The sequence below is a fragment of the Butyrivibrio sp. MC2021 genome, from assembly GCF_000621605.1.
GTDB lineage: Bacteria > Bacillota > Clostridia > Lachnospirales > Lachnospiraceae > Butyrivibrio.
The window spans coordinates 1-57,671 of sequence record NZ_JHXX01000004.1; the positions used below are offsets into that span (position 1 = coordinate 1).

The following is a 57,671-nucleotide window of genomic DNA, read 5'->3' on the forward strand; positions in this document are numbered from 1 at the left end:
GTTTCTGGTATCGTTACGCTCTCTATGCTCTCTGCTCCAAGAAACAGATTTGCCGGTACTTGCGTGATACCTTCTTCAAACTCTATTGTCTTAAGATTAGCGCAGTCCTTAAAACAATAACCATTATCGGCATCCTTCAGGCCCTTCGGGATGGTTACAGAGTCTATAGCTGTATTCTGAAAAGCATTTCTTCCCAGCTTTTCGAGGCTCTTTGGCAAATTTATAGTCTTAAGATTTGTACATTCACAAAAAGCAAGATCTCCGATGCTCTTTACACTATCAGGAAGTTCCAGTTTTGTAAGACCCGTGCATCCATAAAAAACACACTGTCCAATAGTTTCAAGACCTTCAAAAAGCTTCACGCTTGTAAGGCCAGTACAGCCCCAAAATGCATACTCCTCTATACTTGTTACTGTTGCAGGAATTGTTATGCTCTCAAGGCTCTCCACCTCTTCAAACAGCCTTTGCGGTATTACAGTAAGGCCTTCTTCAAGCTCTATCGTCTTAAGTTCAGTGCAGCCCTTAAAGCAGCATCCATAGGAGTATACCTTGGTCAGGGTTTTAGGGATAAAGACAGATTTTATTGCCGTGTTTCCAAATGCACTTCCGCCAAGTGCTTCAAGATTCTTTGAAAGCTTTACTGTCTCAAGCTTGGTACAGTCGTAAAACGCATTATCACCAATGCTCTTTATACTATCAGGTATCTCAACATCTGTAAGAGCACTACATCCGTTAAACGCAGCCTTTTCTATAGTTTCAAGCCCTTCAGAAAACCTCACGCTCTTAAGGCCTGTACATTCCTGAAATGCGTACTCCTCAATTGTGGTCACCGTTTCTGGTATCGTTACGCTCTCTATGCTCTCTGCTCCAAGAAACAGATTTGCCGGTACTTGCGTGATACCTTCTTCAAACGCTATGGTCTTAAGATTTGCACAGTCCTTAAAGCAATATCCATAATCGACATCTTTCAGGCTCTTCGGAATTGTTATTGATTCTATAGCAGTATTTTCAAATGCATTTCTTCCCAGCTTTTCAAGGTTCTTTGGTAAATTTACAGTCTGAAGCTTTGTGCAGTCAAGGAACGCACAGTCACCAATACTCTTTACACTATCAGGCAGTTCTATATTTGTAAGACCTGTGCATCCATAGAATACGCTCATCCCAATGGTTTCAAGCCCTTCAGAAAGCTTCACGCTCGTAAGGCCAGTGCAGCCCCAAAATGCATACTCCTCTATACTTGTTACTGTTGCAGGGATTGTTATACTCTCAAGGCTCTCCGCCTCTACAAAGAGCCACTGCGGTATTACAGTAAGCCCTTCTTCAAGCTCTATCGTCTTAAGTTCAGTGCAGCCTTTAAAGCAGCCTCCATAGGAGTACACCTTGGTCAGGGTTTTAGGAATAAAGATAGATGTTATTGCAGTATTTTCAAATGCACTTCCACCAAGCGCTTCAATGCCTTCAGGAAGCTTTATTCCTGTAATATCTGTTCTATTTATGAACGCCGAATCTCCAATTGCAGTAACCTGATACCCAGCGATTTTTTGCGGAATTTCAACGTTCCCTCCGGCTCCATGATATCCGGTGATCTCCGCATAGGTTTGCTCAAGTTCGTCGTAGGTAGTGTAATCAAAGTCGCCCTCAGTATAAACAGCCTCAGCTAAAGAGTTTTCCTCTGACTCCTCACTTAATCCTGATTCCTCATCAAATTCCGAATCTTCCTCGTAACCTAAGTCCTCGGAATATCCAGACTTGTCACTATCCTCTGCAGCATATGCAATTGTAGAGAAATCAATTGATGAGAATACAAGAGATAATACCAGTGCAATAGAAAGAAACCGTTTAGACATACACACCCTCCTGAAAGAAAAACATAAAAAACTGTATTTTATATTATTTTAATAATTCCCACGTTGTAACCAATGCTGATTCTCCTCTATATGAATAATTTTATCACGTAATGCCTGGGTTCTGATTGATTATTTCATATAAATATATACTTTTTATAGATTATTATCAGTTTTTTACATATCTGTAAAGGGGCTTATATGTTAGGATTAATGTAGCTTTTTACGAGGTAATTGCCATGGCGAAACACAACTCTCAGACCTGCGCATGCCAGAGATCGAAGGTTTTACCCTGCAGAAGATGCTGCAGGAAAAGTACGGTCAGAACATTCCCTTCATGTTCATGACCGGCCTCCTTAACAAAAGCCAGGCACCCCAGTGCCTGACTTTTCTTTTTGTAACATCTGTGTTTATTTAACAACGAGATTGATGGTAAGCTTCTTTCCGTTCACATTGGTCCTGATAGTTGTCTTACCGGGAGCCCTTGCTATGATAACGCCTGCATCATTTACGAAGGCCACATCGAGCTTGGTACTAGTATAGATAACCGCCTGATATTTAAGGTTATCATCTATTACGTATCTGTCGCCCACTTTGAGCTCGAGCTTTGCTGAATTACCCTTGGCCGAGGTTACGGTCATGAGCTTCTCTTCATCAGCCACAAGTCTCGGGTCTTCTACAATAACAAATGTCTTATATTCTATAGGGGTTCCGGTGCCATAGGGATCATAGCTGCAGGTAACCGTTGCAAAGCCCGGCTTTCCACCCTTGATCTTTCCTGCGCCGGCGTTACCGTCTGTTATTGAAGCATCGGAGCTGGACCAGGTTGCCTTCTTTGCAGTTACCTTGTAGTGCTTCAGGGTCTTGCTGCCTCCCAGATTCAGATATACCGTATTGGTGACAGGCTTCGTAACTGTCACTGTTATATACTGGATGTTATTGTTCTTATCTGCCAGAGCAAGAGCTGTGGTTCCAACACCTACAGCTGTTATCTTTCCTGCCGGGGTGATGCGGACAACACTGTTCTGATAGTAGGATATCTTGTTCTTAACATCAGTACTGTTATTCTTGGAGTCATAGGAAGGCACCGCTTTCATTTCGCCCTCTTCGGTTACTTCAAAGACGCTAAGGCCTGATGCCTTGAAGCCTGGATCACTGAACTTCAGCTTTTCAGCCTGCAGCGGAACCAGGGTGATATGCTGCTTGTTGGCTATCTTTCCGATAGCAGCCTTATCAACCACCTTTACCTGGGCAGTGTATGCACTGCCATTGATATATGCTGTTATTTTCGCTGTACCCTTGGCATAGGTCTTCACTACACCATCAGTAACCTTTGCTATCTCTTCATTGGAAGAATACCAGGAGATCTTGTAAGCCTCAGCATAGGCCTCATTGGCTCCAAGGCCTTCAACTCCCAGGGTTATGGAATCTCCGGCTATAACATCCGTCTTTTTATAATCAGATGCAGTGGTTCCCTCGATCTTCACTATCTTAGGTGTAACTACATATACACTGTATACATAACGGCTGTCTTCAGTACTGCTGCCGTCATAGACATATACCGCATTGGCTGCCAGAGTATTCTTCTTGGCCTTGATCTTGTTCCCTGAAGAAACAGCCACTGTATTCTTATCGGAGGTCTTCCAGGCTATGGTTTCACCTGCATTCTCCGCTTCCCCATCCAAATCTCCGTAGGTTGCAGGGAATGTGCAGGTCTGGCCCTTCACAAGGTATATGTCGAAGCTCTCCGCCTCCGGCTTAAATCCGGGATCTCTTCCGGTCTCCTCATCATCCTCAGGGTCAGGCTCAGGAATTGGCTCCGGTTCAGGGTTAACAGGCTCTGTAACACCAATAATAGCTACTGTTACCTGCATATCTCCCTTGTCAGTTCTCCAGTTATACCTAATAAAAGGCACATCACTGGGTACTGTAAATCCTGTATCCGTTAGAGTGATCTCTTTTGCAGTCGCATTGTCATTGGCGTCAAGAGTCGTATAATCAAAGACCTTTTCCCTGTCAAAAGAAGGATCATAACTCTTGATATCGATGTTGTTCAGCTCTCCTTCAGTCACTGCCTCCAAAACCACACGCTGTTTTCCGGCCCGGAAGTTTTCAAGAGCGGTAAGTCCGGCGATATCGACTGCTGCCAGACCATTTCCACCGATGTACAGATCTGTAATAGCAGTATTCTCCTTAAGGTCCAGTGCTGTAAGGAAGTTGTTGTCGCACTGAAGCTTTGTAAGCTTCTTATTTGCGCTGAGATCAATAGCTGTAAGCTCGTTATTCTTTACATTCAGGTCTTCAAGGCTCCAGAATCTCTCCATACCGGTGACACTGCCTATCTCACGGCCGCTTACATCCAGGGTCTTGGCCATTCTCTCCTCAGTTCTTGAAAGTTTCTCGTTTCCGTTGGCATCAAGAAGGGCAAAAACGGCTGTCCTGAAGTTACCGTCAGGATATGCGGCAGCTATTTCCTCGCTGTCACGGGTCAGGCCTGCATTGGTTATAACGGCCGTAACTTTCATGTTCTTGGTGGCACCCATTCCGTAGCTCACCTTGTAATCATAGGTAAAGAGATCCGGCACGTGGTAAGCCTTACTCCAGACAATGCCCTCATTTTCCGTAGAGGCTTCTTCACCTTCCTTCAGATATTCATCGCTTATATTACTTACAGAGTTCTTGCTAAACTGATCCCCGTAAATTGCCTTGAGATCAAGGATGTTATCAAAATAGTCGCTATCTGACATAGTGCCCACGGGATACTGCTCTCCCACTGTCAGCTCTGACAGCTTTTTATTATTACTAAGGTCCAGAGCAAAGAGCATGTTGTCACCGCAGTTTAAGTCAGTAAGCTCAGCATTGTTCGAAAGATCAATGAGTTGCAGCTTATTTGATGAACAGTCAAGGAGCTTCAGTCCTGTGAGAGATGCCAGAGTATTTTCATCTCCCGCAAAGAAAGTCTCTATCCGGTTCTCTGAAATATCGAGAGCTTCAAGGCTTGTAAGGAGCTGAAGTCCCGTTACATCCTTTATTTCTTTTGCTGAAACTTCCAGATTCTTGCAGGCCTCAACTTCCCTGAGGGTAAGCCTTGTATCGATGTTTATATCAACCTTCTGCTCATGGAGCTGGTTGTTGAAGTTCTTATCCGGGAATTCATTGGATTCGTCCTCGATGTCCACGTTCCAGATTCCCACTTCCACATCCCAGCCAAGTGCCAGGGCATAGTTTCTTGCGTTGCTGCTGCCCTTTTCCACATATACCAGAGGCACATGGTTATAGCTTCGCTCAAATTCATCATCGGTGGTTCCGAAGATCTCCACGGATGAAGGCACAAAGAGGATTTCCAGCTTGTTGCACTTGGAAAAGGCTCCGGTTATCACAGTGGTTACACCGTAGGGTATCTGAATCTCCTTAAGAGAAGTACAGCCGGCAAAAGTGCCCTTCTTTATTTTGGCAATCCTGTTGCCCAGCTGGATATCCGTAAGGGCTGTGCAGCCGTTAAAAACGTCATCTCCCAGCTTCTGCTCTGTGGTGTAGAGGTTATGGACCTCAAATTCTATGGCTTTGAGAGATGTGCAGTCCATGAAGGCCTTATCCTCTATCTCTCCAACGCTTCTGGGGATGTAGATACTTCCAAGGGATGAACAGCCCTGGAATGCACCGTACTCGATGATCTCCACATTCTCAGGAATTACGATCTCACTTAAGGAAGCACAGTTATGGAATACCTGCTTTGCAATAGCGGTTATCCCCTCAGGGAGATATACACCGTCCAGCTGGCCGCAGTCGTAAAAGGCCTTTTCGCCTATACTTGTAATATTGGGTGAAAGACGTATACTCTTAAGGCTTGTACATCCTCCGAAGGCACAGCCTTCAATCGCAGTTACGCTGTCTGGAAGATAAACCTCCTCAACGCCGCAGCCTCCAAATATGCCTTCTTCTTTATATATTGGATTCGCTCCCCAGATGGTGGTGATTCCATCCTCAAAGGTGATCTTTTTAAGGGCTGTGGTTCCGTTAAAGGACTGAAATCCGCAATCCTGAAGGCTCTTTGGTAAGAAAACCTCCGCCAGAGCGGTACAGTTCTTAAAGGCCTCTTCCTCAACAATCTCTGTTCCTTCAGGAATGATAGCCTTTTCCAAAGCTATACAGTTGGCAAAAGCTCCATCCTCTATCTTTTTGAGATTCTTTGGGAAGGTAACTTTTTTAAGCTTCTTGCAATCTCTGAAGGCCTGATCGCCTATGATCTCGATGGTATCGGGAAGAACTATCTCCTCAAGGCCTGAGCCTCCCAAAAAACCTACTTTGTCATAAACAGCTCCGGACTTGGTTCCGGGCAGTTCAGTTATTCCTTCTTCGAAGAGCACGGTCTCCAGGGGGCACTCCCTGAAGGGTGCCAGATCAACATCCTGAATTCCCTTGGGGATGAATACCTTTTTAAGGGAAGTACAACCACCAAAGACCTGATCTCCCAACACCTGTAATGTGGTGGGAAGCTTAACCTCTGTAAGAGATGTACATCTTCCGAAGGAATACTTATTTGTCTTCACAAGACCTTCAGCGAAATTAAGGTTCTCAAGAGCTTCGCACTGATAAAAAGCGTACTCTCCCACTTCTGTCAGAGTCGCGGGAAAGCCCACGGAAATGACATTTGTTCCCTTGAAGGCATTGGCTCCGATGGCGGTGACAGTGGCCTCGCCTATGGTCTCGGGAATAGCCACCACGGTGGATGTTCCTTTATATTTCGTTATAGTAGCCTCTTCACCATCTATTTTGTATTCAAAGAGATCAGAAACAGCGGTCACATTTGTAATCTCTGTTTCAGTAACATGTTCAACCTCAGGTTCTGCCTGCAGCTCCGCCTCTTCCGGTTCCGGAGTTTCCTGCTCCTTTTCAAACAAATACTCTTCCTGTTCGCCAGTTGCCGCAAAAGCAGCAAAAGCATTAACATCAATACATGAAATAACCAGTGCTAAAGAAAGTAATCCTGCTAATACCTTATTCTTCATATGTTCACCCGTTAAAAAGCGACCTTCTGTCAAATACCTTGTTCAGAAAATCGCTTTTTTTCTGTTCCGAATCTAAACTGTTTTTACTGATACTGGCTTACATTTGAAGCATCCACAGCCTCAAAGGGTACATATACATACTTGCAATCTGTGGTGGAGCCCTCAACGCTTGTAAGGGAACCTCCGCCTCCTAAGGTTGCTGCGGCTGTAACTGCAGCTGCTGCCTGACCCTTGGCGTTCTGGAGAACCGTGAACTGCATCTCTCCCGCTGCGATGGAAGCACAGCCGTCTGCTGAGGCATCGACGCCGCATACAGGGATCTTGGTGTAATCAAGGCCAAATTCCTTGAGGCCCTCAACTGCTCCGAGAGCCATAGTGTCGTTGTTGCAGAAGATGGCATCCACGCTCTGGCCTGTTTTCATGAAGATCCTGAACTTCTCCAGGGCGATGGCATCTGACCAGTCTGCATAGTCAACAAATACGTAGTTGACATCTACACCGTTATTTTTAAGAGTTGTCTTAACGGAATCGGTTCTTTTTACTGTAGCTGAATGTCCTCTCTCACCGCCAAATATGATAACATTCAGGGACTTGGGATTACCCAGCTTTTTAAGAACATACTCAGCCTGAAGCTTTCCGGGCTGATTCTCATCAGAGCCAACGTAAATATACTTATCTGCCCTGAGGTGGTCAACGCTGGGCTCGCTATTTACATAAACGATTGGCAGATCATTGGATGCAATGTTCATCTGAACAGCAGTGTTGGCATCTGCAGATCGCAGGATTATAGCGGAATATCCCTTGGATTTTGCCTGGGATATCAGATCCATCTGGGCCTGTACATCATTGCCGGTCTCAACCATATCCAGGGTCACCCCCTGGTTTTTTCCTGCTTCAACCATAGCGTTTGCAAGGGTAGCTAAGTAGGTATCATTGGTATCAGTAATGATAAACAGAAGCTTTCCTCCCTTACCTCCACCACCGGAAGATGATGCCGATGAGGATGCCTGACAGCCTGTAAGTGCAGATACCATCAGCGCTCCGGTTAAAACACATGCAAATACTCTTTTTAAAATTCTGTTTTTAAGCATCTCTTTTAACCTCCTCAAATCTTGAACTTCTGTACATAAGCAGTAAGAGTCTCTGATGTTCCTGCCAGCTCGTGGGAGTTGTCAGCCACATCCTGACTGTTCCTGGTAATATTTTCAGCCATCTCAACCATGTTCTCGGAGGTAGCAAGGATCTCATCCGCACTGGCAGCCTGCTCTTCTGAAATTGCCGCTACGTTGGTGGCAACGTCATCTACCTTCTGAACATCTTCGATCATGGCCTCGATAAGTCTGTTGGATTCCTGAATATTGGTATAGATCTGATCAAAGGTTCCTACAGCCACATTGATAAGTTCGCTGTTTTCCTGAATGCTGGCTGCACTGGCATTGGCCTGTCCCACAGCATCTCCGATAAGTTTATGTACCTCATCGATAAGGCTTGCAATATTCCGGGCACTTTCCGCAGAGGTCTGTGCCAGCTTACCGATCTGGGTAGCAACAACCGCGAAGCCTTTTCCTGCTTCTCCGGCTCTTGCAGCCTCGATGGAAGCGTTAAGTGAAAGAAGATTGGTCTCTTCTGCAATCTCTCCGATCATGCCAACGATATTGGTGATCTCCTCTGAAGCGGCACCAACCTTGTTGATGGAGTTAACCAGCTCGTTGTTGGCAGCTTCGATGCCGGTCATGGCTATGGAGAGCTTCTCCATATCATCACGGCCCTTCTGGGAGATCTCTACAGTCTCCTTCATGCTGTCATTGGCCTTATCGGAATTCTCTCTTGTATCTGCCACTACAGTTGCCAGGGTTGTTGCATTGGAAGCAATATCGTTAACCGCTGTTGCCAGCTGATCAACGGTCTCATTCAGCTGCTTCATGGCCTCAGCCTGGGACTGGGACGCATCGAACATGGACTTGGATACTCTGTCGGAGTTATCGGACTCTTCTTTGAGCTTCTCGGACTCCTCACTGATACTGGAGAGCATCTTTCTCATGGAAGAAACGAAATCTGTAACCTTACTGCCCATAACACCGATCTCATCGTTGCTGGAGGAATCCACTGTAATAGTGAAATCACCATCTGACATGGCGCTGATATTATCCGAAATATGTGCAAGGGGGGCTACAACTCTTCTTACAACATACAAAATGATGATGATTGTAAGAATAACAGAAACAGCTCCGATGATGATAAGAAGATTCTGCATCTGCAATATGGATTTCATTATGACATTTGTAGGAATATAGGAAACAAGAACCCAGTCTGTTCCTGAAACTTCCTTAAAGGTCACCATGTTTCCTGCAATGGTCTGGGTTTCCAGATTATTGGCATTTAAAGCCTTGGCTGCACCTGCAAGAAGCGCATCAGCGCTGCTCTCTGACAGAGTTGTGGACACAACGTTATTATCCCTGTGGGCAAGGATGGTATTATCTGTCTTATCCACAAGGAAAGCGCTGGCATCCTGCATCTTAACGCCGGAGTTAACGATGATACTGATCTTGTTAAGGGTAACGTCCGCACCCATAACCTTCAGCTCTTCCTGGCCGTCGTTGATGATACCGGTGGCACTGATTACAGTCTCACCCTTATTGTTGACATAGGCTGTACCATAGGCCATATCAACTCTGGTGATACCCTGTTTATACCACTTACTACCGGTTACATCAGGCTCATAAAAGCCGGAGGCCTCAGCTGTATACAGCTTGCCGTCACTGGTTCCAATATAGATACCATCCGGAGAATTGGCATTATATCCATAGTAAGTATCAAGTATTATCCTGAGCTTGGAATAGGTAACCTCCTGAGTCTCAATGAAATACTTGACTGTATTAAAGAACTCCAGGTTCTGCTCAAGCCATGCCTCGATGTTATCCGCCTGGTTGGAAATGGAGGATTCAAGGGTCTCCTGAGCCATCTCAGTCATTCGTGATTTGGTCACAGAGGAAGCAACAATCACAAGAATTACAACTGCTGCCGCTACAACCGGTACAATGAAGGTAATAAGTTTGGTACTTATTTTTTTAGTCTTTTTCTTCTTTTCACCCATATTTGTCACCTTTATACATCTTTTTGTTGCATTAATTGAAAAAAGAGTCGTATTCGCAATAATTATAGCAAATACGACTCTTCTATATACTGTTTTACGTTTCTTTTTACATTCTTTTAAGATTGCTTTAATCTTTTTAATTAAGAAGTTCCAAAAGCCCCTTTAAGCCCTCTTTCTCATAGATTTCCTTATAATAAGAGACCTCGTCCTTAATGATGAGATCGATCTGCTTCATGCCAAGAAGCTCCACAGGAGCTTTGTCATCTGTCATTAGATGTCCCCTGGATTCGTAATCCGTGATGGTGTCGCTGACTCTTTGCATCATGGATGAAAGAGTTTCATTCTCCTCAAGGGGGATGTTGTCCCGAAGCTTCGTAAGATAGTCCTCCGAATCTGTTGCAAAAAGTTCCTTGTTGGTAGAGCCTGCAACGTCAACCACCGATACATTTTCAAAAACAGCCGCTATGGTATCAGCCAGATATACGTTAATACTATCATCTGATATCTCATCGCTGTACATGTTCATATTGACTACCATTACGCCACCGGGAGCCAGGTGCTCTTTTACCATGGTAAAAAACTCTTTTGATGACATCTGGAATGGAATTGTGATGTCCTGATAAGCATCCACCATGATCACGTCATAGAGGTTCTTATCCGCTGCGAGATAGGCCCTTCCGTCGTAGGTGGTGACCTCCGCTTCCTCCGGAAGTTCAAAATATCTGTGGGCCAGCTCGGTTATCTTTTCATCGATCTCCACGCCCCTTATATTCACATTGTCGAAGTATCTGGAAAGCTGGGTGGCGTAGGTGCCTGAGCCCATGCCAAGGATAAGGATTTCTGTCTTATCCCCGGTCTTTTCTTTTTCCTTGATGCCGGTCATGTAGGGAGCTGCCATGGCGTAGTCATAGTACATTCCCGTCAGGTCCTTGTCCTTCACAAGGATGGACTGAACGCCGAAGAGGACGTTGGTGGAGAGAATGACCTGATGCTCGTTCTCTTTTACCTGAAGATAATTGTAAACAGACTCACCCTCATAGGTCAGATCATCTTCCCAGAAGGCAAAGCTGGATGAATGGCCGAAGACGCAGCAGAGGATAAAGATCAGGATTCCTGCTGTAAGTCGCCTGGCACCCTCCTTTCGCCCGCTGCCATCATTTTTGGGGCTAAGGAAATATACAAGGACCAGGGCAATGAGAATACCTGCAAAAATCAGAAATGTGATGGCGGTACCTACCGCAGGGATGGATATAAAGGTGGGAACGAAGGTTCCGATGATGCTTCCTATGGTGTTGGAAGCCCCAAGAGTTCCGATGATCTTACCGTTGTCCTCCAGGGAATCCGTGGTGTACTTGGCCAGGGACGGGGTCACGGTACCAAGCAGGAAAAGAGGATAAACGAACACCACCATACAGGCAAGAAATGCCGCAATAACAAGGAAATTGCTGTTGATGGTAAGGATAAGAACCGCGGAAATAGCCATGATGATGTATTTGCCCAAAACAGGGATAAGGGCGATCCACACCGCCGCCAGAAGGATTCTAAGATAGAGCTTGTCCGGGTTGGGATCCTTGTCGGCAGTCCTGCCGCCGTAGATATTGCCAAGGGCCATGGCGATCATGATGGTTCCTATGATAATGGTCCACACAATCTGGGATGAACTGAAATAGGGCGCCAGAAGCCTGCTGGCTCCAAGCTCCACAGCCATGACACTCATTCCGGCAAAAAACTCTGTAAGGTATAAAAATAACTTATTATTAAGTATGGTTCTTGTATTCTTCTCCACTGACAGCACCTCTTATCTCCCGCAAAATGCATTTTCATACATGATAGCATAAAGAAAGTATGCGGTACACTATTTTGTCAGCACATGTACAGGCGCAGAGTGGTATTCCGAGGATAAGGAAAAGGAATCCGCGATGCCCTCTGTAATATAGACCTCCCCATCCTCTGTGATAAAGATGGCTTCGAAGTCGCTGCTGGCCTGCCAGAGCCTTACAGACTCCTCCAGCCCTTTTACAAAGAGAGCTGTGGAAAGGGCGTCGCAGACGATACCGTCACTGCCCACCACCGTCACGGAGGAAAGCCCTGCGTGAGCGGGTCTTCCGGTCACCGGGTCTATTATATGCCAGTAGATCTGGCCATCCTGCTCAAAATATCTCTCATAGCCTCCGGAGGTTATGATGGCTGTATCTGCAGCCTCCAGAACGCCGTAGATTCCTGAGGATGAATCAGGAAATGGGCTCTTGATGGCCACCTTCCAAAGACTTCCGTCGGTCTTTGTTCCGATGCACTGAACATTTCCTCCAAGATTGATAAGGCCGCTCTTTACGCCGTTTTCCCTGAAATAATCCGACAACATGGTGCTGGTATAGCCCTTGGCTACGCTTCCGAGATCCACCTGCATTTCCTCAGGGATAGTTGCTGTGAAGGTGTTATCGCTGCCGTTTTTATTGAGACTAACCTGTCTGTAGTCCACATTTTTAGTAAGAATAGAAAGTTCCTCCTCGGTGGGAACCTGGTACTCTCCCGTGGTAAAGCCCCAGGCCTTTAGCACAGGATAAATGGAGATATCAAGGGCGCCTTCTGTTCTTCCGCACATGGTCAGGGCCTTATCCATGATATCCGCTGTGATTCCGGAGACTTCATAGGTGCTGCTGCGGTTCAGATTGTAAATATCGCTGTCTTCATCTGTGACAGAAATGAGCTTTTCTATATTTCTTATTTTGCCCTCAGCCTCAGTCAGAAGCTTAGGGTCTCCCACTATCTGCAGCTCCATGATGGTATCCATGGCAAAAAGTGTGGTGGTCTCAAGCTTTTTTTCACCGCAGCCACTCAAAAACGCCATGCAAAATAAAAGCACGGCGCAGAATTTGTATATATAGTTTTTCTCAATTTTCTTTCTGTTCATACCTGATAACTCTTTTCCCTCAACTCTTTTTCTATCATTATAAATGATTATTTATCGCCAGGCTTCAGATTTTTTTATTACCCTTTTTCCTATCGGTTTAGTATAATTAGTATCAGTTAGACAAAGAACAGAAAAAGAGGAGGACAGAATATTATGAAAAAGAACGTATTAACAAGCCTTTTACTGGCTGGCACACTGGCTATCGGAGCACTGACAGGATGCGGAAGCGGCGCTCCTGAGACAACAACGGCTCCCGCCACAGAGACACCCGCCACAGAGACACCCGCTACAGAGACACCCGCTACAGAGACACCCGCTGCTGAGGCTCCCGCAGGGGATGCCACAGACAAGAAGATCACCGTAGGTGCCACACCGGTTCCCCACGCTGAGATCCTTGATAACATTGTAAAAGAGGTTCTTGCAGAGGAGGGCTGGGAGCTTGAGGTTGTTGTTTTCCAGGACTACGTACTTCCCAACACATCCCTTGAAGCAGGTGAGCTTGATGCCAACTACTTCCAGACCCTTGGCTATATGAACCAGCAGAACGCTGATGCAGGTCTTCACCTGGCTGCGGTTGCAGGTATCCACATCGAGCCCATGGGCATCTATTCCCAGAAGTACAAATCTTTGAGCGAACTTCCCGACGGCGCAGAGATCGGTATTCCCAATGACCCTGACAACGGAGCAAGAGCCGTAGATCTTCTTGTACAGAAAGGACTTCTTGTTTCCAACGGCGGTTTCGGAACCGATGCAGGCGTTACAGAGGCAGCTCTCACAGCTGATGCTGAGGCCAATCCTCACGGCTATGTGATCACACCTCTTGAGGCAGCCAACCTTCCACTTTCACTTCCTGATCTTGATGCTGCTGCCATCAACGGAAACTACGCACTGGAAGCTGACCTTCCTGCCACCTATCCCGCTCTTGATATCGAGGAATTCGATTCTGAGACCACCGTTAAGAGAACCAACTTCCTTGTAGTTAAGGACGGCTCACAGAATTCCGAGAAGATCCAGGCCCTGGTTAAGGCACTTCAGAGTGACAAGGTTCAGGCCTACATCGACGAGACCTATAAGGGTGCGGTTATCACATCATTTATCGATCCACAGTAAATTCTCTTTAGAAAATCCCGGGCTGTTCACTTGATGGTGTGCAGCCCGTTTTTATGTTATTCTTTAAGAAAACAATTTTTATATATAAGGAAATAACTATGATTGAGTTAAAAGACGTAAGGAAAGCCTTTGGAAACACAGAGGTCCTGAAGGGTATCTCCATGGAAATTCAGGATGGGGAGATATTCGGTATCATCGGCCAGTCGGGAGCAGGCAAATCAACGCTCCTTCGCTGTATCAACGGCCTTGAATCCTATGACGACGGCGCCATTATCGTTGACAGCACCAAAGTCAGCATCAAGGACAAGAAAAACTTAAGACAGCTCCAGAAGCGCATGGGAATGATCTTCCAGAGCTTCAACCTTCTGGAGAGACTTGATGTCTATCACAATGTGGCGCTCCCCATGAAGTTCTGGGGAATTCCCACCAATACACCTGAAGCAAAAGAAAAGATCATGAATCTTCTTAAGCTGGTAGGCCTGGAGGAAAAGGTTCATTCCAAGCCCAGGGAGCTCTCCGGCGGTCAGAAGCAGAGGGTTGCCATTGCAAGGGCCCTGGTTCTTGATCCTTCTTTCCTTCTGTGCGACGAGGCCACCAGTGCCCTGGATCCTGAGATCACCAAGGGGATTCTTGCTCTTTTGCAGAAGATAAATAGGGAAATGGGAATCACCATCATCGTGGTCACACACCAGATGGAGGTTGTTAAGCAGATCTGCCAGAGAGTGGCCTTCCTTAGTAACGGCAAGGTTCTTGCTGTAGGTAAGCCGGAGCAGCTTTTTGTATGGCCCAAGGAGCATGAGATCAGGGATTTCCTCAGGGAAGGTAGCGACAAGCTTCCCACCACCGGGGTTAATCTCAAACTATTTTTCTTCGGAGAGGGCAATCAGAGGCCGGTGGTCACACAGATGGCTCACGAGCTGGGCACCAATTTCAATATCTGCTGGGCCAAGCTGGAGGACTTCAGAGAGGATGTCTACGGAAGTCTCGTGCTTAATATGAAGGAAGAAGACCTGGGTAATGCCTGCAAGTATCTTGATAAGATGGGCGTAACCTGGGAGCTCATAAAGGATTGAAGGAGGTAACGATCATGTCCGGCATTTTATCTACAACAGGCATGTCTGATATTATAATCACAGGCTTTAAACAGACCTTATATATGGTGTTCTGGTCAACACTTTTTTCTGTATTACTTGGGTTTATACCCGCCATTATACTTACGCTTACAGCCCCCGACGGACTTAAGCCCAACAAATTTGTTTACGAGATTCTGAGTTTTATTGTTAACGTGTTCAGAAGCTTTCCTTTCATTATTCTTCTGGTAATCCTTATTCCCTTTACCAGAATGATGGTGGGCAAATCCATCGGAACAAAAGCGGCCATCGTGCCCCTTACCATTTCAGCGATTCCTTTTATCGCCAGGGTATTTGAGAGTGCCCTTCGCGAGACCAATCCGGGAGTTATCGAGGCGGCCAGGAGCTTTGGGGCATCCAACCTCCAGATACTGCTTAGGGTTTATGTAAAAGAGTCCATTCCCAGAATGCTCAACGGAATCATACTTCTTATCATCTCCCTTATCGGCTACTCCGCCATGGCAGGAACCGTGGGAGGCGGCGGTGTCGGCGATATCGCCATACGATACGGCTATCAGCAATACAAGACGGAGTATCTGATTGTGTGCTCCATTGTTCTGATCGCATTTGTTCAGGCTATTCAGATGTTAGGTAACTTCATGTATAAAAAAATGAGTTGATTTCCCTTTAGAAAGGAGAAACTCGATATGGCAAATATTCAAGCTACAGAAAAATATAAGGATTTAATAGAGATTCTCAAAGGCTACGGCAGTATTGTCGTGGCCTTTTCCAGTGGTGTGGATTCGACGCTGCTGCTCTATGCGGCAAAAGAGGCTCTTGGAGACAAGGTGATAGCCGCCACCGCCACCTCCTGCACTTTTCCGGAGAGGGAAAGAAATGAAGCTGTGGATTTCTGTAAGAATCTGGGCGTAAGACACGTGGTTATTGAGACCGATGAGCTGGCAACTCCCGGCTTTAAGGAGAATCCCAAGGACAGATGTTATATCTGTAAAAAGTCACTTTTTCAGAATTTCATTGATCTGGCTGAAAAAGAGGGCTTTGCTGCGGTGGTGGAAGGCTCCAATGCGGACGACGAAGGGGACTATCGCCCGGGACTTAAGGCCATTGCTGAGCTTGATATAAAGAGTCCCCTAAGGGCTGCAAAGCTCACCAAAGCTGAGATCAGGGCTTTGTCTGAGGAGTTTGATCTTCCCACCTACAACAAGCCCTCCTACGCCTGCCTTGCCAGCCGCTTCCCCTACGGGGAACTCATCACAAAAGAAAAGCTCGCCCTGGTGGATAAAGGCGAGCAGCTTCTCTATGATCTTGGTTTTAAACAGTTCAGAGTCAGGATCCATGGCAATTCCAATTTCGTGGCCAGGATTGAGCTTTTGCCGGAGGACTTTGGAAAGCTTATGGAACCTGCGCTTCGTGAAAAAATCAGTGCAGAGTTCAAGGCCTTTGGCTTTGCTTACACTTCCCTTGACCTAAAAGGGTATAGAACAGGAAGTATGAACGAGACGCTGTGATTGAGACCTGCGGATGGTTTAGACCCGCGCCTGACACACAGTTCACTAAACCACCGGTTAAGTCAGCTGTAAAACCCGGTTATTGCCCGTAGGTTCGACGGAAGATACAATAATCCTATAAACAAGGACCGGTCACTAAAATACTACGAGGTAAAAACAAATGGAAATCGGAACCAAGATCAAATCCTTAAGAATTGCAGCTTCCATGACTCAGGAAGAGCTTGCAAATAAACTTGAAATAAGCAGTCAGGCAATCTCAAAATGGGAAAACAATGTCACCGCCCCTGATATCTACATGCTGCCTAAATTGTCCATGGTTTTCGGAGTGACAATTGATGAAATCTTTGACCTCACTGTGGATGATAAGCTCCATAGAATAGAGAACATGCTGGATTTCGAATCTGTGCTGTCCGAGGATGTTTTCAATGAGACAAAAGAATTCCTTTTCGAGCAGTTGCCTATTTATCCCAAGCCCGGCAGAATCGAATCATTTATTGCACATCTTTATCACCACAGAATGATGAGCGATGCCAAGGTTGTAAGCCACTACGCCAGGGAACACATGAAAAAGAGGCCTGAAGCCAAGCAGTGCCAGTGGCTCCTTCAGAAAGCCGAGGGCGCCGCTGTATGTGACTGGAATGCAAGACAGCACAGGAAGACCATTGATTTTTACAAGGAGCTGGTAAAAGACCATCCCGACATTGGCAGAAACTATCTTGATCTTATGGACAATCTTCTTTTGGATTGCAGAATTGTTGAAGCAAGAGACGTGCTTGCAAGATACAGGCAGATAGCTGATCATCAGGAGAGACAGATCCCTGTCTACGAGGCCCGCATAGCCCTGAAGGAAGGAAAACTGGAAATCGCTGAACAGTGGATAAAGGATCTTCTGGAAAACTTCAAGGATGATGCCGGTGCTCTTTTTGAAGCAGCAGGCTATTATGCAGACAGATGCCAGTACGACAAGGCACTTGAACTTTTTGAAATGTCCTACGAAATAGATGAAAAGCCAAGATATAGTGATGCGCTTCAGGCAGAAGCAGCAATTTACGAGATAAAAGGTGACTACAACGCCGCCATCAGTACCCTTGAAAGAATAATCAAAAACTACAAAGAAGAATGGGGCTTTCCGGATTGCGCCTTGATCACAGAAACTCAGGATGAAATTAAAAGGATAGAAGCTTTATAACACTAATGAGCAATAAAAAAGGATTAATCCCTTTTTATTGCTCATTAATTAGCATATATACCTCCAATAACCGATACACCAACATTACGGATTGCCATTTAATTATACACTTTAAATGAGTTTTTTGTTAGCGCCCCAATACCAGATATATAGAAGGATTGCTCTGGCGATATTATCTGAGATCATGCAGATCCAGGCGGCCTCTATTCCAAAGCCCAGGGTGTGAACAAGGAGGAACACACCTCCCACGCGAAGCACCCACTGGGTGAAGGCTGAGACGTAAAGGGGCGGCTTGGTCTTACCGATTCCGTTAAATACATACTGCATGACTATGGAGATTCCAAACATGGGCTCGTTGAGCGCAACGATGCGAAGGAGTCTCGGCGCGATCTCCAGAGCCGATGGGTCCTTGGTAAAAACAGAAATAATCCCGTCCGCAAATATCAGCATGATTCCCATGGCCACCAGCATAATGGCAACTATCAGTCCGCAGACCAGGTTGGTCTGACGGTTCAGCTTCTTTAAATCCCCCTCTCCTCTTACATTTCCGGACAGGGATGCCACCGCTCCTGCCATGCCTACGGCGGGGATAAAAAAGGCTGACTCAGCGGTAAAGGCTATGGAATGAGCAGCATATACAACGGTTCCCAGGGGAACGATCATGGCTGTGAATATCACCCTGCCAAAGCTTGTGACCACTGATGTAAGAAACGCCGGTATTCCCACAGAGATGTATTTCCCGATGATGTCAGGATCGATTTTTCCCATAGCTCCATTGGCGGAGGTATCAAGATACTTCTCATTTAGATACACCATCAATATTCCTCCGATAGCCACAGCCAGGGCTGTTCCTGCCGCAGCACCTGTAACTCCCATATCTGCTCTTGGAATGATAATGTCTATTCCTGACAGACTGATGTGCTTACTTGGATAGATCAGAAAATAGTTAAAAATAATATTGAGCACATTCATAAAGCCGTTAACAAAAAGCGGCGTCTTCATATCCTTGGCTGCTTTTCTGATGCTTCCCGCAACCACATTAAAGGAGAAGAACACTCCTGCAGAGGAGGCCACGGCGAAATAAACAGAGGCCGGTCCCTGTATCTCTTTTTCAGCTCCTAAAAGAGCAGGTAAAAAGGGACTTGCAGCCACCGGGATAAGTGTGGTAAAAATTCCAATCACCAATGCCAGAAAATAGGCCTGAGCTGCAGCCTTCTTTAACCCATCTTTCCTTCCTGCACCTATCTCTTTTGCAAAATAAGCGAGAACTCCCACGCCAAGAGCGTTGACGCCGGCCTTTACAAGGAAGGTGACCTCATTGGTTATGCCGATGGTGGCGGAGGCTTCAATTCCAAGCTTTCCAACCATGATAAAATCCGCATAATTCACCAGGGCCTGAAAAGAATATTCAATTATAGCCGGTAATATCAGGGTGATGATCTCCTTCATCAATCCCATATCACCGGCCACTTTGTTAGATAACGTACTGGTCGACAGGAATAATCCTGGACAGGAACTGTCTGGTACGCTCCTCTTTAGGCTTGTAAAATATTTCACTGGGCTTTCCTTCCTCCACCACAACACCGCCGTCCATGAAGATAACTCTGTCGGCAACATCCTCAGCAAAGGACATCTCGTGGGTTACTACCACCATGGTGATTCCCATCTTGGCAACTTTTTTGATTACTTCCAGAGTCTCACCAACAAGCTCCGGATCCAGGGCACTGGTGGGTTCGTCGAATAAGATAACATCCGGTTTTAAAGCCACCGCTCTGGCGATGCCGACTCTCTGCTGCTGACCGCCGGAAAGCTGGGCCGGATAAAAGTCTTTTTTATCCAGAAGTCCCACCCAGCTAAGGGCATCCTCGGCTATCTGCTGGGCCTCTTTTCTTGACTTTTTCTGAACCTGGGTGAGGCCCTCCATCACGTTCTGAAGGGCTGTCTTGTGAGCAAAAAGGCCGTAGTTCTGAAACACAAAGGCTGAATGCCTTCTGATGTAGAGAATATCCTTCTTTTTCACATGCCCAAGGTCCAGTATTTTATCCCCAAATACCATCCTCCCTTTTTCCGCTTTTTCAAGGAAATTGATACATCTTAGAAACGTGGTTTTGCCCGATCCGCTGGGGCCAAGGATTACCACCACTTCACCATCATTCACTTTTATGGAAACGTCCTTTAGAACTTCCTGTTTGCCAAAGGACTTTTTTACTCCCGTAAGTTCGATCAAACTCTTGTCCTCTTTTCTGTATTCTTATGCAATGGCCCGGCTAAGGTATCTGCCGGAATTCTTCTCCGCAAAATGGGCCAGAACCTCGATAAGCGCTCCGATGATCCAGTAAACAAGGGCTGCTGCCAGATAGCTCTCAAGATAGCTGTAATAAAGAAGGCTGGGTAGCAAGGCTCCCGTCATTATCTCGGTGACAGCAATGGCACTTACAAGATTTGATGCCTTTAAAAGACCGATCAGTGAATTCTGAAGGCCGGGAAGCAGTATAGGCACCATCTGTGGGAAGATCACTCTGATGAGAGTCTGAAATCTTGTAAGGCCAATGCTGTAGCCTGCTTCGTACTGGGTTTTATCGATACCCCGAAAGGCCCCTCGCACCGCTTCGCTTAGGGAGCAGCTGGTTCCCAGGATCAGGGCAAAAAAGCCGATGTATATAGGATTCACATCACTGATGGGCACTGAAATATGCAGCGCCCCGGCCACATCATTGTAAAAGGTCATAAACAGAAGGTTGTACAAAAGAAGGGCAACCATCATGGGAAGTCCCATGTAGACTGTCACGAAGACCGCGAGGATCTGTGACAGCACCGGAACCCTGTAGTGCCTGACAGTGGCAATGACGGTTCCCAGGATTATAGCAACCACGAAGGTTATAACCGTTAGCTTTAATGTGACCGGTGCATATAGAAAGGCCGATTTTAATGCATCTGTAAAGCTGTTAATATTAAACGACATACGCTCTCCCGCCGATAAGTCTTTTTTCTACTAAAAGGAAACTGCCCTTCAAAAGAAGGCTGAAGGAAATGTAGATGATCGTGGCTGCAATGTAGCCCTCCAGGGTGTGGCCTGTGGCAGCTCCCAGGGTCTTGGCCTTGCCCAGAACGTCCACAACTCCCAGGGTAAATACCAGAGAGGTGTTCTGGAAAACTCCCACAAAGTCTACGCCGTAGTGGGGAAGTGCCACCTTAAAGGCCTGGAGAAGCACGATCCTGAAAAAGGTCTGTGCCCCCGTCATCCCAATGGAATATCCTGCTTCCGTCTGGATTGCCGGCACTGAAGTGATAGCTCCTCGAAAGATTTCCCCTAAAAAAGCCCCCTCATTCAGGATGATCGCTATCTCTACAAAAACCGCAGGTTCAATCCTATTCAGGTTAATTCCGAATAACCCCATGAACAGTTCTCCCAAAACCAGTGGAATGCCGTAGAAAGCTATCATCATCTGTACCAGCAAGGGTGTGCCTCTCATAAATGATATGTACACACTCAGGATCTGCTTTACAACCGGGATCTCCTTAAGCCTTAGCACCGCTACGAAAATTGCAAGTATGGTTCCCAGAAGCATTGACCAGAACACGATGTGAAAATTAACAGAAAGACAGGCAATGATCTTGGGAAAAACATTTATGAATCTCTCAGCGCTAAAGTAACTACCCATAGGTATTATTCCTCTTCGGTTACGTCATATCCGACCCATTTGATGGCAAGCTCTGAAAGAGTGCCGTTTTCCTTAAGTGTCTTCAGGGCTCCGTCGATGGCATCTCTGAGGGCCTGTTCTTCAGGATCGTTCTTGCGATACAGATAGTAGGTCTTTGAATTGTTGATAGGATCACCTACTGACTTAAGCCAGTCCTTTCCGTCATCGCTGAAGTTCTTGTTCATCTTGGTTACATCGCTCTTTTTAAGTACTGAAGCTGCTGCTGCACCTGACTTAAGAGCTGCTGCGCCTTCTTCGTCAGAGCTGGACTCTGAATTAACAAGGACAACTTCCTGTCCGGGGTGCTCCTCATTCCACTTGGTGAGGATCTGGGTTGTTGCACTGGTTGCTCCGCCGGTTCTGATCTTCTGGCCTGTAAGGTCCTCAAGTGACTGAACATTGCTGTCTATAAGAACTGCAAGATATGTGATATATGATGTGTAAGACTCGGCTGAGAAAAGATATTTCTCCTCACGCTCCGGTGTGTACTCATACTGATGAGCTGCCACATCGATCTTTCCTGATTCCAGTGAAAGCACAAGCTGATCAAAAGCCATAGACTGATATTCAAATTCGTACTGAGGAAGGAGCTCGTCGATGGCTGCAAGAACATCGTACTCATAGCCAACTGCATCTCCGTTTTCATCTATGTAGCAATAAGGGTTGTAATTGATACCTGAACCAATAACTACCTTGGTCACACCCTCGGCGCTTCCTGCTGCCGATGCACTTCCACTGCTGCCACAGCCCACCAGAGACATACCCATTACTGCGCTCATTGCTCCTGCTACAACTACCTTTTTAATGTTCTCTCTTCTCATAATCAAAACTCCTCCTTTGTTTTTCTTTGATCCAGACCGCTGTATATGACAGTGTTTTTATGTAAAAAAATAAACCGGAGCGTTTCAATCTACCCAATGATAGTAAATCAAAACCTCCGGTTGTCCGGTCAGCTGTTATATATTTGTTGTATTTAATATAAAGGAAAGAGCTTTGTTGCACAATTACAGGGGCTTTATCTGTGGCGATAACGAAAGCTTATCGGTGTGGTTGGGTCCACTTTCCACTTCCGCTTCACACTGCAGAATAGGCTTCCAGCTTTTTGATATAGGCCTGGCCCATGTCGCTGAGGACATTGCCTTTGCGGACGATGTAGCCCAGAGTGATGATATCCTCCTCTTTTAACTTGATAACATTGAAATCCGTGGTATTAAGAGAAGCGTCCAGAAGGCCCGAACCAACGGCATATCCGTTAAGTCCGATCATGAGCTCCATGGAGGTTGCTCTCTCGTTGGTGGTCACAACCTTCTGGTAATCGTAGGTAGCAAGGGCCTCTTCCTTATAGTAAAAAGAGTTGTTGTCACCCTGGTCGAATACCATGCAGGGATAGTCCTTCAGGTCCTCCAGGGAAAGCTCCGCCCTGTCCGCAAGAGGATGGTTCTTCCAGAGATATACGTAGGTGTTGCACTGGAAAAGCTCGTGGAATTCAAGGGATGCGTCGGCAAATACCTTTTTGAACATCTTTCTGTTAAAGTCGCTGACAGCAATGACTCCCACTTCGCTTCTAAGGGTCTTAAGGTCCTCAATTACTTCGCTGGTCTGGGTTTCACGGACGCTGTACTGATATGCGTCGCAGTCGAAATCCTTAACCACCTCAATAAAAGCATTAACCGCAAAGGTGTAGTGCTGCATTGATACCGCAAAGGTAGGCTTCTCCACCTTGGCATCAAGATATTTGTGCTCTATCTTCTCATACTGCTCCACAACGCTTCTGGCGTAGGCGATGAACTCACCACCGGCAACTGTTGTCACAACTCCGTTATGAACACGCTGGAAGATCTGTATCCCCAGCTCGCTCTCCAGCTCCCTCACGGCACTGGACAGTCCCGGCTGTGAAACATAGAGCCTGTCTGCGGCTTTTCTCATGGAGCATTCTTCATCGATTGCAATTACATATTTTAACTGTAAAATGGTCATTTTTTATACCTCGTATCCCAGTATTTATCTGCTTTTCACATTATAACACAAGCAAAGCAAAAGGCAGCCCCGAAGAGCTGCCCCAGCAAAAGAAAAAAGAAAAGAATATTATGACCTTCATTAGAAGTCATTGGCGTAATGAAATGTGATTATCTATCTTGGAAAAATAAGTAGATATCTTAGTCAGTGCTTCATCTACGGTGCAGTCAACGTCAAAGGAGGCGATGGCCTTCTTTTCCAGCTGCCTGGTGGCCTGGAAGCCTATCTTTTTGCAGACAAGGCTTCTGCAGTCAGCGATGAGTTCCACCTTGGCAGAGTGACTGTCGGGACCTGTGCAGCCCCCGCCCTGTCTGCCATTGCCGCAGCCGCTGCCGGATCCGTTTCCGCAGCCGTTACCGCTTCCGCCGCAGGCTGAGCCGCCGGCTGCCAAAGAGCCCTCTGCAGCGCCTTCCTCCTGTGGCACCTGTCTTACTTCCTTCTTGTGGTACTCTGTTCCCTCAACCTCATAGATAATGAAGCTGTCAGCAGCACCGAAGGTAAGGTCTATGTTTTTTTCATCCGATGAAGCAATTGCAATTAAATATGACATCTGTATTTCCTGCCTTAGTTAAATCTCTGGGATGCTACGGTGTAAATATCCTCAATAAGTCTGATACCGCCGGTGTAGCCCGCAATGAAATCATCTAATACGATCTTGTCCCTTACAGGCCAGGACACATTAAGGAAGTTACCCTTAAGCTCCTCTGTGAGCTCTCTCTCGTAGTAGCCGCCCAGGATAAGAGGATATCCGTGATAATCATGCTCTTTTATCTGCTGGTGGATCTTGTAGCCGTCTGTCTCAAACTCCACCTCAGCCTGGATGCCATAGTTGAGCTTCTTGAACTCCTCGGCAATGGCCTCTCTGTGCTCCTTTGGAGTGTCATCGGTGATGAACTGCTTCGCGGGCACAAGGCCAAGGTCGTTGGTAAGGAACTTGGTGATACCAAGAACATACTGAGCATCGCCCACAACAGTGAACTGCTTGTTGATTACACGGTTCTCCAGGAAAAGATCTGCAAATCTCTCGATAAGGTAGTAGTAATAATTCTCATGCTCTGTGATGACAGCCTCAACCTTTTGCTTATCAAGTCCCGCAAACTCGCCCACTTCGCGAAGGAACTTGCTGGTCTCGAAAGCGCCCACGGGAAGAGTCTTGTAGTGAAGATAAGGAGTTCCGAACTTCTTCTCCATCTTCTTTACATTCTTAAGGGATACCCAGGGTGAGATCAAAAGATTGAACTGAGCCTTGGGGATCTTGTTGATGTTGTCGATGCCCTTTTTGTAGCCGAAGATAACGTTGGGCTTGAGGCCGATTTCCTTAAGGAGCTTCTCGATCTCGTTGTAGTTGCCGTTCCAGTACAGATCCTGGTAGGGAACGTCCACCCAGACATTTACAAGGCCCTCTTCCTTCTCATCAGTCTTTTTCAGATACTGATCAACGATGGCTTCGATGACTTGCTCATGTCCCTTGTAGTTGTTGCCCTTAAATCCCGCTGTGGGAGCGTAGATTACAGGCTTTTCGGAGTCAGCAAATTCTGAAACCACTTCCCCGGAGTCATCACCTACGATTTCGGGAATGCAGCCTGTAAGCACCACATAGAGATCTGCGTCAATTACCTTCAGGGCATTTTCGATGGTGGAATGGAGCTTTTTTACACCGCCGAATACAACGTCCTTCTCATTTATACTGGTGCAGGGAAAAATGTTTGGTGAAAAATATCCGCTGCTTCCGTTACTGTCGGAAAGCTTCTGAGCGCAGCCGGGGCCTGAGTGAAGCACCGGAATGGCTCTGTCTATAGCCTGCACTGTCTGCATTGCGCCAAGGGCGCATTTATATCTTTGTTTATCTAATAATTTTGCCACTTTTTCATCTCCTCGCTATATGATTTCGATATTACCTTGTTAAGTGCTCTGCTCCTGGGGTTCTCACTAGATTCGCAACTACCTCATCAAGTGTTCACCCAGGGCTCGCACTAAACTCGACAATACCTCGTTAAGTGCTCTGCTCCAGGAACTTATCCACGTTCTGTTTGTACCACCAGTCTGTATATGGAAGCTTAGTCCTCTTAGCAAGATTCTGCTCGAAGCTTCTGTTTCTGATGCTGTCCAGAATTGAATGAGCAAACTCAAGGGTGTGCTTGTAACCGAAGATCATGTACTCATCAGCAACATAAACAGCAGGAGTGCCGTTCTTGATAGCCCATACTGTTGAGCCGGGATGTCTTGAAAGGTACATGTCAGGCTTGTACTTGTTGAGGATGTTCATAACCTCAAAGTTCTGCTGATCCGCTACGGATGCTTCAAAATCAATGTCATTATCAAGGAGATACTTCATTGAAGGAGGAACGTCTCCGTTCTCATACTTCTTGTCGTAGTGCCATGCAAGAGCCCATACAACCTTGATGCCAAGCTCGTCAAGAACACGGGATACCTCGAAAGTGTAGCCGGGACCCATTCCGATAACTGCGGTGAGACCCTTGAGCTCCTTCTTAACTTCCTCGATCTGTGGAATGTAAATAGCTCTCTGCTCTTCTATGTACTTCTCGATCTTGTCGCTTCTTCCTGTGACCTTTCCGATCTCACGAAGCCAGGTCTCAAAGCCCACGATACCGCACTGGTTGATGCTTCTTACATAAGGAACGCCGTACTTTTCCTCAAGAACATTTCCCACGTAGTTGCCCAGAGTTCCGCAGATACAGGTTGTGGCAATAGCCTCTGACATATGTGAGAGCTCTTCTACTGTGGAATTGCAGTAAAGGAATACGGGATCAAGGTCGAAGTTCTTGAACATCTCGATGATCTCAGGTCTTGCACTCTCATAGAAGTTCTTGAAGTTGATCCTGTTGGTCTTAACTCCTTCTCTTGGAGGCTGAACGATTCCGGAAAGAACCGCATGGTCTGCAATATCAAAGCCTGTCGCCCAGATTCTGGACTTGAAGCCTTCGCAGTGAACAGCGATAACGGGAACTTCGATCTGTTCTTTTACCTCGTCAACAACGCTGTCGATATCCTCTCCGATGATACCTGTGGCGCAGGAGCTGGATACAAAAATAGCCTTGGGTGAATATCTTTTGTTAACCTCAAAAATAATGTCCTTAAGTGCCTTTGTGGAACCAAAGATTGTGTCATTCTCATTCATGTCTGTTCCTACATAAATGGTGCTCGTGGTAACACCTCTCTTTTTGGCCATAACCTTATCAAGGTAGTATGTGCCTGCGGCAGCCACAGAGCAGCCTGCAGGGCCGTGGTGAATAAGCGCCACATCTCTTATGGCTGAGAGCTGGCCCAGAGCACAGCTTGAAAGACATGAGCTTGACTGGGAAAAGCATCTTGAACAGCCCTTTAAGGTTCCGCACTCACTCTGGCTTGCCAGATCTTTAAGTGAACCGATGTAGCCTGTGATGGAACCGATACGGTTCTCTCTTGTGGCCACATTGGAATTATTTAAATTTGTTGCCATTTTATTCTCTCCTACAAAACTATTTGAATTATCAGTTTCTTTATTCCTCTGTGGTGAAGAGGTTGGTTGAAAGGTATCTGAGTCCTGTGTCAGGGAAAATAGCTACGATATTCTTGCCCTTGTTCTCAGGTCTCTGAGCCAGAAGCTTAGCCGCATAAAGAGCTGCTCCTGAAGATGCTCCGATGAGAATACCGTCGTTTCTTGCGGCTTCTCTTGCTGCCTCATAGGCATCCAGAGCCTCTACTGCGATCCACTCGTCGTAGATCTTTCTGTCAAAGGTAGCAGGGATCAGGTTCTCAGGCACTCCCTCAAAAGGATGTACTCCTGTGATCTCCTCGTCGGGAACGGGCTTCTCTGCTGATGGCAGGGAATTTGGTCCGGGCTGAACAGCCACAACCTTGATATTGGGATTCTTTTCCTTGAGATATGCTCCTGTTCCGGAGATGGTTCCGCCGGTTCCTACGCAGGCTACAAGGATGTCTACTTTGCCGTCGGTGTCTTCCCAGATCTCAGGTCCTGTGGTTCTCTTATGAACATCAGGGTTAGCAGGATTGGAGCACTGATCCACAAAGGTAACGCCCTCTTCCTTATCAAGAACGTTTTCTTTAAGAGCCTTGATGGCTGCAATAAAGTCGCCCTTGGTCTCCTCAAGGGTCTTTGCAATTGTAGGCTCCTCGGTAAGCTTGATGGTCTTTCCGCCAAAGGCCTGGATAACCTGGAATCTCTCCTTACTTACCTGATCCTGGATATATACTCTGAAAGGGTAGCCCTTGGCAGCTGCGATGGCTGCAAGGCCGATACCTGTATTTCCGCTGGTGGTCTCCACCACTGTATCCCCGGGTTTAAGTTTTCCGCTTTTCTCCGCATCCTCGATCATAGCCAGTGCGATTCTGTCCTTTACGCTCTGATTGGGGTTAAAATATTCAAGCTTTCCGATTATGTTTGCCTCAAGACCGTGATGCTTCTGGAAGCCCCCAAGGTTAAGCAGGGGTGTTCTTCCCACAAGTTCTGTAATAGACTGATGTATATTTCCCATACCTTCTCTCCTTTTTAGATGCGATAGTCATCAGACAGATCCATCATGCCGTACTCCATAAGGATCTCTTCGAGTCTCTCCTGGGTCATGGGGGTAGGGATGACGAAGTCTGTGTTCTCTATTACTGCCTGAGCCAGGTTTCTGTACTCCTGAGCCTGGTTCGAATCAGGCTTGTACTCGATAACTGTCTTTTTGTTGATCTCAGCGTGCTGAACCACGTTGTCACGGGGAACGAAGTAAAGAAGCTTTGTTCCAAGTTCCTTTGAAAATGCTCTAAGAAGATCCAGCTCTCTGTCTACGTTTCTTGAGTTGCAGATGATACCGCCAAGTCTTACTCCGCCTGTTCTTGCGTATCTCTGGATACCCTTTGAGATGTTGTTGGCTGCATAAAGAGCCATCATCTCGCCTGAAGCTACGATATAAATTTCCTTGGCCTTGCCTTCACGGATAGGCATTGCGAAACCACCGCAGACAACGTCGCCAAGAACGTCATAGAATACATAATCAAGATCATCTGTGTATGCGCCAAGGTTCTCCAGCATGTTGATGGAGGTGATGATACCACGACCTGCGCAGCCTACACCGGGCTCGGGACCGCCGGACTCAACGCACTTTGTTCCGCCAAATCCCTCTTTCATGATTCTGTCCAATGAAATGTCCTCACCCTCTTCTCTGATGGTGTCAAGAACGGTCTTCTGTGCAAGGCCACCCAGCAAAAGTCTTGTGGAATCTGCCTTGGGGTCGCATCCTACTACCATTACTTTCTTTCCGTGCTCCACCAGTCCTGCTGTCAGGTTCTGGGTTGTGGTGGACTTTCCGATTCCACCCTTGCCGTAAATAGCGATCTGTCTTAATTCTGCCATTTTTTCATTCTCCTCTTCTTTTCTTTTTCTTGTGGGGTAATTTTTTATTATGTCATAAGGTCTGTCGCCCACTCCCAAGCGAGCTTGTCGTGGGGCCAGACTTTCAACCCTGACATAATTACAGGTTGTCGTATAGATCTTCAGTGAGCGTCAGGCTTCCTCTGTAGCCTGCGATTGCTCTGTTAAAAATAAGTCTGTCCTTCAGCGGGAAGGTGGCTGCTATGCACTGAACCCCCTTAAGGGATGCGGCTTCTCTTTCGTTGCTGCTTCCTACGATCAGTGTGATGTCCTCTTCCTCTGCCAGAGTTCTGTTTATCTCGAACTGGTCTGCGGTGAATACCACCTTGGGCGGAACCGCATATTCAAGGTCGGTGATCTCCTTTTCGATCCTCTCCTTGTTGCTCTGTCCGAAAACAGGCTCTGATATGATCACCAGCTTAGGTGTAAAGCTGTAGTCATTGGCCAGGTATCTGGTGATTCCCACTGCACTGGCGCTGTCCCCAACCACTGCAAATCTCTTCCAGGAAAGAGCTCCGATGGACTGGGCCAGGTAGCTGTATACGTAGTCCTCTTCTTTTTCAAGGAAGTCGTTCACCAGCTTCTCATCAAGCTTCAATGCCTCTGCCACCTGTCTTACAAACCTTCCTGTGTCTGTGGCTCCGATGGGAAGACCGGGATATCTGATGCTGGGAACACCGAATTTTTCCTCGAACTTCTTGGCCGGGCCCCCGAAAAGCCAGGGGTTAACGATGATGTTAAGGGCTGCCCCGGAGCAGTTTTCTATGGTCTCAATTCCCTGATGCTCCGTGAAAAAGGTGTTTACCTTAAGGCCAAGACCTCGAAGGATCCTGGAGATCTCCTCCAGATTGCCGCTCCAGAAGGGATCGTGATAAGGAACGATTCCGAAGATGTTTACAAGCTTTTCATCCCTGGGAACATCCTTTTTTATCACCTGATCTATGAAAGCGTTCCAGATGACCTCGTAGCCCAGATTGGAATCTCCTGCAAATCCGGGAGTCTCTATGGGGTAAACCTTGTAGCCCTTATCCTGATATTCCGACACCGCTGAGACTATGTCGTCACCGATGATTCCTGCGGTACAGCCTGTCAGTACAAAAAAGGCATCGGCGTCCATGATGTCTATGGCGCCCTGAATGGTGGTCTTAAGCTTTTTTATTCCTCCGAAAACAACTTCTCTCTCCAGCATGTTGGTGGAGGGAATGGAAACGCTTGATACAAAGGCAGAGGACTTGTTTCCTGACTGTCCCTGCTCCGCGGCGCAGGTCTGCATGCAGCAGCCCGGGCCTGAATGAAGTATGGGGCACACCCTGTAGATGGCGCCCAGAACTGAATTTATTCCGGCGAGGACGCATCCGCCTCTGGGATTTTCCAGTATCTCAGACATTCTCCTCACCTCCTACGATGTATTTGAAGGCATCCTCGTCATACCAGCTGTCCTTGTAGGGAAGCCTTACATGTTTGGATAACTTCACGTTAAATCCGGGATTACTGAGCTGATCAGCTATTTTGTTTCCAAGGAAGATCAGTCCGTCGTAGCCCATGGTAGGTCTCTTCATATCAAGAACATGGGTTGTTGGGATTCCAAGCTTAGCTGCCCACTCCGGCACTCCGATAAATACATCGGGTTTTAACTTCTTAACAAGATTCACCTGCTCGAAGGGCTGCATGTTGGCTATATCCACCACGTAGTCCCCGTGGATTCCGTTCAGGTACTCGATATCCACCTGAGCGTCGTCGTCATAGGTGGGAGTTTCAAGGCCCACCAGCTTCATGCCGAAATCATCGATAAGAGCTGCTGCCGCGAAGCTTCTTCCTGTTCCTCCGCAGATGAATACTCTTTTTCCCTGAAGCCTTGCCTTGATCTTGTCCACCAGGGGCTGCACTCTTTCGTGCTCCCTTGCGATGATCTCCTCAGCCTCTTTCTCTTTTCCCATGACCTTGGCAATACCCCGGAACCATTTGTCAGTGTTGCGGATTCCTATGGGCATTACTGTGTGGGAATAAGGAATGTCGTATTTCTCTTCCAGAGTCTTCATGAACTCATCTGCAAAGACCTTACAGATAGAGGTTGATGCTGCCGCAGCGGGAATCTGTTTTATCTTCTCAAGGTTGCTGTAAAAAGGAATGTAGTTGGTCTTTATACCAAGAAGTCCCAGCATTCGCTCCATCTCCACCTGATCCGCATAGCTTATGGAAACAGGGGCAAAGAGGTTAACCAGGTTCTCATCCTTTGGAAGCTTTGTATCCTTTAAGATGTATTTCTGAATTGATATAAATGCCGCATCAAAGCCTGAGGCGCAGATCTTTGATTTAAACCCCTCGCAGTGTATTGGGATTATCAGGGCTTCAACCTCCTTCTGAATATCGCTGCAGATAGCATCGATATCATCACCGATAATTCCTGAGGCGCAGGAAGCAAAAACGAATATCAGCTTGGGATTGTATCTTTCAATGGCCAGATTTACCGAATCCCTGAGTTTGTTCTCCCCGCCGAAGATTACACTTTTCTGATCCAGGTTGGTTACTATGATGTGGGGATTTTTGATGTGCTTAACTCCCCTGTGGGCCTGGCCTACGCGGTACATATCCACCGCCAGTGAAGTACATCCCACGCACCCCTGAGGTGAATGGGCTATGAAAACCGCATCCTCTAAGGACATCAGCGCTGACATACTGTTTATCTGCTGGCACTGAAGGCCCTGAGCAAAGCTTCTGTCCGCCCTCTTAAGGCAGCCCTTTTTGAAAGCCTCGGCGGTCTTTATGCTCTCTCCGCCGTAGTCATTTACCCTTCCCGGTTTACTTTCTCTAACTCCCGAATAAGTTTGTGCCATTTAGCTTATCTCCATACCGTTAATCTGTTATCGCTTTAAAGTGTTAAAATGTCTTTTTTCAAAAAAACAGAGGTTTACAGTTAAACCGCAAGTGATCCCTAATGAAAGGATGATGCGATTCATCTGTAAACCTCTGGTGGTCCAGTCAGTCCGTTTTTATGTGTTTAAGTATTTACTTAGGAGGTTTTCGCAGGGATCCGTGGCAAGTCGTATCCCTGCGGGTTACTTTATTTTACATACGTTTAAGTGCCGAGTACTGATTAATTGGCAAAGAGCGGAGTGGAAAGGTATCTATCTCCTGAATCAGGAAGAAGAACAACAATGTTCTTGCCCTTATTCTCAGGTCTCTCTGCAAGGATTGATGCTGCCTTAAGGGCTGCGCCTGAGGAGATACCAACAAGGATTCCCTCTGAAACTGCGAACTTTTTGCCCTCTGCAAAAGCATCTTCATTCTCGATGGCGATTACTTCGTCATAAACCTTGGTGTTAAGAACATCCGGTACGAAGCCTGCGCCGATACCCTGGATCTTGTGAGGTCCTGCCTCGCCCTTGGAAAGAACAGGGCTTGTAGCGGGCTCTACAGCTACAACCTTAACGTCAGGATTCTGCTCCTTGAGGTATTCACCTACACCAGTAACAGTTCCGCCTGTACCAACGCCTGCTACGAAGATGTCTACCTTGCCGCCTGTCTGCTTCCAGATCTCAGGACCTGTGGTTGCTTTATGTACTGCAGGGTTAGCAGGATTGATGAACTGTCCAAGAATAACTGCTCCCTCGATTTCCTTCTCAAGCTCCTCAGCCTTGGCGATGGCACCCTTCATACCCTTGGCACCCTCTGTAAGAACTATCTCTGCGCCGTAAGCCTTAAGGAGATTTCTTCTCTCTACGCTCATGGTATCAGGAAGTGTAAGGATTGCTCTGTATCCCTTGGCTGCTGCAACTGCTGCAAGACCGATTCCTGTGTTACCTGATGTAGGCTCGATGATTGTTGCGCCGGGTTTGATCTTTCCGCTCTTCTCAGCATCCTCGATCATTGCAAGGGCTACTCTGTCCTTTACAGATCCGGCGGGATTAAGATACTCAAGCTTAGCAAGGATTGTGGCTCCTGTTACGCCGGCCTTCTTGCTGTAGCCGTTAAGTTTAAGTAAGGGTGTTCCCCCAATGAGTTCTAATGCGCTTTCCTTGATGTCTGCCATAATTCTTTTCCTCCGTTTTTCTTTTCTTTTTTCTTTTTTATTTTAGTTTTTATTTGTAAGCTGTATGTCATTTCCTAGTAATATGATATGAAAGTTGGGAATACCCGTCAACACACAGCTTTTTATCGCTTCATATAAGATTTCCTTATCAGTTATAACCTTTTACTTATCACTGTCACATTCCTCTGCTGCCAGCTGGAATACTCTGTGGAACTCGCAGAGAAGGTCGTTATAGCCCTCGATTCCTACGGAAAGTCGAAGGGTCCTTTCGTTGATGCCGTTCTTTTCCAGGATCTCCCTGGGAACGTCGGCGTGGGTCTGGGTCACGGGATAGGTTATCAGTGTCTCGGTTCCCCCAAGGCTCTCTGCAAAATAGATGAGCTGCACATTCTTAAGTATTGACCTTGCAAAGGCCTCGCTCTCTACCTCGAAGGTGAGCATTGCTCCAAAGCCTCTTGCCTGCTTCTTCATAATCTCGTAGCCGGGATGGTCCTCAAGGCCGGGATAGATGACCTTGGTAACATGCTTGTTGAACTTAAGGAATCTGGCCAGCTTCAGGGCATTTTCCTGGGCTCTTTCAAGTCTTACCGCCAGTGTCCTGATGCCTCGAAGTATGAGCCAGCTGTCAAAGGGGCTCAGGATGGCGCCGGTGGTCTTATAGATGAACCTTAACTTTTCATCGATCTCCTTATCCTTGACCACGATGAAACCGCCGATGGTGTCGTGATGGCCTCCCAGGAACTTGGTTCCCGAGTGGATTACCACATCCGCTCCGAGATCCAGGGGGTTTTGGAAATAAGGTGATAAAAAGGTGTTGTCCACCACCAGAAGGATTCCTTTTTCCTTAGCTATTTTGGAAAGCTTCTCAATATCCGTGACGTTCATCATGGGATTGGTGGGGGTCTCCAGGTAGATCATTTTGGTATTTTCCCGGATAAGGGGTCTCACATCCTCGCAGCTTAAATTAGCGGTGGTGTATGTAAGGCCGTTCTTTTTGCTTATCTGGTCAAAGAGTCTTACGCTTCCTCCGTAAAGATCGGAGTCCGCGATGAAGTGGTCCCCGGGCTTAAAGAGCTCCATCAAAGTGGCGATGGCTGCCATGCCGCTGGAAAAAGCCAGGGCATCGAGGCCGTTCTCAAGGTAGCCCACGATGGATTCAAGCTGTTTTCTTGTGGGGTTCTGAACCCTGGAATAGTCATAGCCGGTGCTCTCTCCAAGCCCCGGATGGGCAAAGGTAGCGGTCTGATATATGGGAAAGCTGATGGCGCCGTACTGATCCATCAGGCTTCTGTCCAGCTGCTGGCACTTGGTGTCGATGCTGCAATTTATCTCTGTACATCTGTTACAACCACTACAATCCATTTTTCAATCTCCTCGTAACTTTAGTTTTGCTTAACTGCCGCCAGAATGCGGTTCATGGCAAGCTCAAGAATGGCTCTGGGACAGGCTACGTTTATTCTCTCGAAAAGAGCTGTCTCTCTGCCAAAAATGATTCCCGGATCCAGCCACAGCTTGGCATCATCCACGATGACCTTTTTCAGCTGCTTGTAATCCTCTGTGACCGCCGAAAAATCAAGCCATATAAGGTAAGTGCCCTCGGGCTCTATCAGGGTGACTTCAGGAAGGTTCTCCTTTAAGAAGTTTCTGATATAGTCGATGTTGCCTGAAAGGTACTCTTTTAACTCATCAAACCACTGCTCTCCCTTGTTGTAACAGGAAATCAGGGCTGTCATTCCAAGAAGGGATCCCTGGCTGTAGCCTGCGGCGTCGTTCTGAAATCTGAACTTCCTTCGCAGTTCCTCATTTGGAATTATCACGTTGGCCACCTGAAGGCCTGCGATATTGAAGGTCTTACTGGGTGAGACGCCCATAACTGCGCGTTTTACCACTTCTTCTCCCAGGGATAAAAGCGGTGTGTGCTCATAGCCCTCATATATGAAGTCGCTGTGGATCTCATCTGCGAAGATGATCACGTCGTGCTTTATACAAATATCTGTAAGTCTTGTGAGTTCCTCCTTTGTCCAGACCCTGCCCACAGGGTTGTGGGGGCTGCAAAGAAGAAAGAGCTTCACATTGTTGTCGATGATCTTCTTTTCGAAGTCCTGGAAATCTATCTCGTATTTATTTTTATCCTTGTTGTAAACAAGCTGGTTATTAACTGCTTTTCTCTTGTTGAGCTCGATTGTTTCTCTGAAGGGGTAGTAAACCGGCTCCTGGATGATGACGGTGTCACCTTCTTTTGTATAAGCCCTCACCGCCACGGCGATGGCGTAGACGATACCGGGGGTTACTGTCACAGACTCCTTTGCAATATCAAGGTTCTGTCTTCTCTTGTACCACCCTTTAAGGGCATCAAAATAGTCATCCTTGGGATCGGTATATCCGAAGATCCCGTGATCAACTCTCTTATGAATATCCTCAAGAATCTCCTCAGGAAGAGCAAAGTCCATGTCCGCCACCCACAGGGGTAACAGATCCTCCCGTCCACGCCTCTCCTTCTGGAAGTCATATTTAAGACTTGATGTTCCGTGTCTGTCTATAATTTTGTCAAAATTGTATTTTCCCATGTCTCTTGTCCTACTAATTTACAGTGCCATCTCTTCCAGTAGTTTCAGGTAGCTGTCAAGGCGCCTTAAGGCGTCCCTCACTTCTCCGGGCATCTCGAAGGCTGCAATTCCTTTTTCCCGAAGCTCGTAGGCTGCTCCGTCTCCAATCCTGGCTGCCAGAACAAAGTTACAGTCGAGAATTCCGGCGACGCCCCGCTTAAGCTGGGCGCTGTCGTGCCTGCCACCCTGGCAAACAGGTTCCACAAATCTCTGCTCGATCTCTTCATAATTTCCCTCCTTGTCTACATCAACAATAAGGAACGATTCAGCTCTTCCGAAATGCTGGTCCACATGCATATTATCCGTGGAAGCAAGAGCAACTCTGTAGGATGGATTCTCCATGGTTATCCTTTCATTCCCGGCGGCCTTATTGATTCTAAATCAGCCGTGGGAAAAAGTATTTTTTACATTGAGGCGGTTCTGATAAACCAGCTGGCTGTACTCGGAAATTCCGGGAACTCCAACCGCATCGGCTCTGCAGTGTGCGCAGTGTCTGAAGACCTTGATGTGCTTCTCCGCATCCTCTCTTGCCTTCTCCAGCTGCTCGCAGGTAGGTCTCTCAATGTGTGAGAGCTTGTGCTGAGGGATAAGGGGAATGATGTTGTAGATAAGGGCCCCTGCCTCTTTTACAGTCTTGGCAACAGTCTCAATATGATGGTCGTTGATTCCGGGCACAAGAACGGTGTTGATCTTCAGGGTAACGCCTGCATCGGCTACCTTCTTTATACCCTTGAGCTGATTCTCAATGAGGATCTTGGCTCCCTCTACGCCCTCGATCTTCTCACCGTGATAAATGATGTAGTCGTTGAGCTGTGCCTCTATCTCGGGATCCACCGCATTGACGGTTACTGTCAGGGTATCCACGCCAAGCTCTATAAGCTCGTCTGCTCTCTCATAAAGAAGAAGACCGTTGGTGCTCATGCACTTCAAAAGCTCGGGATGGGTCTTGTCAATCTCTCTGAAGGTCTCGAAGGCATTGTCTGTTGCCAGGGTATCTCCGGGGCCTGCGATGCCAGCCACCTTGATGCTGGGAACAAGCTCCACAGCCCTGTCTATAAAGGTGCCGGCCTCCTTGGGTGTTATCACCTTGGAGGTAACACCGGGGCGCTGCTCCACATCATTGACGGATCTGTCGCAGAATTTGCAGGAGATGTTACATCCCGGGCTCACCGGAAGATGGATCCTTCCTGCGTTAAATTTGCACCCGCCAAAGCATGGGTGGTTTCTCTCAAGTTCTTCGATTGATCTAGCCATAATATTCTCTCCTCCAACAGCCTCTGTTTTATCTGTCAAAACGAAGCTTCGTACTTGCCTCTACCTGTGTGATCCTGCCGTCATGAACGGTGATGGTCACTGTTCCGTACTGTATGTTATCTGTCTTCTCTCTGATCTGCTGCCAGATTTTCTCTTCAGAATCAGAGGTGTTTGCTGAATTTGCCTTTGCCATTGCCAAATCTCCTAGCCATTCTTTTCACTGTATTACTTTATCGCTTTAAACCTATTAACTTGATGGGTTTTATAGGTAATAAAGTGATAATACAGTCTCAGAGCCAATCTGTCAACACAAATCTCCTTATCGCAACACATAATTTTTAGTTATAGCCCTGTAAAATAAAATAAGACTGTCCCACCAACTGGCGGAACAGCCCTTTTTTATATCAATTTAAATTATAGTTCAGTCACGCGGTTACGGCCGGATTCCTTGGAAGAATACATGGCGTCGTCCATGCGGTTGAACACTGCCTCGAAGGAGTCATCGGAATTCAGATGGCTGATTCCGATGGAGCATGTGAGATGGCCCGCATCCTCAAAGGTGTAATCTTCAACCTTTTTCCTGAGATTCTCAGAAAAAGCATAAACGTAATCTCTTGATATACCTGTGAGATCAATGACGAATTCCTCACCGCCCCAGCGTCCTACTGTGGCATTCTTGCCCTCAACGCTGTCCTGAAGTATTCCTGCAAAGGCCTTGAGAGTCTTGTCACCCACAACGTGTCCGTAGGTGTCGTTGACTACCTTGAAATGATCCAGATCCAGCATGATCAGTGAAACCTGATTGCCGCCTTTTTTGTAAACATCGATGGAATTGCGGATCTCTGTTTCCATGCTGCGTCTGTTTAAAAGTCCTGTTAGAGAATCCTTCTGGGCCAGCTCCTCGTACTTTTTAAGAGCTGACATAAGATCCTTGTAGCTGTTGTTGATATCCTGAACCATGAAGACGAATCTGAAGTCATCTTCACTTTTGGTCTGTGCTCTGCTGAAAATAAGCTTAACCCAGATATACACGCCCTCAAGATTCTTCATCCTGCAGTCCATGGAAGTGGTCTGCCCACGCTTGAGGTATTGTTTCAAAAACTCCGGGTCCGTGAGGCCAAGGAAATGTGCCTGCTCCTCCTTGCTTATCATATGTACAGTCATGCTTCTCCACTGTGAATATGTGATGTCTGAGTTTACGATCTCATCAGATACCTCAGTAACACAGATGCTACTGGTGGTGTCCTTGATCAGATCCACAAACATGGAGAAAAGGTAAGTGTTCTGCATGGTGTTCAGCTTTCTGTCGGTCATATTCTCCTCCAGATATTCACTGTCACCCAGCTCATCCATGGCGTAAATATATTTATCCGTGTCTTTTATAGGATAAACATTCATCTGGATGTAATGCGGAACATCACTTCCCTTAGAAAAGAGCCTGAGTCTTCGGCTGTACTTCCCCTTGTACTTGCCGTAGTAAGAAACAAATGCCTTGTAATCATCGGTTATCTCTTCATTAGAATCCCCCAGATGGAACCAAAGCTTCTCGATAAGTTCATGATAATTGCCGGTCTCATCGATGAAATCTTCGAAAAAATTCCTGCGAACAACGGCTCTGTACCTGTTGAGCGTAGTATCCACCAAAATAATGGCATCCACGTTAGCATCCAGGATTTCAATCAGATCTTCTCTTGAATAATCCTCCAACGCTTTGTTTGTTATCATACCCTACTCCTTTAAAAATCTCCCCTTTTGATTCCACTATCGGAATCTCAAAACATTATAGCACAAAATATCTGTAAAGTGCGCAAAAATAGGGCCAGGTGGGACAGCAAAAGCCGTCACTGCCTGGCCCTTCAATAAACTTAACCCTTAGTTATATCAGCTCCAAAATATTTAATTGAAATCTCAGAAAGTCTTCCCTCTTCCCTGAGCTCCGCAATAGCCTTGTTAATAGCCGCTCTCAGTGAATCGTTGTCGCTGCCCTTGGCAAGAGGCACCGCATACTGTGTAACCTCAGGATCGATGGCAGCAACCTTTAGATCAGTGGTTCCTGTTGTGTTGAAATAATCCTGTGCGGAAGTATTGGCATTGATAGTTGCATCAACGGTTCCGTTAAGCACAAGAGTCATGGTCTCTCCAAGAGTATCAACATTGGATACTGTGGCGCCATACTCAATTCCCATGGCTTCGTAGGTGGAGCCTGCAGAATTGGCAGTGGTGAGACCCTGAAGGTCTTCAAAGGATGTGATGCTGTTGTTGGATGCAAGGGTTACAACAACCGCATGGTCATAGGCATAAGGATCAGTGAAATCGTAGGTTCCCTTTCTGTCCTCGGTGACATCAACGCCGTTGGCCATCATGTCAAAAGTGCCTGTGGATACGCCGGTGAGACCGCCGTCAAAAGCGACCTCCTTGAAATCAGCCTCAACTCCCAGCTTCTCAGCGATGGCTTCTGCGATCTCAACGTCAAAGCCCACCAGCTTATCACTCTCGGGATCATGATATGTAAAAGGAGCCCAGACTCCCTCTGTTGCAATGGTAATCTTGCCTGCTGCCTTGATTCTTGCCAGGTGGTCCTCACCCTCGGCAACAGCTGTGTCCTCGCCCTCGGTAACTGTTGTATCGGTGGTTTGCTTGGCGCCGCAACCTGCGAGGGCAGCTACTGCCAGCGTTGTAACAAGTAATAAAGTAATTCTGCGTTTCATAATAGTCCTCCTCTTGTTGCAATCAATTTTATACAATGGATTGTAGCTTGATAGTTGTAGGGCTGTCAATTCTCTTTTTTTGTCACAAAGCAAGAAACTCCCGTGTTTTGGGGTCCTGGGGGTTATTGAAGAAGTCGGCGGGGGTAGATTCCTCCACGACGACACCGTCGGCCATGAAGACTACTTTTGTGGAGACTTCTTTGGCGAAGGACATTTCGTGGGTGACCACGATCATGGTCATGCCGTCTTTGGCCAGCTGACGCATTACCTGCAGGACTTCAGCCGTGAGCTGTGGGTCCAGGGCGGAGGTGGGTTCGTCGAAGTAGATAACCTCCGGGTCTGTGGCCAGGGCTCTGGCGATGGCAACTCTCTGCTGCTGTCCCCCGGAGAGCTGGCTGGGGTAATAGTCAAGATAGTCCGCCATACCAACCTTATCAAGGACCTTCACAGCCCTGTCTTTGGCCATGCCGGCAGGGATCTTCCTTCCGGAGGTAAGACCCAGGGTCACATTCTCAAGAACAGTTTTGTTGGCGAACAGATTGTAGTTTTGGAACACAAATCCCGTCTTTTTCCTGATCTCCGTCATCTCTTTTCTGGAGGAGGCCTTCAGGTCGTACTCTTTTCCGTCAAAGACCATCACTCCGCTGTCCGCATTCTCCAGGTAGTTGATGCAGCGAAGAAAGGTGGTCTTGCCGGAGCCGGAAGCCCCGAGAATGGAGACCACATCACCTTTTTCCACCTTAAGGCTCACTCCCTTAAGAACTTCTTTATCATCAAAATATTTAGATACATCCTTTATCTCAAGCAGCGCCATTTTTCACCTCTTACTTCCTTACACCGTAGCTTCCCAGCACCTTCTCACCCTTTTTCTGAATAAAGGTAAGAACCGTGCAGAAGATCAGATAAACAAGAGCAACCTCTATATAAAGAGGAAAATAGTTGTAGGACTGGCCCGCGATCTGCTTGGTCCTGGTGAACATCTCCACCACCGTAATGCTGGAGGCCAGGGAGGTGTCCTTCACCATGCTGATGAGGGCATTGAACAATGAGGGAAAAGCGGTTCTGAAGGCCTGGGGCAGAATGATATGCCACATGATCTGCATGTAGCTAAGACCCACGCAGTAGCCCGCTTCCAGTTGTCCCCTTGGAACTGACTCCATGGCAGCGCGCATGGTCTCTGCGCTGTAGGCACCTTCATTTATGGTAAAAACGATGACCGCCATAAGAAATGGATTGGAATGGATCCCAAGAAGGGGCAGACCGTAAAAGGCCACCATCAGCTGAACAAGAAGGGGCGTTCCTCTGATGATCCAGATGTAGAACCTGCAGATGTCCTTCACCACCGGCACCTTGGCGAACTGGGCCATGGCCACGAACACCGCCAGAATAGTGGAGAGAATAAAGGCAATCACCGCCAGGGGCAGGGATACCTTAAGACCGTATTCCAGGATTTTAGGAAAAGAGCTCACAAGAAGCTCTACTGTTTTTTCGTTAAACATAAGTCTCCTCTGTTATCACATTTTCTTCAGTTCAGAGTATGCCATTGGCACCGCAATGAACAGTGACAAAACATCCGCGCAGGCCTGGGCCATCTCAACACCCAGAATTCCGAGAAACTGCGGCAGAATAAGTATCATGGGAATAAAGCAAAAGCCGTTTCTGGCGGAGGCTGTTATGGAAGCCTTAAACCCTTTTCCCATGGACTGAAGCATCATATTGCTGATGACGATGGCTCCGGACAGAGGCAGTGTTGCCGCCATAAAGCGAAGGGCCACGGTTCCAACCTCAATGGCTGCGGGATCCTTTGGGAAAAGAGAAATGATATCCCTTGCAAAGGCAAAGCAGACAGCCCCGATGGCAATAAGGAAAATGGTTGAATACTTAACGCAGAACACGAAGCCTTCCTTAACTCTTTTTGTAAGGCCTGCCCCGTAGTTAAAGGAGCAAACAGGCTGATAGCCCTGGCCAAATCCGATAAGGGCGGAGGCCATCATCAGCATAATTCTTCCCGCAACGGACATTCCCGCGATGGCTGCGTCGCTTCCGATGGCACCGGCTGTCCTGTTAAGAAGAAGGGTTGAAATAGCTGCCAGTCCCTGACGGAAAAGAGAAGGTGCGCCTCCGTTAATAACTTCAAAAATATAGTGACCGTTGATATGGACGTTGGACAGCTTCATCTTGATGTTCTCGCCCTTTTTGGTTCCGATGAAAAGCACGATAAAGCTGGTGAGCTGGCCCATGACAGTGGCGATGGCTGCGCCCCTTACTTCCATATGGAAGACCAGGATAAGCAGGGGATCCAGCACCATGTTGATGACCGCGCCGCACATAAGGCCTATCATGGCATAGACGGCGCTTCCCTGGAATCTGAGCTGATTGTTTATAACAAACTGGGCCATCATGAAGGGGGCTCCGATAAGGATGATCCTCATGTAGTCCTTGGTAAACTGCAGGGTTGTGGGGGTAGCTCCCAGGAAATCCACTATGGGGTCAATAAAGATATTTCCCATAACAGCAAAAAAGATTCCCACTATGATAGCCATGGCAAAGCCTGTGGAGGCCATTTCATCCGCTTCCTTGTGGTTGCCGGCTCCGAGCATTCTTGATAAGTAGTTCCCTGAGCCGTGGCCGAAGAAAAATCCGAAGGCCTGAATTATGGCCATAACCGTGAACACCAGGCCCACCGCCGCTGTGGCAGCCGTGTTGACCGCATAGTCGTGGGATACCCTGGCTACGAAAAAAGTGTCCGCTGTATTGTAGATGGCTGTTACCATCATGCTTATGATAGTGGGCACCGACAGCGACAGTATCAGCTTCGGCACCGGAGTTGTTGTCAAATATTCTCTTCTATTGGCAGGTTTTACCATTATAAAATTTCCTCTGATCATTTCTTATTTTATTTCATCATACCATTTGTCTATACTATCAGAACAGTCTATAATAGGGAAGATAATATCTAGAGTAAACCTCAAGGAGGCATATTATGGAAAAAGTTGGAATAGTTTTTGGCTGTTTTATTCCCATGCACAAGGGTCACGAATCCCTCATTAAAAGGGCATTGGAAGAAAATGACAAAATGATCATAGGGGTATGCGGCTACAGAGCTGACAGGGGAAGGGATTTCCTTGACTTTGAAGCCCGCTACAAACTGGTTCAGGAGATGTTCGCTGAGAAGGACAATGTTATCGTTGTTCAGATCGATGACAAAAAACTTGGTCTCGACGGAACCTTCACCCATGACAACTGGGTTCTCTGGGGAGACGAGCTCTTTTTCCAGGCAGGAAGAAGACCTGACGACGCAGAGTACAACTGGTACACCGGCGAGCAGTCCTACATCGACAAGCTCAAGGTTATTTACCCTGCTCACAAATTCACCCTCGTGGACCGCGAGATAATCAAGGCCTCCGGCACAGAAATCAGAAAGAGTCCCGCCATCCACTCCGATGACATCAACGACTTTTTCAAGAGCTACCTTCGTAAAAACGGCAAGCTGGACATCCCGGAGTCCGAGTTCAACATGGATCTTATTATCTCCAGCCTTCTGGAGACAGACCTTTATAAATTCTCAATGGGTCAGGCTATCTATCACAATTTCCCTGACTACACCACCACCTGGTCCTTCAAGTGCAGAAACCAGGACGTTCACTTTACCCCCGAAATGGTTGACGAAATCAAGCGTCAGATCTACGCATACTGCGACCTCAGCTTTACCGAGGACGAGCTTGAATATCTCTCCAAGATAAAATGGATGAAGAAATCCTACATTGATTTCCTTCGTCTGTGGCACCCACGCTACGAGGATTTCACCATCACCACAGATGCAGCCTGCGGCCTTGCCATCGAGACCAACGGAACCTGGCTCAACACCTCAATGTATGAGATTCCTACTCTTGCCATCGTCAACGAAGTTTACTTCAGAATGAACTACGACTACAAGGAGCTCTACGCTTCCTTTGAGGAGAAGCTTACAGAGAAGATCAAGCTCCTTACCGAAGGGACCTACAACATCGGAGCCTTCAGTGAGTTCGGCCTCCGCAGAAGACTTTCCGCACAGGCACAGGAGCTGGCTGTTACAAGACTTCGTGACTCAGACCTGGGAGCTTCCAAGTTCGTTGGAACCTCCAATGTTTACCTTGCTAAAAAATGTAATGTAACCCCTGTGGGAACCATGGCCCACGAGTGGATCATGTGCGTAGGTCAGGGTAACCACAAGCACAATCCCGCCTATTCCAACTGGTACGCTCTTGAGTACTGGGTAAAAGAATACGGTATCCTCAACGGAACAGCGCTTACGGACGCCATCACCACAGACTGCTTCCTCAGAGACTTCCAGCTGACCTACTCCACTCTTTTCTCCGGGGTAAGACACGACTCAGGAGATCCCATTGAGTGGGGCGAGAAGATGATAAAGCACTATGAAAGCCTTGGTATCGATCCCAAGACCAAGACCCTGCTCTTTAGCGACAGCCTTGATTTCGAGAGAGCCAGCAACATTTTTGCCCACTTCAACGGCAAGGCAAAGGTTGCCTTCGGTATCGGAACCTACATTGCCAATGATACCAAGGAGCCTGCCCTTAACATCGTAATGAAGACCACAGCCTGCAACGGTCAGGATGTAGCCAAGATCTCTGATGTGGTCGGCAAGGGAATGTGCAAGAATCCTGAATATGTTGAGTATCTCCAGAGATGTATCGACTGGAGAATGGAGCACGAAGCTTAATAATATAGAGGTATCCATATGAGCGAATTTAATGCAGAAAGAGAAATAGAAAATATCATCGCCTGGATCAGGGACTGGTTTGAAAACAACGGTCCCAAGGCCAGCGCCGTTATCGGCCTTTCAGGAGGCAAGGATTCAACCATAGTTGCAGCCCTCCTGGTCAAGGCCCTTGGAAAAGATCGAGTTGTGGGCGTTCTGATGCCCGACGGAGAACAGAAGGATATCGCAGATTCCAGGCAGGTTGCAGAGCTTCTTGGCATCAAGTCCTATGTTGTTAATATCGAAGCGGCTACCACGGGCATGAAAAAGTGCCTGGCTGATGCGGGGGTTGAGCTTGGTAAGGACGCCATCATCAACACTCCTCCCAGGATCAGAATGACAACACTTTATGCCATTGCCCAGTCCCTTCCCATGGGAGGCCGCGTTGCCAATACCTGCAACGCCTCCGAGGACTATGTGGGCTATTCCACCAAATACGGCGATGCTGCGGGAGACTTCAGCCCCTGCGCTGATTTCTGCGTAACAGAGATGAGAGCCATCGGTGATGCCCTGGGACTTCCCTCAGAGCTTATCCACAAGACTCCTTCAGACGGACTTTCCGGAATGTCTGATGAGGACAAGCTCGGATTCACCTATGACACACTTGATAAATATATTAAAACCGGCGTCTGTGAGGATGCGGAACTTAAGAAGAGAATCGACCACCTTCATGACATCAACCTGCACAAGCTTAAGACCATCCCTACGTATCATAGACAGTAAGGAGAGATTTTATGAAAAATTTACAGACCCTGGTGCAGGAAGCTATGGACAAGGCCGTTGCCAACAAAGAGGTTGCCGGCGTTTCAGCTCTTGCCATCAGAGAGGGTAAGGAGATCTGCTTTGCCAAAAGCGGACACAGTGATATCGCTGCGGACAAGGCAATGGAGCGTAATACCATCTGCCACCTGTATTCCCAGAGTAAGCCCATCACCGCCGCAGCTGCCATGCTGCTGGTTCAGGACGGAATCATCGATATGGGTCAGCCTGTGGGGGATTTTATCGACAGCTTCAAGGACCAGACCTATCTTGATAACGGCATCGTTACTCCTGTTCCCGTGGACAAAAGGCTTCGTATCCACGACCTTCTGAACATGACATCGGGACTTACCTATCCCGGAAACACCTCAGAGACAGAGGTTAAGACAGGATATTTATTCTACGACCTTATTAAGAGGCTCAAAAACTGCAACAGCGATGAGGATGCCAATGACTACCTGGATGCGGACAATCTGGGATTTTCCCTGGAAAAGACTCCGGACCCGTCCAAGGGTATGATGAGTACCGCTGAGTTTGCCAAGGAGCTGGGAAAGCTTCCATTGGAGTTCCTTCCCGGAAGCCACTTCAAATACGGAACCTCCGCGGATATCCTGGGCGCTGTAATAGAAAAAGCCAGCGGCATGAAGTTCGGAGACTTCCTTCAGACAAGGCTCTTTAAGCCCCTGGAGATGAAGGATACCACCTTCTTTGTTCCTGAGGAAAAGCTCTCTCGTATGTCCAAGATCTATAAAAATGTCAACGGTGAGCTGAAAGAGTTCCACGGAAACCGTCTGGGTGTAAGAAGCGACGGCAAAGAAAATGCCTTTGAATCCGGCGGCGCAGGCCTCTACTCCACCATTGATGACTATGCCCGCTTTGGTCAGATGCTCTTAAACGGCGGCATCTACAAGGGTCAGGAGATACTGAAGCCCCGGATGATTCAGTATCTCACCAGCGGAAGCCTCACTCCCACCCAGCAGAAGGATCTGGATAACTGGCACGGTCTTGAGGGCTTCACCTATGGTAACCTCATGCGTGTCCTGAAGAATCCGGATGAAGCGGTTCTTGTGGGCAACCAGGGCGAGTACGGCTGGGACGGCTGGCTTGGAGCATATTTCATGAATGATCCAAGCACCAAGACTACATTTATCATGCTGACCCAGATGTTTGATTACGGTACTGGAACACTGACAAGAAAACTTAGAAATATCATAATGAATAATATATGATAACCGGAAGGTTGTGAAGGGCCAGGTAGGTACAGTAGTCAAGCCTGGCCTCTATCATATCAGTAGGATTTAACCTCGCGCCAGAGATCACTCAGATGTCTGTCGGCCTCCTCGCCAAGACTGGTCTGGACTTCCAGAACGTACTGGGATAAATCCGGAAACGCAATGGGCGAAGTTCTGATATCTTCATCCTCAATCAAATCCCTCGCCGGCATATTCGGCGTCGAGTAAGTAATATAATCAAAGTTCAGATACGCAATATCCGGTCTGCAAAGATAATTGATGAACTTCTCTGCATTCTCCTTGTGCTTTGCCCCTTTGGGAATAACCCAGGAATCCATCCACAGGGCAGTTCCCTCTTTAGGAATAGCATATTCAAGATCCGGATTCTCACGCTGGGTAAAAATAGCTTCACCGGAATAGATAACTCCGATGGCAGCTTCATTTCCTATCATCTTGTCACGGACCTGGTCGATGACATAGGCCTGAACCAGAGGCTTTTGCTGCTGAAGAAGCTTTTTGGCCGCCTGGAGCTCATCCTCGTCCGTGGTATTCATGGAATATCCAAGATATCTCTCCGCCACCATGAAGGCGTCCCTTACAGAATCCTGCATCAGGATCTCATCCTTGTACTTGGGGTCCCACAGTATTCCCCAGGAATCAACCTTTTCCGTAACCATGGTCTTGTTGTAGAGGATACCTACCGTTCCCCATACATAGGGCACCGAGTAGCGGTTACCGGGATCGTAGCTTTCTGCCTGGGCCCAGTAATCCTCTCCGATATTCACATAATTCGGAACATTGTCGTAATTGATCTCCTGTAAAAGATCGTTGTCGATCATCTTTTTTATCATGTAGTCCGAAGGACAAACAAGGTCATAATTCACAGCCCCTGCCTTGATCTTCGGATACATTATCTCGTTGGTCTCAAATTCGTCATAGACAACCTCTATGCCTGTCTCCTCAGTGAACATGGTGAGGATCTCGGGATCGATATATTCGCCCCAGTTAAAGACATAGACAACATTGTCACTATTTATTCCCGTCGAGGAATTCCCCCCGCATCCCGAAAGGGACATAGTCAGGAAAAAGATACTCAGCAGCAGTGCACGTTTTCTCATACAGTACCTCTCTTTCCCGAACTTACAACCACTTCTTTCCTGGTCCTTACATGGATCTCACCATCAGGGCGCTTGCTTCCCGGCCTGTAATTAACCAGGAACAAAAGAACCAGAATTGTCAGGAACATGATGGTTGAAAGAGCGTAGATCTCAGGATTAATACCCTTTTTTACCTCGGAATAGATCTTGGTTGAAAGGGTGTCAAAGCCCGGGCCCTGGGTAAAGTGGGTGATGATGAAATCATCCAGGGACATGGTAAAGCTCATGAGAAAGCCTGAAAGAATGGCCCCCATAAGATCCGGGATCACCACCTTGAAAAAAGCATAAACCGGTGTGGCGCCGAGATCCAGAGCTGCCTCGTAGGTGCTCATCTTAAGCTCCCTGTACCTGGGCATAACCGACAGGATAACGTATGGGATATTGAAGGATATATGGGCCAGAAGAACCGTGGTAAAGCCCATGGTTGCTCTGCAGGCGATAAAAAGGAGCATAAGGCTGACGCCGGTAACAATGTCCGCATTCAGCATGGGAATATTGGTGATACCCATTATGATGCTTCTGCTTCTTTTTTTCATAAAGACCATTCCTGTACAGGCGGCGGTTCCAAGGACAGTGGCTATAACCGCTGACAAAAAGGCCAGAACCAGAGTGGTCCGAAAGGCTGCCATAACCTCCTCGTTCTCCAAGAGCCCAATGTACCAGCCAAGGGTAAAGCCCCCGAAATGGGAACGGGATTTGCTGGCGTTAAAGGACAGGATCATAAGGGTGGCTATGGGAGCGTACATGAATATCAGAACCAGTGTCAGATATATATTTCCAAGAGTTTTCTTCATCTGATATCCTCCCTGTCATACTTTGATGTGATCATCATACTGATGAGGATAAATACCATCAGCACCATGGAAAGCCCCGCTCCCGCGTTCCAGTCGGAATCCTGGGTAAAGAGCTGCTCTATGACATTTCCGATAAGAAGGATCTTGCCGCCTCCGAGGATATCCGAGATAACGAAGGTGGTAAGACTGGGTACGAATACCATGGTGATTCCCGATATAACACCGGGAAGGCTAAGGGGCCAGATGACCCTCAAAAAGATCTGTCTGTAGCCTGCGCCAAGGTCACTGGCTGCATTGATAAGATCCTTGTCGATTCTTGAAACGGAGTTGTAGACCGGCAGTATCATAAAGGGCAGGAAGTCATATACCATGCCAAGAAGGATTGCCGGCGGCTTGTTGATTATATAAAGAGGCGGAAGGCTAAGGGCCGTCAAAATGCCGTTGATAACGCCTTTTCTTTCAAGAATGTTCTGCCAGGCATAGGTACGAAGCAGAGAATTCATCCACATGGGAAGGATGAAAAGCAGTGATAAAAGTGAGGAATTTTTAGTTGAAACCGTGGAAAGAATCAGGGCCAGGGGATATGCGATCAAAAGGCATATCAAGGTGGAACCCAGGGAGAAGGCCATGGAAAGGATGAGGGCCTTCATATTGACATAGGAAATAATGCCCGCCACGTTGTCGATGGAAAACGCTCCGGAAGCATCCGTAAAGGCATAATAAAATATCAGACATAAAGGAATAATGATAAAGCCTGCGCTCCACAGAACGTAGGGACCCGCAAGAAATCTAACCTTTTTATTATTCATCTATAGTCACCGCTTTCTCATCATCAGACTCTGCCTTGTGCATTATCTGAATATCAAAAGGATTCACATGGATTCCGACTCTTGAATCCACACTGAAACAGTCTGTGGAATGAACCACGAATTCATGGTCTCTGGCCATTACGCACATCTCGTAGTGAACGCCCTTGAAGATAACATCTGTGACGATGCCCTCAATGGTGCCCTTTTCAGGCTCCACCAGATCGATGTCCTCAGGTCTTATGACCACATCCACAGGGCAGTTTTCCCCAAAGCCCGTATCAACGCAGTCGAATCTGGCTCCAAGGATCTCCACCAGTTTGTCTCTGATCATGATGCCGGAGAGGATGTTGGAATCTCCGATGAAGTCAGCCACAAAGGTGTTTTGGGGCTCGTTATAGATATCTGTGGGGGTGCCTATCTGCTGGATATAACCCTGGTTCATGACAACGATGGTGTCAGACATGGTAAGAGCTTCTTCCTGATCGTGGGTTACATAGATGAAAGTGATTCCCAGCTCATTTTTCAGTCTGATAAGCTCATACTGCATGTCCTGACGAAGCTTCAGATCCAGAGCTCCCAGAGGCTCATCCAGCAGAAGCACCTTGGGCTCATTGACAATGGCCCTTGCGATGGCAATTCTCTGCTGCTGACCTCCTGAGAGTGAATCAGGCATTCTGTCCCCGAAGCCGTCCATATTAACCAGCTTCAGGGCGTATTTGATCTTATCCTGTATATATGCCTGGGATTTTTTCTTAATTTTCAGACCAAATGCAATGTTCTCCGCAATAGTCATGTGAGGGAAAAGCGCATACTTCTGGAATACAGTATTCAGCTCCCTCTTATTGGCAGGGAAAGAGGTTATATCTTTTCCCTGAAACATAACAGAACCGGAATCCGGCGTCTCAAAGCCGCCTATAATACGAAGTGTCGTGGTCTTGCCACAGCCGGAGGGTCCAAGGAGTGTCAAAAACTCATTCTCCCGGATGTAAAGATTCAGATCATCAAGAATGGTGGTACTACCGTAGGATTTGGTGATGTGCTGAAGATCGATGAGTTTATCCTGCATTTGTCTGCTCCTTATTATTTTTTATGAAAGTGCATTCTGAATATCGGCGATAAGGTCTTCCTTGTCCTCGAGTCCACAGGAGATACGGATAAGTCCTGCGGGGATTCCTGCTGCCTCCAGCTGCTCATCGGTGAGCTGTCTGTGGGTTGAGGTTGCAGGGTTCAGGCAACAGCTTCTTGCATCCGCAACGTGGGTCTCGATGGCGCAGAGACGGAGCTTTTTCATGAAACTCTCTGCAGCTGCTCTTCCGCCCTCAAGCTCGAAGGATACAACGCCGCAGCCGCCCTTGGGAAGGTACTTCTTGGCAAGCTCATAATACTTGTCGGACTCAAGGCCGGGATAGCTGACCTTTTTAACCTGAGGCTGCTTCTCAAGGAACTGTGCAACAGCAAGGCCGTTCTCAACGTGCTTTGGCATACGAACGTGAAGGGACTCAAGACCAAGGTTAAGGATAAATGCGTTCTGAGGTGACTGGATGCAGCCGAAGTCTCTCATGAGCTGTGCTGTACACTTGGTGATGAAAGCGCCCTCTTTGCCGAACTTCTCAGCATAAACAATGCCGTGATAGGAATCGTCGGGCTGTGTAAGTCCGGGGAACTTGTCTGCGTGAGCCATCCAGTCAAACTTGCCGGAATCAATGATTGCTCCGCCTACTGCTGCTCCGTGGCCGTCCATGTATTTTGTTGTGGAATGGGTTACGATATCTGCGCCCCACTCGATAGGTCTGCAGTTAACCGGTGTAGGGAAGGTGTTGTCCACAATAAGAGGAACACCGTGAGCGTGAGCAACCTTGGCAAACTTCTCGATATCAAGAACTGTAAGAGCAGGGTTTGCAATTGTCTCACCGAACATAGCTCTTGTGTTGTCCTTGAAGGCTGCGTTAAGCTCTTCCTCTGAGGCATCGGGAGATACGAAGGTTACTTCGATTCCCATCTTTGCCATGGTTACGGCGATGAGGTTGAAGGTTCCGCCGTAGATTGAGGAAGAAGCTACGATATGGCTTCCGCACTCACATACGTTGAACAGGGCAAAAAAGTTGGCTGCCTGTCCTGAGGATGTGAGCATAGCTGCTGTGCCGCCCTCAAGAGCTGCAAGCTTGGCTGCCACGTAGTCGTTGGTGGGGTTCTGAAGTCTTGTGTAGAAATATCCGGAAGCCTCCAGATCAAAGAGTTTGCCCATGTCCTCACTGGTGTCATATTTGAAGGTTGTGGACTGAATGATGGGTACCTGACGAGGCTCGCCGTTTCCTGGGCGATAGCCTGCCTGGACGCATTTTGTGCCGATTTTTTTGTTTTCCATTTTGTTTATGAATCTCCTTTGAAGGTTAGTGTTGGTTTATGAAGGGACAGATCGGTACAGTAGTGACGGTTCTTGCTGTCCCATCTGTCCCAGCTATTTTAGAGCAGGTGAGCTCTGAGCTCTTCGCCTGATTTTTCTGAAAGGTATGCCGGAGGGATGTCGAGGATGGTCTTGCAGCCTGTCATACCCTCTTTTTCCATGCGGAATGCTGCTCTGGCAACAGCTACGAGAACGCTGGTGGTGAACTCAGGGTTGGAATCCAGCTTCAGGCTGTACTCGATGATGTGGTTGTGCTCTTTGTCAGCACCGGTCTTGCCGCTTCTGAATACAAAGCCGCCGTGAGCCATGCCGCTGTGTTTTGTAAGGAGCTCCTCCTCGCTGATGAAATGAACAGTTGTGTCATAGTCAGCAAAATAGTTGGGCATCTCCTTGATCTCTTTTTCTACTGCTGCAGCATCTGCGCCTTCCTCAAGAACTACGAAGCACTCACGGGTGTGCTTATCCCTTGTGGTGAGTTCAGGGTTCTTGCCGGAGCGAACAGCCTCGAGAGCTGACTCCACAGGAACGGTGTACTGCTTGGCATTCTTAACGCCCTTTACTCTTCTGATGGCGTCTGAATGTCCCTGGGATACGCCCTTGCCCCAGAATGTATAATCATTTCCGTCAGGAAGAATAGCATTGGAATAAACTCTTGCAAGAGAGAACATTCCCGGATCCCAACCGCAGGAAATAACTGCGATCTTGCCTGCCTTCCTGGCAGCTGCGTCTACGTTGGCGAAATGCTCAGGGATGCGGGCATGGGTGTCAAAGCTGTCCACAACATTGAACATTGCTGCATACTCGGGAGTCTGAACAGGAAGATCTGTGGCACTTCCGCCGCAGAGGATCATAACATCGATCTTGTCCTTCCAATCAGCAACGTCATTAACTGAAACAACAGGAACTCCTGCTGTCTGGATCTTAAGTGAAGAAGGGTCTCTTCTTGTGAAAACAGCTGCCAGCTCCATATCGGGAGCTTCCTTAACAGCCAGCTCTACGCCCTTACCAAGGTTACCGTAACCTAATATTCCAATTCTGGTACTCATTTATCTTCCTCCTAATTAATGCAATTCACAAAAATAACTTGCGCTCTGTTAGGTATTATAATTTTAATTCTTTAGCGTGTCAAAGTATCTCTAAAAAAGCCTCACATTCCCGTATCTATGTCGATGCTGCTGCCGTCCTTTGTCTTTGTGACCCGGATCTGCTGCTGGATGTTCTGCATCAGTTCCTCCCTGTGGCTGATGATTCCCACCAGCTTGTTGCTGCCCACAAGACCCAGCAGGATCTCCATGGCGCTGTCGATGGACTTTCTGTCCAGGGTTCCGAAGCCCTCATCTATGAAAAGGGCGTCCATCTGGATGCCACCGAGGTTGGAGGACACAGTGTCGGAAAGGCCCAGGGCAAGGCTTAAGGAAGCCTTGAAGCTCTCGCCGCCGGAGAGGTTACCTACAGGCCTTCTGTGACCGGTGTAGTTATCAAGAACCTCCAGATCCAGGAAGGTGTTAACCTTTTTGCCAAGACTGTCCTCCTGGCGGAAAAGCTCGTACTGCTGGTCGCTCATGGGATAGAGCCTTCTGTTGGCAGCCCTTATAATGCCGTCAAAGCCCGCAGCCTGTATGTACTGCTCCAGAGTGATCTTGCCGTTTCCGGTGTTACCTGTTACCAGGTTGTAGAGTCTCTGGCAGATGCTATACTTGCCTGTGGCCTCAAGAAGCTCCTGCCTTCCGGCTTCTATGTTTTTATACCTTCCCTGATTGCTTTCTATGGTGTAGGAGAGCTTACTCTTCTTATCCCGAAGAGCCTTGACCTCCTTCTCCCGCTGCCTTACCCTGGCGGTCTCCTCGGAGATATCCATATAGGTAAGTCCTGCGGCATCCTTTCTGGCCTGGGTGAGTCTCGTCTCATTGGTGGAAAGGGCCTTCTCATAGTCGGAGATCTTTTTCTCCTCGGACTTGATGGTCCTGTCGCCGGCCGCATGCTGCAGCATATCTTCTGTATCAATGAATCCGTATTTATTAAGAAGCTCCGTAAGATCCTTCCGAAGGCCCGTCAGCTGTTTCTCCTCCTTGGCATAGGCCGCCTCCAATGTGGCGATCTGGGCCTCTATGGCCGCAGCCTCCTTCTCAGCCTCATTCCGTCTCTTCAGGCTCATGTCTATCTCAGCCATGACTGCCTCATACTCTGAGCGCTTCTTATCTCTCTCAACGGAGGCCTCCTTCCAGGTGTCAAAGCTGAGCTTCTCAAAGCCCTTGAGGGTTGCCGTCGCAGCAGCAATATATGTGGCTTTCTCCTGCAAAAGAGCCGATACCTCATCCTTTTTCTTAAGAAGTTCCTCAGCTTCTCTTCCCTGAAGGCTCTCAAGCTTTGAAAGGGCGCCTCTGTAGGTCTCTGCTTCCTTTGAAAGCTCCAGAAGCTTCTTATCATTATCAAGAATTTCCTGTGAGATAAGGGAAAAGGCTTCTTTAACTGCCGCCGACAGCTCCCTGATCTCCATGGAAGCCAGCTCTGCATCTGTCAGCTCATTTTTTCTGATATTCTCATAGAGCTGATCCTGCAAAAGATCCAGCATATCCGTCCGAAGCTGCTCCTTGAAGCTGTCAAGGGCTACTCTGGCCCCCTCTGCAGAGGTCATGGCCTTTGTCCTCTTTTGAAGAAGCTGCTCCTCGGTCTCTTTGGCCTTTTCTATCTCATCCTCTGTGACGGATTCCTCCGGCAAAAGGGCGGGCTCGGGATGCACAGTGGAGCCGCAGACAGGGCACTTTTCCCCGTCCTTAAGGTCCTTGGCCAGAAGTCCTGCCCTGCAGTTTTCCAATATCTTTTCCATGGAAAGCCTGTGACTCATGGCTTCCTCATGGTTATTTCTCGCGGTGATAAAGGCTTCCTGCTTCGCAGTAAGGTCCTTTTCAAGGGCCTCCCAACGGGGAACCTTTGTATCTGACAGTTCTTTTGCTTCATTCTCCAGATCCTTTAGCTTATCGGCGTATACCCCAAGCTGCAGGAGCTTCTCAGGTCTGTCCCTAAGGTCCTCTGTGACTTTTTTATAGGAAGCGATGAGGTTCTTATTTTCTTCCTCCACAGCAGAGATCTCTTTTAATCTATCTTCATATGAAGCTCTGCTCTTCTCGGCTTCTTCCAGGCCAGCTCTGGTTTCATCCCTTTTTACATAGCTCTCCTCTTCCCCGGAGATCTTGTCAGCCAGGGACTTGGCAGCCTCCGCCAGGGGACGTTTTTCCTCTGCTTCCCTGCACTTTTCTGATGCTTTTTCCAGATCAGACTTGGCTTTAGTTAAAAGAGTTTTTTTCCTCTCTGCTTCTTTCCCTGTGGAGTCATGGGCTTTGGAAGCGTTCTCCAGATTCTCATAGGAGGGCTTTACTTTATAGGTGGCGTTTTTCTGCTTATCAAGAAGAACTTTTAGTTTCTCTGTATCCTCCCGGGCTGCCTCCAGCTCCTTTTTCTCCGCTTCAAGCTTCTCCAGGGTCTTAAGGGCTGCGTTATTATGCTCCGCCTTGGCCAGCTCCGTCTTTTTGTGCTCCAGGTCTTTTTCCTGCTCATGAAGGTCCGTGGACAGGTCTTTTAAGGTCTCCTTATCGGAGGCCACTATCCGCTCAATGATTCCCAGGAGCTCATCGATGTTCCAGGCGCTCTTACTCTCGGAGGCCTTGCGCTTCAGCTCCCGAAGCTCATCGGTAAGAGGACTTGCGCTCTCCTCATCCTCGCCGGACAATTCCTCAGCCATTTCTTCCAGGGGCTCCTCCACCTCTGCAAAATATTGGATGACGCTGTGTTCCAGCCTGTCCTTTTTCTTATAGCTGTCGTTCATGCGCTCCTTGAGCTTTTTCTCAATATTCTTATAGCCATCGGTGTTAAAAATAGTACGAAGGATCTCGGTTCTCTTCTCGGTCTTGGCGTTAAGAAGCTCCCAGAACTCTCCCTGGGCTATCATGGCGATCTGCTTGAACTGATCCTTGTCTATATGAAGGAGTTCTTCTACCGCATTGTTTACAGCGTTCAGCCCCTCAATTGGAGGCTCATCATCTATATAAAGGTAGGCCTTCTCATTCTCAATCTTGGTTCCGGTGCCTTTCCACTTAGGCCTCTCGTACTGAGGCTTTCTAAGGACGTGGACATTATGACCCTGATGGGTAAAATAAAAATCCACAAAGCTCTCAGTATCGATAGAAGCATACTCACTTCGAAGGTTCTTGTTACCGCGGTAGCTGCCACTGGTCTCACCAAAGAGAGCGAAACAGATGGCATCAAAAATAGTGGTCTTTCCGGCACCGGTATCCCCGGCTATAAGAAAGAGGCCTTTTTCCTCAAACTGCTGAAAATCGATCTCAGGAATCCTTCCTGCGTAGGGGCCGAAGGCGCTGATTATAAGCTTAATTGGTTTCATCTGCTTTTGCCTCCTCTCCCGAACCGTTTTCTTCCCGGTACTGCAAAAACTCAGACTCGTTTATGGCCCCGGCTTCCAGAGCAACCTCCATCATGAGCTGTCGCTCCTCCTCAGTGATGTCGCAGCCAAAGACCTGGCTGTAGAAGTCAGCTATCAGCTCGGAGAACTTGCGGTTTCTTGCTATATCCGCCACGTCCACCTGCTCCAGATCCCTGGTGTGGCTGTTCTCGTAGTCTATCTTGATGGTATTGGGGTAAGTGGCCTGGAATATGCCCATGGCGTCGTTAACTATGGACTCCTCCGTCAGGGTCACATAGATAAAGTCCTGGGTGTCTGTGATGTTCTTTGGGTCCAGGAGCTGCTTTCTCGTGCCCTTGATGTGGCGAAGATCCCTTAAAGGCTTCAGGGGAACAAGCTCGATTTCTGTTTCGCCCTTTTTTCCAAGGGTGATAACAGGAACGGACTTGTCGTTATTGACCTCCGACAGGGAATACTTAAGGGGCGAGCCGGAGTATCTGATATTGTCGGCGCCGATGCGCTGTGGTGAGTGGATGTGGCCCAGGGCTGTGTAGTCAAAGCCCTCGAAGACGCCGTAGCCCACCTTCTCCACAAGGCCCACGTTCTGAACCGCCATGGTCTCTGAGCCTGCGGTCACCGGATCCTCATTGCCCGCAACGAACTGATGGGCCACGCAGACATTCCTCTGGCTGTAGTCCACGCCGGAATTATCGATGATGACCCGGAGGGCATCCTCGTAGTTTTCGATTTTTGCATCAGGGTAAAAATGCTTGACCTGTGAGGCCTTCACGAAAGGAAGCAGGTAGATGTTCACCTCGCCCTTATCGTCAGTAACGGTGTACTTCTTCATGGTACCGTCAAACCTTGAAGCGATAAAAATGCCCCCGGACTCAAAGAGACTGCTTCCAAACTGCAGTCTGTCGTCAGAGTCGTGGTTGCCGCTGATGAGGTAGGTCTTGATACCTGCCTCGGACAACTTTTTCAAAAAGTCATCCAGCAGATTGACGGCTGCCTCTGAGGGGATTGCCTTGTCGTAGATATCCCCTGCCATCAGTACTGCGTCAACCTTTTTCTTATGAATGATATCCAGGACCTGATCAAGAATGTAGCTCTGATCCCGGGTCAGATCAAATTCCCCAAGAGATCTGCCCAAATGCAGATCCCCCAAATGTAGCAATTTCATACCTTTCTCCGTTTCTTGTTATGTTTATTGAAGTCCGGGATATCTCGCAGGGCTTCGAGGAACAAAAAATTAAGTCCCTCTGACCACCAAAGGGACTCTGAACCTCTACTATTCCCCACTCTTCCGGAGCCACTCTCTCTTCTCTCTCAGATGAGGGATACACGGTGGGTATCCCGTATCATTTCAACCCAGCCATTACGAAGACAAGGGGGGAATTCCAGTAGATGGTAATTTCGTTGAGGGAGTAGCAAGCCACATCATCCAAATAGCACTTCATCGCCGCCGAATCTTTCGGAATCGTCTGTGCCTTCTCATCCTGCAGCCCAATATTCGGTCCTCCTGAAACCAGTCCCGGCCAGGGCTCCTCAATATCATCAACAGCAGTGGGACGAAGATGAGGATTCTTAAAGGCCTTCTCTCCATTGCCTGTAACATAACTCACATCCATACTGTTGCAGCCAAGAAGATAATCAAGTCCTGCAACGATGGCATCCTCAAAGGCCTCATCCTTGTTAATAAGATTGGCTACTGTGAGAACCATCATATATTTAAGAAGCTCCATGTTGCTGCCCCAGATGAAGTCCTTTCTCTCCATGCAGAGATTAAAGCCGTTCTTTTCACCATTGGCAACAAGTCTCTTTGCCTCATTCACAAAGCTCTCTCTTGCAGCCAGTGTCAGGGCATTATCCTCTTTTTTAAGAATAAGTGA

45 protein-coding genes and 2 pseudogenes (1 of these 47 running past the window's edge) are annotated in these 57,671 nt (G+C 47.6%); 9 read left to right on the plus strand and 38 right to left on the minus strand.

Annotated elements, in window-relative coordinates; genetic code table 11:
• The 6 genes from T359_RS0109620 to T359_RS0109650 form a co-directional block, all read right to left on the minus strand.
• The coding region (locus tag T359_RS0109620; protein ID WP_026517291.1) for a leucine-rich repeat domain-containing protein at window positions 1–1,847 on the minus strand (1,847 nt) is incomplete at its 3' end.
• A 407-nt stretch (window positions 1,848–2,254) separates the two neighbouring features.
• Window positions 2,255–6,853, minus strand: a complete 4,599-nt coding sequence (locus T359_RS0109630) for a leucine-rich repeat protein (protein WP_026517292.1) — start codon at window positions 6,851–6,853, stop codon at window positions 2,255–2,257.
• Window positions 6,854–6,936: 83 nt separating this feature from the next.
• Window positions 6,937–7,944: a substrate-binding domain-containing protein gene (locus T359_RS0109635; protein WP_026517293.1), complete on the minus strand. Its 1,008-nt coding sequence runs from the start codon at window positions 7,942–7,944 to the stop codon at window positions 6,937–6,939.
• 14 nt (window positions 7,945–7,958) lie between these two features.
• Window positions 7,959–9,947 carry a methyl-accepting chemotaxis protein gene (locus T359_RS0109640; protein WP_026517294.1) on the minus strand — a complete coding sequence of 663 codons (1,989 nt, stop codon included), beginning with the start codon at window positions 9,945–9,947 and terminating at the stop codon, window positions 7,959–7,961.
• A 136-nt stretch (window positions 9,948–10,083) separates the two neighbouring features.
• The gene (locus tag T359_RS0109645; protein WP_026517295.1) at window positions 10,084–11,733 is read right to left on the minus strand and encodes a spermidine synthase; all 1,650 of its coding nucleotides are present in this window, start codon (window positions 11,731–11,733) and stop codon (window positions 10,084–10,086) included.
• A gap of 69 nt (window positions 11,734–11,802) precedes the next feature.
• Window positions 11,803–12,858, minus strand: coding sequence for an FAD:protein FMN transferase (locus T359_RS0109650; protein WP_242839076.1), 1,056 nt, complete (start codon window positions 12,856–12,858; stop codon window positions 11,803–11,805).
• A gap of 153 nt (window positions 12,859–13,011) precedes the next feature.
• On the opposite strand from T359_RS0109650, the gene T359_RS0109655 reads away from it, so the two are divergent.
• The 5 genes from T359_RS0109655 to T359_RS21565 all read left to right on the plus strand — a co-directional run bounded on the left by T359_RS0109655 (window position 13,012) and on the right by T359_RS21565 (window position 17,756).
• Window positions 13,012–13,968 (plus strand): MetQ/NlpA family ABC transporter substrate-binding protein, encoded by a 957-nt coding sequence (locus T359_RS0109655; protein WP_026517297.1) that lies wholly within the window; start codon window positions 13,012–13,014, stop codon window positions 13,966–13,968.
• Window positions 13,969–14,066: 98 nt separating this feature from the next.
• Window positions 14,067–15,041 carry a methionine ABC transporter ATP-binding protein gene (locus T359_RS0109660; RefSeq protein ID WP_026517298.1) on the plus strand — a complete coding sequence of 325 codons (975 nt, stop codon included), beginning with the start codon at window positions 14,067–14,069 and terminating at the stop codon, window positions 15,039–15,041.
• Window positions 15,042–15,055: 14 nt separating this feature from the next.
• Entirely contained in the window at window positions 15,056–15,718 is a 663-nt protein-coding gene (locus T359_RS0109665; RefSeq protein ID WP_330370180.1) for a methionine ABC transporter permease, read from the plus strand.
• A 27-nt stretch (window positions 15,719–15,745) separates the two neighbouring features.
• Complete coding sequence (gene larE, locus T359_RS0109670; protein ID WP_026517300.1) at window positions 15,746–16,567, plus strand: ATP-dependent sacrificial sulfur transferase LarE; 822 nt, start codon at window positions 15,746–15,748, stop codon at window positions 16,565–16,567.
• Between the two features lie 160 nt (window positions 16,568–16,727).
• Window positions 16,728–17,756: a helix-turn-helix domain-containing protein gene (locus tag T359_RS21565; protein WP_051545220.1), complete on the plus strand. Its 1,029-nt coding sequence runs from the start codon at window positions 16,728–16,730 to the stop codon at window positions 17,754–17,756.
• Between the two features lie 111 nt (window positions 17,757–17,867).
• Here the strand turns inward: T359_RS21565 and T359_RS0109680 are convergent, their stop codons facing one another.
• From T359_RS0109680 to T359_RS0109795, 24 genes are all read right to left on the minus strand, one after another.
• Window positions 17,868–19,214: an MATE family efflux transporter gene (locus tag T359_RS0109680; protein ID WP_026517301.1), complete on the minus strand. Its 1,347-nt coding sequence runs from the start codon at window positions 19,212–19,214 to the stop codon at window positions 17,868–17,870.
• A gap of 16 nt (window positions 19,215–19,230) precedes the next feature.
• A complete protein-coding gene (locus T359_RS0109685) occupies window positions 19,231–19,983 on the minus strand; it encodes an amino acid ABC transporter ATP-binding protein (protein WP_026517302.1) in 753 nt (250 codons plus the stop codon).
• Between the two features lie 24 nt (window positions 19,984–20,007).
• Entirely contained in the window at window positions 20,008–20,718 is a 711-nt protein-coding gene (locus T359_RS0109690; protein WP_026517303.1) for an amino acid ABC transporter permease, read from the minus strand.
• Window positions 20,708–21,418, minus strand: coding sequence for an amino acid ABC transporter permease (locus tag T359_RS0109695; protein ID WP_026517304.1), 711 nt, complete (start codon window positions 21,416–21,418; stop codon window positions 20,708–20,710). The genes T359_RS0109690 and T359_RS0109695 overlap by 11 nt, the downstream gene beginning before the upstream one ends.
• Window positions 21,419–21,423: 5 nt before the next feature.
• Window positions 21,424–22,278, minus strand: a complete 855-nt coding sequence (locus T359_RS0109700; protein WP_051545221.1) for a transporter substrate-binding domain-containing protein — start codon at window positions 22,276–22,278, stop codon at window positions 21,424–21,426.
• A 253-nt stretch (window positions 22,279–22,531) separates the two neighbouring features.
• Window positions 22,532–23,434, minus strand: coding sequence for a LysR family transcriptional regulator (locus tag T359_RS0109705; RefSeq protein WP_026517306.1), 903 nt, complete (start codon window positions 23,432–23,434; stop codon window positions 22,532–22,534).
• Between the two features lie 127 nt (window positions 23,435–23,561).
• Window positions 23,562–24,023 carry a NifB/NifX family molybdenum-iron cluster-binding protein gene (locus tag T359_RS0109710; protein WP_026517307.1) on the minus strand — a complete coding sequence of 154 codons (462 nt, stop codon included), beginning with the start codon at window positions 24,021–24,023 and terminating at the stop codon, window positions 23,562–23,564.
• A 14-nt stretch (window positions 24,024–24,037) separates the two neighbouring features.
• Window positions 24,038–25,336: a nitrogenase component 1 gene (locus tag T359_RS0109715; RefSeq protein ID WP_026517308.1), complete on the minus strand. Its 1,299-nt coding sequence runs from the start codon at window positions 25,334–25,336 to the stop codon at window positions 24,038–24,040.
• A 130-nt stretch (window positions 25,337–25,466) separates the two neighbouring features.
• On the minus strand, window positions 25,467–26,933 hold the full coding sequence (locus T359_RS0109720) for a nitrogenase component 1 (protein WP_026517309.1): 1,467 nt from the start codon (window positions 26,931–26,933) through the stop codon (window positions 25,467–25,469).
• Between the two features lie 40 nt (window positions 26,934–26,973).
• Window positions 26,974–27,969 carry a PLP-dependent cysteine synthase family protein gene (locus T359_RS0109725; protein ID WP_026517310.1) on the minus strand — a complete coding sequence of 332 codons (996 nt, stop codon included), beginning with the start codon at window positions 27,967–27,969 and terminating at the stop codon, window positions 26,974–26,976.
• A gap of 14 nt (window positions 27,970–27,983) precedes the next feature.
• The gene (nifH, locus tag T359_RS0109730) at window positions 27,984–28,832 is read right to left on the minus strand and encodes a nitrogenase iron protein (protein WP_026517311.1); all 849 of its coding nucleotides are present in this window, start codon (window positions 28,830–28,832) and stop codon (window positions 27,984–27,986) included.
• Window positions 28,833–28,950: 118 nt separating this feature from the next.
• Window positions 28,951–30,237, minus strand: coding sequence for a nitrogenase component 1 (locus T359_RS0109735; RefSeq protein ID WP_026517312.1), 1,287 nt, complete (start codon window positions 30,235–30,237; stop codon window positions 28,951–28,953).
• Window positions 30,230–31,684 carry a nitrogenase component 1 gene (locus T359_RS0109740; RefSeq protein WP_026517313.1) on the minus strand — a complete coding sequence of 485 codons (1,455 nt, stop codon included), beginning with the start codon at window positions 31,682–31,684 and terminating at the stop codon, window positions 30,230–30,232. Before T359_RS0109740 ends, T359_RS0109735 begins: the two co-directional genes overlap by 8 nt.
• A gap of 260 nt (window positions 31,685–31,944) precedes the next feature.
• On the minus strand, window positions 31,945–32,880 hold the full coding sequence (cysK, locus tag T359_RS0109745) for a cysteine synthase A (RefSeq protein WP_026517314.1): 936 nt from the start codon (window positions 32,878–32,880) through the stop codon (window positions 31,945–31,947).
• 162 nt (window positions 32,881–33,042) lie between these two features.
• The gene (locus T359_RS0109750; RefSeq protein WP_081795533.1) at window positions 33,043–34,242 is read right to left on the minus strand and encodes a trans-sulfuration enzyme family protein; all 1,200 of its coding nucleotides are present in this window, start codon (window positions 34,240–34,242) and stop codon (window positions 33,043–33,045) included.
• A 20-nt stretch (window positions 34,243–34,262) separates the two neighbouring features.
• Window positions 34,263–35,447 (minus strand): MalY/PatB family protein, encoded by a 1,185-nt coding sequence (locus T359_RS0109755; protein WP_026517316.1) that lies wholly within the window; start codon window positions 35,445–35,447, stop codon window positions 34,263–34,265.
• 18 nt (window positions 35,448–35,465) lie between these two features.
• Complete coding sequence (locus T359_RS0109760) at window positions 35,466–35,828, minus strand: NifB/NifX family molybdenum-iron cluster-binding protein (RefSeq protein ID WP_035784185.1); 363 nt, start codon at window positions 35,826–35,828, stop codon at window positions 35,466–35,468.
• A gap of 39 nt (window positions 35,829–35,867) precedes the next feature.
• Window positions 35,868–36,740, minus strand: a complete 873-nt coding sequence (locus T359_RS0109765) for a radical SAM protein (RefSeq protein WP_026517318.1) — start codon at window positions 36,738–36,740, stop codon at window positions 35,868–35,870.
• Between the two features lie 28 nt (window positions 36,741–36,768).
• Window positions 36,769–36,933 (minus strand): YezD family protein, encoded by a 165-nt coding sequence (locus T359_RS22170; RefSeq protein ID WP_081795534.1) that lies wholly within the window; start codon window positions 36,931–36,933, stop codon window positions 36,769–36,771.
• A gap of 221 nt (window positions 36,934–37,154) precedes the next feature.
• Window positions 37,155–38,465 carry a GGDEF domain-containing protein gene (locus tag T359_RS0109775; RefSeq protein ID WP_035784187.1) on the minus strand — a complete coding sequence of 437 codons (1,311 nt, stop codon included), beginning with the start codon at window positions 38,463–38,465 and terminating at the stop codon, window positions 37,155–37,157.
• A 140-nt stretch (window positions 38,466–38,605) separates the two neighbouring features.
• Complete coding sequence (locus tag T359_RS0109780; protein WP_026517320.1) at window positions 38,606–39,448, minus strand: transporter substrate-binding domain-containing protein; 843 nt, start codon at window positions 39,446–39,448, stop codon at window positions 38,606–38,608.
• Window positions 39,449–39,530: 82 nt separating this feature from the next.
• Window positions 39,531–40,262, minus strand: coding sequence for an amino acid ABC transporter ATP-binding protein (locus T359_RS0109785; RefSeq protein WP_035784189.1), 732 nt, complete (start codon window positions 40,260–40,262; stop codon window positions 39,531–39,533).
• 10 nt (window positions 40,263–40,272) lie between these two features.
• The gene (locus tag T359_RS0109790; RefSeq protein WP_026517322.1) at window positions 40,273–40,947 is read right to left on the minus strand and encodes an amino acid ABC transporter permease; all 675 of its coding nucleotides are present in this window, start codon (window positions 40,945–40,947) and stop codon (window positions 40,273–40,275) included.
• A 15-nt stretch (window positions 40,948–40,962) separates the two neighbouring features.
• Window positions 40,963–42,315: an MATE family efflux transporter gene (locus T359_RS0109795; RefSeq protein WP_026517323.1), complete on the minus strand. Its 1,353-nt coding sequence runs from the start codon at window positions 42,313–42,315 to the stop codon at window positions 40,963–40,965.
• Between the two features lie 116 nt (window positions 42,316–42,431).
• Between T359_RS0109795 and T359_RS23350 the strand changes: the two are divergent.
• From T359_RS23350 to T359_RS0109810, 4 genes and pseudogenes are all read left to right on the plus strand, one after another.
• Window positions 42,432–42,860 (plus strand): annotated as a pseudogene (locus T359_RS23350) (adenylyltransferase/cytidyltransferase family protein); the annotation flags it as partial.
• A gap of 105 nt (window positions 42,861–42,965) precedes the next feature.
• Window positions 42,966–44,168, plus strand: coding sequence for a nicotinate phosphoribosyltransferase (gene pncB / locus T359_RS0109800; protein ID WP_051545269.1), 1,203 nt, complete (start codon window positions 42,966–42,968; stop codon window positions 44,166–44,168).
• A gap of 18 nt (window positions 44,169–44,186) precedes the next feature.
• Complete coding sequence (nadE, locus tag T359_RS0109805; protein WP_026517325.1) at window positions 44,187–44,930, plus strand: NAD(+) synthase; 744 nt, start codon at window positions 44,187–44,189, stop codon at window positions 44,928–44,930.
• Window positions 44,931–44,941: 11 nt separating this feature from the next.
• Window positions 44,942–46,195, plus strand: a complete 1,254-nt coding sequence (locus T359_RS0109810) for a serine hydrolase domain-containing protein (RefSeq protein ID WP_026517326.1) — start codon at window positions 44,942–44,944, stop codon at window positions 46,193–46,195.
• Between the two features lie 59 nt (window positions 46,196–46,254).
• On the opposite strand, the pseudogene T359_RS23355 reads toward T359_RS0109810, so the two are convergent.
• The 8 genes and pseudogenes from T359_RS23355 to T359_RS0109855 all read right to left on the minus strand — a co-directional run.
• A pseudogene (locus T359_RS23355) lies at window positions 46,255–48,149 on the minus strand (extracellular solute-binding protein).
• The gene (locus T359_RS0109825) at window positions 48,146–48,958 is read right to left on the minus strand and encodes an ABC transporter permease (protein WP_026517329.1); all 813 of its coding nucleotides are present in this window, start codon (window positions 48,956–48,958) and stop codon (window positions 48,146–48,148) included. Before T359_RS0109825 ends, T359_RS23355 begins: the two are co-directional and overlap by 4 nt.
• Window positions 48,951–50,024: an ABC transporter ATP-binding protein gene (locus tag T359_RS0109830; RefSeq protein ID WP_026517330.1), complete on the minus strand. Its 1,074-nt coding sequence runs from the start codon at window positions 50,022–50,024 to the stop codon at window positions 48,951–48,953. Before T359_RS0109830 ends, T359_RS0109825 begins: the two co-directional genes overlap by 8 nt.
• Before the next feature lie 21 nt (window positions 50,025–50,045).
• Complete coding sequence (locus T359_RS0109835; protein ID WP_026517331.1) at window positions 50,046–51,323, minus strand: O-acetylhomoserine aminocarboxypropyltransferase/cysteine synthase family protein; 1,278 nt, start codon at window positions 51,321–51,323, stop codon at window positions 50,046–50,048.
• Between the two features lie 98 nt (window positions 51,324–51,421).
• On the minus strand, window positions 51,422–52,408 hold the full coding sequence (locus T359_RS0109840; protein WP_026517332.1) for a diaminopimelate dehydrogenase: 987 nt from the start codon (window positions 52,406–52,408) through the stop codon (window positions 51,422–51,424).
• Between the two features lie 101 nt (window positions 52,409–52,509).
• Window positions 52,510–55,761, minus strand: coding sequence for an AAA family ATPase (locus tag T359_RS19955; protein WP_035784192.1), 3,252 nt, complete (start codon window positions 55,759–55,761; stop codon window positions 52,510–52,512).
• Window positions 55,748–56,962 carry an exonuclease SbcCD subunit D gene (locus T359_RS19960; protein WP_081795536.1) on the minus strand — a complete coding sequence of 405 codons (1,215 nt, stop codon included), beginning with the start codon at window positions 56,960–56,962 and terminating at the stop codon, window positions 55,748–55,750. The genes T359_RS19955 and T359_RS19960 overlap by 14 nt, the downstream gene beginning before the upstream one ends.
• A 178-nt stretch (window positions 56,963–57,140) precedes the next feature.
• On the minus strand, window positions 57,141–57,671 hold the 3' portion of the coding sequence (locus T359_RS0109855) for a glycoside hydrolase family 9 protein (RefSeq protein WP_035784194.1). Its footprint extends 1,107 nt past the window's final position; only the last 531 of its 1,638 coding nucleotides appear in the window; its start codon lies off the right edge, out of view; the stop codon is at window positions 57,141–57,143.

Excerpts from the sequence above, each read along its gene's own strand:
- T359_RS19955 (WP_035784192.1), bottom strand. The coding sequence starts at position 55,761 with ATGAAACCAATTAAGCTTATAATCAGCGCCTTCGGCCCCTACGCAGGA.
- T359_RS0109750 (WP_081795533.1), bottom strand. The coding sequence starts at position 34,242 with ATGGATTGTAGTGGTTGTAACAGATGTACAGAGATAAATTGCAGCATC.
- T359_RS0109775 (WP_035784187.1), bottom strand. The coding sequence starts at position 38,465 with ATGATAACAAACAAAGCGTTGGAGGATTATTCAAGAGAAGATCTGATT.
- cysK (WP_026517314.1), bottom strand. The coding sequence starts at position 32,880 with ATGGCAGACATCAAGGAAAGCGCATTAGAACTCATTGGGGGAACACCC.
- T359_RS0109790 (WP_026517322.1), bottom strand. The coding sequence starts at position 40,947 with ATGTTTAACGAAAAAACAGTAGAGCTTCTTGTGAGCTCTTTTCCTAAA.
- T359_RS0109735 (WP_026517312.1), bottom strand. The coding sequence starts at position 30,237 with ATGTCTGAGATACTGGAAAATCCCAGAGGCGGATGCGTCCTCGCCGGA.
- T359_RS0109810 (WP_026517326.1), top strand. The coding sequence starts at position 44,942 with ATGAAAAATTTACAGACCCTGGTGCAGGAAGCTATGGACAAGGCCGTT.
- T359_RS0109830 (WP_026517330.1), bottom strand. The coding sequence starts at position 50,024 with ATGCAGGATAAACTCATCGATCTTCAGCACATCACCAAATCCTACGGT.
- T359_RS0109725 (WP_026517310.1), bottom strand. The coding sequence starts at position 27,969 with ATGGGAAATATACATCAGTCTATTACAGAACTTGTGGGAAGAACACCC.
- T359_RS0109755 (WP_026517316.1), bottom strand. The coding sequence starts at position 35,447 with ATGGGAAAATACAATTTTGACAAAATTATAGACAGACACGGAACATCA.
- T359_RS0109680 (WP_026517301.1), bottom strand. The coding sequence starts at position 19,214 with ATGGGATTGATGAAGGAGATCATCACCCTGATATTACCGGCTATAATT.
- T359_RS0109720 (WP_026517309.1), bottom strand. The coding sequence starts at position 26,933 with ATGGCAACAAATTTAAATAATTCCAATGTGGCCACAAGAGAGAACCGT.
- larE (WP_026517300.1), top strand. The coding sequence starts at position 15,746 with ATGGCAAATATTCAAGCTACAGAAAAATATAAGGATTTAATAGAGATT.
- nifH (WP_026517311.1), bottom strand. The coding sequence starts at position 28,832 with ATGGCAGAATTAAGACAGATCGCTATTTACGGCAAGGGTGGAATCGGA.
- T359_RS19960 (WP_081795536.1), bottom strand. The coding sequence starts at position 56,962 with ATGAAATTGCTACATTTGGGGGATCTGCATTTGGGCAGATCTCTTGGG.
- T359_RS0109780 (WP_026517320.1), bottom strand. The coding sequence starts at position 39,448 with ATGAAACGCAGAATTACTTTATTACTTGTTACAACGCTGGCAGTAGCT.
- T359_RS0109710 (WP_026517307.1), bottom strand. The coding sequence starts at position 24,023 with ATGTCATATTTAATTGCAATTGCTTCATCGGATGAAAAAAACATAGAC.
- T359_RS0109630 (WP_026517292.1), bottom strand. The coding sequence starts at position 6,853 with ATGAAGAATAAGGTATTAGCAGGATTACTTTCTTTAGCACTGGTTATT.
- T359_RS0109690 (WP_026517303.1), bottom strand. The coding sequence starts at position 20,718 with ATGTCGTTTAATATTAACAGCTTTACAGATGCATTAAAATCGGCCTTT.
- T359_RS0109655 (WP_026517297.1), top strand. The coding sequence starts at position 13,012 with ATGAAAAAGAACGTATTAACAAGCCTTTTACTGGCTGGCACACTGGCT.
- T359_RS0109700 (WP_051545221.1), bottom strand. The coding sequence starts at position 22,278 with ATGAGAAGAGAGAACATTAAAAAGGTAGTTGTAGCAGGAGCAATGAGC.
- T359_RS0109660 (WP_026517298.1), top strand. The coding sequence starts at position 14,067 with ATGATTGAGTTAAAAGACGTAAGGAAAGCCTTTGGAAACACAGAGGTC.
- T359_RS0109840 (WP_026517332.1), bottom strand. The coding sequence starts at position 52,408 with ATGAGTACCAGAATTGGAATATTAGGTTACGGTAACCTTGGTAAGGGC.
- T359_RS0109740 (WP_026517313.1), bottom strand. The coding sequence starts at position 31,684 with ATGGCACAAACTTATTCGGGAGTTAGAGAAAGTAAACCGGGAAGGGTA.
- T359_RS22170 (WP_081795534.1), bottom strand. The coding sequence starts at position 36,933 with ATGGCAAAGGCAAATTCAGCAAACACCTCTGATTCTGAAGAGAAAATC.
- T359_RS21565 (WP_051545220.1), top strand. The coding sequence starts at position 16,728 with ATGGAAATCGGAACCAAGATCAAATCCTTAAGAATTGCAGCTTCCATG.
- nadE (WP_026517325.1), top strand. The coding sequence starts at position 44,187 with ATGAGCGAATTTAATGCAGAAAGAGAAATAGAAAATATCATCGCCTGG.
- T359_RS0109795 (WP_026517323.1), bottom strand. The coding sequence starts at position 42,315 with ATGGTAAAACCTGCCAATAGAAGAGAATATTTGACAACAACTCCGGTG.
- T359_RS0109665 (WP_330370180.1), top strand. The coding sequence starts at position 15,056 with ATGTCCGGCATTTTATCTACAACAGGCATGTCTGATATTATAATCACA.
- T359_RS0109640 (WP_026517294.1), bottom strand. The coding sequence starts at position 9,947 with ATGGGTGAAAAGAAGAAAAAGACTAAAAAAATAAGTACCAAACTTATT.
- T359_RS0109635 (WP_026517293.1), bottom strand. The coding sequence starts at position 7,944 with ATGCTTAAAAACAGAATTTTAAAAAGAGTATTTGCATGTGTTTTAACC.
- T359_RS0109760 (WP_035784185.1), bottom strand. The coding sequence starts at position 35,828 with ATGGAGAATCCATCCTACAGAGTTGCTCTTGCTTCCACGGATAATATG.
- T359_RS0109825 (WP_026517329.1), bottom strand. The coding sequence starts at position 48,958 with ATGAATAATAAAAAGGTTAGATTTCTTGCGGGTCCCTACGTTCTGTGG.
- T359_RS0109785 (WP_035784189.1), bottom strand. The coding sequence starts at position 40,262 with ATGGCGCTGCTTGAGATAAAGGATGTATCTAAATATTTTGATGATAAA.
- T359_RS0109705 (WP_026517306.1), bottom strand. The coding sequence starts at position 23,434 with ATGACCATTTTACAGTTAAAATATGTAATTGCAATCGATGAAGAATGC.
- T359_RS0109835 (WP_026517331.1), bottom strand. The coding sequence starts at position 51,323 with ATGGAAAACAAAAAAATCGGCACAAAATGCGTCCAGGCAGGCTATCGC.
- T359_RS0109650 (WP_242839076.1), bottom strand. The coding sequence starts at position 12,858 with ATGAACAGAAAGAAAATTGAGAAAAACTATATATACAAATTCTGCGCC.
- T359_RS0109695 (WP_026517304.1), bottom strand. The coding sequence starts at position 21,418 with ATGGGTAGTTACTTTAGCGCTGAGAGATTCATAAATGTTTTTCCCAAG.
- T359_RS0109765 (WP_026517318.1), bottom strand. The coding sequence starts at position 36,740 with ATGGCTAGATCAATCGAAGAACTTGAGAGAAACCACCCATGCTTTGGC.
- pncB (WP_051545269.1), top strand. The coding sequence starts at position 42,966 with ATGGATCTTATTATCTCCAGCCTTCTGGAGACAGACCTTTATAAATTC.